Raw genomic sequence first — 57671 nt, forward strand, 5'->3', positions numbered from 1 at the left:
GATCTGTGCGGCTGCCTTATCGGGATTGCCATTCTTTTCCGGGTTCTTATCGAAAGAAGCTATTCTGGGCGGTGCTTTCAGTTGGGCGGGGGCGCAAAACAGTGGTCTGGCTTATTCTATTCCTGTGTTACTTTTGTTGTCATCTGGCCTGACAGCTTTATATATGGCCCGGCAATGTCGGCTGATTTTCTTTGGCAACTACCGTAACGAAGAGGTGCCGGTAAGACAAGCGCATGAACCCGATTGGCTCATGCGCGGGCCGGTAATGCTGCTGGCCGGGTTGTCGGTTTGGGTTTGGTTCTCCGTCAATCCGCTTTCGGGGCATGGCGGTTGGTTCTTTCGGCTGTTACCCGCATTTGAAGAAGCTGGTTTCTGGTGGCTGGCTCCGGTATCAACTGGACTTGTTTTACTGGGCGGCTGGCTGGGCTTTCAAATGCGGGAGCCAAGAGCTATTCACAGCTATGTCCGACTTTCGATTGACTACGGATTTTTAGATTTATTTTACAAAAGGTTAGTGATTAAACCAACACTGCGACTGGCTGCGTTACTAAACCGAACCGACCATCGTGTGGTCGATGGAATCGTTAACGGCGCGGGCATAGGTACAGTTGTCGTAGCGCACATTACGAGTGGGTTTGACCGGCTGGGTGTCGATGGAGTCGTGAATGGGGCCGCTTGGCTGGCTGGGCAGTTGGGTCAGCTAACACGCTCTATCCAAAACGGCCGGGTGCAGTCGTACATCACGGCGGCTGTGGTTGGTTTGTTGATACTACTTTGGTGGTTGCTTTAACATCTTCGACAGCATGATGCTGTTGTAACTATAGACCGACAGCAAGCCGGGTGGCCGGTGCCATGCTGTCGAGAACAAATATGATTCTTTCGTTACTCATTTTTATTCCTCTGGTCGGCTCGCTTGTTGTGGCGTTGTTGCCGGAGAGTCTTAGTCCACAGTTTCGGCGTATCGCCCTGGCTGTAACGCTTGCCGAAGTGGTGCTGGCGGGTATGGCTTATGCTGGATTTGATAAAACCATTGGGGGGTATCAATTGCTCGAACAAGCGAACTGGATCACCCTGCCCCTTGGTAAACTGGGTATTGCGTCCATTGATTACCTGCTGGGTGTCGATGGCATCAGCCTGCCGTTAGTTGTCTTGTCGGCGGTAGTGATGCTGGTAGGTGTCGTCTCCTCATGGTCGATGACACATCGGCAGAAGGGCTATTACTCGCTCTACCTGTTGCTAACGGGCACAATTATGGGGTGTTTCCTCGCCCTTGACTTCTTCCTGTTTTTCCTGTTCTTTGAGTTTATGCTCCTGCCGATGTATTTCCTGATCGGTTTGTGGGGTGGGCCACGGCGGGAATATGCATCCATTAAGTTCTTTCTGTATACGCTCCTTGGCTCATTGTTGATTTTACTGGTAATGATTGGCCTGTATTTGTCTGTCATGGACCCCGTTAGTACAGCGGTGGCCGCTGGAATCGTGGCCGACCCTTCAGCCGTGACCGATGAGATTGTCCGAACATTACAGGCGTATCTGCAAAGTGGTCAATTAAACTCGGCGCAGGTTGTTCATACCTTCGATATGCGTTACCTCGCCGATGGCGGTAACTACCTGCCCAATACGTTCCTGAATCCGGCTGCTGAGCCAATCATTCTGGGCCTCCCGGCGCGGATGCTGGCGTTTTGGGCCATCTTTATCGGGTTTGCTATCAAACTGCCCATCGTGCCGCTGCACACCTGGCTACCCGATGCACACGTCGAAGCACCTACGCCGGTATCGGTTGTGTTGGCGGGTGTATTGCTAAAAATAGGGGGCTACGGGTTTCTGCGAATTGCCTGTAATTTCTTCCCCGATGGCGCTGCGGAATATGCCTCAACCCTGGCCGGGCTGGGTGTATTATCCATCGTATATGGCGGTCTGAATGCGTTGGCGCAGACCGACCTCAAAAAGATGATCGCTTACTCGTCGGTGTCGCACATGGGGTTTGTATTGCTGGGCGTGGCGTCGTTAACCGCTGAAGGCATCAATGGAGCGGTCTATCAAATGGTGAGTCATGGCGTGCTGTCGGCTATGCTCTTCCTGATCGTGGGCGTCGTGTATGACCGTACCCACGATCGGCGAATTGACTCCTATCGCGGCCTGATGCAGGCAATGCCAACGTATACAACCCTAACCGCCATTGCCTTCTTTGGCTCATTGGGTTTACCGGGTTTCTCAGGATTTGTTGGGGAGTTATTTACGCTGATGGGTAGCTTCCAGTCCGAATGGATACCTGGCTGGCTCACGGCTGTTGCTACAACGGGCATTTTATTAGCGGCTGCTTATTTTCTCTGGACGCTCCAGCGCATGTTTTTTGGTTCGCTGTGGGTGCGTCCTTTTGATACGAAAGCGGGTCTGGCCAGCTCCCTCACCGATTTGACCGCTCGCGAAAAACTCATGCTCATTCCGCTGGGAGCCCTGGCGCTGGCTTTGGGTTTATTTCCCAACCTTGTTTTTGACCTTACGAATGCAACGGTAACGCAGTGGCTGGTGAAGTTTTCGGTAGAGTAAGTAACTACTTTCCGTATCTCCGGCGCCGAACTACCTGCCACACAAAGCCCACTATGCCCACCAATGCCAGCGGGCCAAGCAGATTAAGTAGTTGCCAGCCAGTGCGGTTTGCATCAACCTTAATTTTGTCTAACGGGCGGAGCGTTACGGTACGGGAGCGGGCGGCAATAACTCCGTTCGGGTCAACCAGGTAATCAATAGCGTTGAGCGCGAAGTCTTTATTGGCAAACGTATTGCGTGTAAACCGGTCGAAACCCAGCGGATAAGGCGTATTGCGTTTATAGTCGACATCATTGACGATCAGATCGCCATCCGAACAAATCAATACGCGCGACGCCACACCCTCAGCCTTAAACCCAGCCGCACGCGGGTCGCCCGGCAAAATCCGGTTGGCAAATAACGATTGGAATCGCCCTTCGAGCAGGCAACCAATAATTTTGACACCTTCGTTATATGTTTTCGGGTCGGGTTGCTGACGCGCTTCGTTGTAGGAAATCAACGCCGGAGCCTTTAGCACCTTGGTGTAAGCAGACGTTAAGAGTAAGGGCGTTTTCAGAATGCCCGGTGCTCGTACGGTGTCGAGTGTGCTGGTAAACCGGGCCAGAACGGCATCAAGATTACGCACGATAGGATTCCCTGACGAACCGAAATTATTGATCAGCGGATAGAATCGCCACGGAACAAGCTGAATATTCGGTTTGTCGCCCAGATTACCCACATTGAGCGGAATCGGGGCGCAGTAAAAATCTTTTACCACATCGCGGTTGAGCCGAACGCCCCAACGGAAAAATAAATCGTCGAGGTTAAGGCTGATAGGTTGGGCGTAGGTGCCTTCGTTATTGACGCTGTCTACGCGCTGGCCATCCACAAAAAACAAAGCCCGTCCACCGTTGACGACATACTGATCGATTTTAAAAATCGCTTCTTCCGAAAACGGTTTGTCGGGTTTAGGCACCAGCATAACATCAAGACCGACAATGGGGCCGGGCTTGGTCATATCGATAAAAAACAGATCATAGTTTTGCTGCACAGAGGCTAGCAAATCGGCAAAGCGCGATGGGGGCACCTGTGTATGGTCGTAGAGCAAACCAACGCGTCGGCGATTATTTTCCGTCTGTGTCAGCTTCCGAATGGCCGAAGCCAATTGAAATTCGACGCCTTCATAGGATTGATTGAGCTGTTCTTCTTTTGACGCAGTCTGATTTCCTTTTAGTAAGAGAACGGCCGTTTCTTTTCCCTGATACGAAACCACAACACCCGGAAAAACTAGCTTCTCAGTACGTTTGCCACCTTCATTGGCCACCAGATTAGTTGGTAGTAAGCCCTTTAGTTGCAGCTTATCAATAAACTTGTTCTTCTCCTCGGGGTTCGTAATTAGGGCAGGGTCAATGAACCGATAGGTAACGGTTTTTCCGGCCCGAGCCTCAAACTCATCCAGTGTTTCACGAACGGCATTTTCGAGCCGTTTAAAACCCGGCGGCAGATCGCCCGTGAGGTAAACATCAACGTGGATATCGTCGGGTAAGTTGGCCAGCAGGGTTTGCGTGGCCTCAGAAAGGGTGTAGCGTTTCTCCTGCGTTAAATCGAGCCGAAAAAACACAAAGGCCGACAGCACATTGACGGCAATTAATGCAGCAAGAATAAACAGGGTGCGCAGGGATGCGGATTTCATACGTGACGTTAACGAACAACCAGGCCGGAAATGTCTTTAGCGACCCTGAAGAACCTGGCCTATCGGTGCTTAATTCAATCGCTGTTCTGGAAGGGCAGTCAGGTTAATGGCTTTTGCATCGTCCTGAGCCGCCTGAAGCGTATCTAAGGTATCGGGTTTGATACCCAGTTGTTTCATGAGCCGGTGTTGGCAGGATTCAATGTAGGTTAATCGGGCCAGAATTTGACTCATACGAGTTTCCTGTTCGTCCTGCCGCTTGAGTATATAAGCCGTTTTTTCCTCCAGTTCACTCAAACGTTGTTTTTCGCGGTCAGTCATAGTCGTTTACGGTGAGAATTGAAGGGGCAAGATAGTATTTTTTTGATTGGCTTACGGTCAGATGTAACCAGATTAGAATCCACCTCTGTCGTAGAAGCTCCGACGCCGACTAAGTTTAAGTTCCTGTAGAATAGACGACCGCGCCCGTAAATCGAACGAGTAGTTTCCCGACCGGAAGTTGTTACCCGAATAAGGCGTCCAGTTGAAAGCCATATCCCAGCAGTGCAGATCGCGATTGACACCGATGGTCGTGAGTGTTGGGCTGCGGAACTGGAAATCATAACCTGTACTGATCGTAACTTTCCACTTGGGCGTTAAGCTCAAATCGCCGGTTAATGTAAGCGCCTGAATAACCTGCGATTGTTCCGGCGTCAGTCTTGTCAGGCCAAATGTGTAACTCACATTCATAGACCAGGGGACATTGAAATCCACGTACAACTCGGGGTTGCTGTTGATGGCTTTCATGGTCGCATCGTTTGCGTTCGGGCTTGACTTCTTTTTGTCGGCCTGCTTTGGCGCAAAACGGGCACTCACGTAGGCCTGCAAATTGGTCATACGCAATAAACCCTGTCCTGCCTGAAACGCATATAAATTAGGTACCCGCGTGTATTGTTGATTAATATAAGGCGCCTGCGCGTTTAAGGCCAGTAGAGAAGGCGAGTAAGACAATGGCGTTAGAACAGAATAGGTTGTAGGGAAGTAGTATTGTGCTGTTCCGCCATAAGGCCGTTCGGCATAAGGGTCGAAAGTAGACGAGAAATTGAAACTTATATTCTTGAAAATCTGCGTGTTGGCACTCACCGCAATGGGCGATAGTTTGTAGTCCGGTGCCAGCAAATTATAACTGCCGTTAATACTCAGGTTATCGAAAATAGGGATCTTCTTGAACTCCTGACCCGACGAATCGCTGCGGGTACGGACTTTCATTTCCAACTGGTTTACAATCCCGAATGAGATAAATGCCGATTGGGTGCTCGATGCGCTCCCCGATGTGCCGCCCAATCCGCGAAACACCGATAGGGTACGACGATAAAGGGGCAGGTTGGCCAGGGCACCCTCAGCAGGCAAAACCTGGAACTGACCAAACGAAGGATTTGTAAAATCAGGTACGTAACTGAATGAAATAGATGGCGCAACCGTGTGCCGGATGGCCTCAATTCGTTTTCCCCGGATGAAGTACGTACCGTAAAAACGAGTATTCATACTGGCGTTGACCGAGAAGTTGTACGACGGGAAGAAGCCTTTGGCCGTATCAATTTTTACTGCGTTCTGGTCGGCCAGGTAGGTGTATTTTAATTTTTTAGTAAAAATATTTCCTTGTAGCGAAAAGCCGGGGGTCAGGTTAATGTAACGGAACAGCTTCACGTTAGGCAGCGAAATAGGGATGCTATATTGCGCCTGCAGGACCCGATTCTGCCATATTCGGGCTGCATTGGCAGCACTGAAAGCAATTAGGGTAGGGTCTGGTTCAACGATACCCAACCGCAGATTAGTGGCCCGCCGAAGGCTGTCATTATAGCGTTGCAGCGCATTAACAGTCGTTATCTGGGTGAGGATAGGGAAGCCCAGCCCCGTTGTATCGACCTGGGTTTTAATGGTATTGTTGACACCCAGCGACCCACTCACATCCAAACCTACCCGGAAACTTTCGTACCAGCGACCCGTTCCACCTTTGAGCGCGAACGGTGAAATCTGGTTCACACCAAAGTTGAAGTTTGTCGATACGTCAGTTTTCCCATTTTCGCGAACGCCCGTTATCTGGTTCACCTGCCCAAATTGCTGGTTTACCCGCACGTTGGCGCCCGCCCGCACATACTGCCCAAAAGTGCGGCTGTATTGCACCGATGAACCCGCCACGTTGGAAATATAGGACTGCGTGCTGTATGAGTTAAACTGGTTATAGCTGTTACTGCTAACGTTTACGTTTGCCGAAAAACTACCTCTCCCTCGCGGCACCGGTGAGTGCGCCCAGTTAAAGGAAAAGTCATTACGCGGTGTTTGGGTTTTATCGACCCGGTCGCCGGAGCGGTTCCGGTTGAATTGCAGATTCAAACTACCGCTGTAGCGATACCGTTTGTTATAGGCCGAAGACAGGCCCAGTCCCCAACTACCCCTTGAATAAATCTGCCCTTTAAATTGCAGACCCAGATTCTCGTTAACGGCCCAGTAATAGCCACCATCGCGCAGGTAAAACCCACGCCCGTTGGGTTCTTCGCCATATTGCGGGACGATAATGCCGGATACGCCAATCTCTTTCCGTTTCGGAAACGGGAAAAAACCGAATGGTAAACCGATAGGCAACGGAATCTGATTAATGACCAGATTAAAAGGCCCGGCCACCACTTGTGTGTTATGGATAACCTTTAATTTACTCGCATTGATGTGAAAGTGGGGAGTTGCCAGATTACAGGTCGTGTAAATTGCCTTGCCGATGTAAAGGTTATCTTCATCGTCTTTCTTGACTGTTTGCCCGCGAATATTGCCCTCACCCTGCTGGGTAATAACCCCCTGAATCCGGCCTTTTCGGGATTTGAAATTATAGCGAATCTCTTTCGCGTCGTATTTACCTTCCCCATCCTGAAATATGGGTCTGCCAATCAGTTTCTTGGCAGTCGAATCATAACGGCCTTTGGCATACACCTCATTGGTAAGGTAATTAAGCCGGATATAATCAGCTTTGAGCGAAATGTCGCCGTAAACAACGCTGGCATCGCCAAATAATTCAACAGTTCGTCCATCGGCTGAGTAGAATGTTGAATCTTTGGCTTGGTATTTGACCGTAGTCTTAAAAGCATCGGCACTTTGCACCGAGTCTTTTTGGGATGAGTCACTCAGCGCAACCAAGGAAGAATCGGCGCTAATGGCCGTTTGTTGGGCTGGGCCGGTGGTTCCCTGCGGACGAACTTCGTTCGGCGACACAAGTCCCGGCTTGGATGGATCCAGTTTGGCTGGCTTCGACCGCGCAGCTACACTTGTTTGTGAGCGGGGTGATGTTGTGGCAGCAGTCGATGCTGCTTCTTTAGACTTATTTCGATGAAAAAGGTTCGTTAGTAATCTGGCAACTGGATTTGTCTTTTTGGGCCTCAATTCGGCAGCAATGCCGCTCTGTAAAGGCACGTTTTGTTGAGGCTCAACAAAGTCAACGGGTAAATTGCCAGACAGTTGCGCTAACTGAATGGGTTTCGGTTGTAACAAGACCAGCTGCGGCAACTTAACAGGACTGACGGGTGTAGAGTCGACCACGGCAATGACCTGATTCGTCTGACGTGAACGAACTGCGGGGAAAGTAGCCGGCGTGGAGGGTGCTACCGGGGTAGGGAGCGGCTTAATTTGCCTTGAGGTACCCGTGCCAAGCCTATTGGGGGTTGAGTAGTTTCTGTTAAGGTTCTGCTCTAATTCGCTTTCCTGACTTGCACCAGCTGGACTTGTTTGCGAATTGGGCATCGTGACCGTGCCCGACGATGGCCCAACAACGACTCTGCCGGCCGGCTTTTGGGTGGATGCGGGTGGTGGCGTGCTGTCGCTGGCTAGTATAGATTTAGAGTCCGGCACCCGCTGTGCCGGAACGGTAGCAGGTGGTAAGCCGCCTTTGGCGGGCTGTTGGGGCGTTGGATTGCTTTGCCCTAACGCGCTAAACGCCCAGAGTAGCCAGACAAAGGAGCCTAAAGCCTTTATCCATGTTGGTCGTATCCGGGAGGGCCGCAAAATAAAGTATGCTTTTTTCAGGTTTATTAAAAAAATTATATTTGCCAAAAGACCGTTAAGTCTATGGCTTACAAAGGTATTCACGAACAGTTACTCCGCTACCGCTTTGAAACGTTTTTGGTCGTTAAAAATTATTAAATCAACCGGCACCCGGCTTTTGGTAACGTCTCCCGGAATAATGACAACAGTGGTTCTGTTTATTATACCCTTGTTGGCACTAACCCGTCCGGATGCTTTATCGCCCGAATTAGCGCAGGATCCGGTTCGCCAGTCCAGTGTGCAAGAAACAGAAACGGCATCTGACGATACCCCAAATCAATTACGCACAGTTGTGCTCGACGCAGGTCACGGGGGGAAAGACCCCGGTACACATGGTCGCTATGCGAAAGAGAAAGCGATCAATCTGGCACTGATTCTTCAATTAGGGCGGAAAATTAAGAATAAGCATCCAAATGTTCGGGTTATTTATACACGTTCATCAGATCAATTTGTCGACTTATACGAACGGGGAGCTATAGCTAACCGAAATCGGGCCGATCTATTTATTTCTATTCACTGCAATGCAAGCCCATCTAGTAGTCAGGTGAATGGCACAGAAACCTACACCCTGGGTTTACACAAAACCCAGCGAAACCTGGATGTGGCCCGGCGTGAAAATGCGGTAATCCTGCAGGAAAAAAACTATCAACAGACTTATAAAGGATTTGACCCGAACTCTCCGCTAGCTACCATCATGCTGGCTAATTACCAACATGCCTTTATGGGTAGTAGCATCAATTTTGCCGAAAAAATTGAGCGTAGCTTTCGCCATAATGCCGAACGAAAAAGCAACGGTGTTAAACAGGCTGGTTTTATTGTTCTCTGGAAAGCAACAATGCCCAGTGTACTTATAGAAACGGGTTATTTGACTAACCCGACTGAAGAAGACTTCCTGAGATCAGATGAAGGGCAGGACGAAATTTCGACCGCTATTTACAAAGCCTTTCTACAATATAAGCAGGAAATTGAAGCGAACGAATAGCCAATTAGTCGGCTATGTATCGCATGAGAAACTAGTGAAGTGTGGAGTACCATTCCTTTCTTACTTGTGACCGTTTACCCTTTTTCCAACTTATGCGGGACAAACAAGCCTTAAAGTTGGTTATAAGGTCAATTAATCGAATTGGCCTTATAACCAGGCCATTCACCCTCTCACACGCATGAAAGTTTCGAAAGAAGTAAAAGTAGGCTTATTGGCTGTCATCTCGCTGATGATGCTCTATTTTGGATTTAATTTTTTGAAAGGTTCTGACTTCTTTTCCTCAACCCATAAATATCAGGTTGTTTATGATAATATTGATGGATTGGTAGCCTCTAACCCAATTAGAATCAATGGGTTAACAGTAGGTCAGGTAAAAAGCATCGAGATATTACAGAATAAGCAAAATAAATTGCTGGTCACTCTGGAGCTTAAAAAAGATATTATCGTTACGCAGGGCTCAAGGGCTGTTTTGGCAGACGATGGCCTGTTGGGCGGGAAACTGATTCGACTTGGCATCAACTATGGAAAACCTGAACTTGAAGATGGTGGCATGTTAGTGGCTGCCAAAGAATCGGGATTGTCGGCTTTGATTCGGGAAAAAACCCTTCCCGTACTTAATAACGTCGATTCTCTGACCTACCAACTCAATCATGTGGTGGCTCAGTTTGACCAGACAGGTATTGTGTTGAACAAGACACTCCGCAGTGCTGATGCAGCCGTTGGAACCCTGGGTTTGACAATTGCGGAGAACCGGGCGGGCTTGCAGGCAACACTCGCCAATGTGAACCGACTGTCGTCGTCGCTTATCGAAACGGAAAAACAGCTCAAGCCCATTTTAGCCAAAGCCGATACCTTCGCTGATTCGCTTCAGGGCCTACAGTTGAAACAGACGCTTGGGAGTGTTAATAAAACAGTTGATAATTTGCAGCATATTCTGGCTGATATCAATAACGGACGCGGTTCGTTAGGTAAGCTCACCTCCGACGAAGCCCTCTACACTAATGTTAACAAAACGACGGCCAGCCTCGAAAAACTCCTGACCGATCTGCGCGAGAACCCCAAACGCTATGTGCATTTCTCGCTTTTTGGACGAAAAGAAAAGCCTGCCCCAACGGAGACACAGCCTGCCAGTTCAACCGGTATGACAAGTCGGGCAGATTCGACGAAATAAGTCTTTGTAGCCGATACCAACTTGAGAAAGTTAAGAAAGCAGTAAGATTGATATGTAGTTTGAGTATATAACAGGGTCAATTTATGGAATATGCGCTATTTAGGCATCTTCATGGATAAACCCCTTTGTCCTTTTTCTGTGTCGATTTTCACTCATTAGCTTTTAACTCTCGAATCGTATGAAAACATTACTGGCAAGTCTTGTCATCACTCTTTTCACCGCTTCTCTATCCTGGGCACAAGCGGCCGAATCTTCACTAAACACCGATCTTTCTTTTCGTCAAGCTCTGAAGTCAATTCGCTACCCGGCTCTGGCTCATCAGCCGGAAAGAACGGCTAAGGTGTATGTCGACTTTGTTATTACAAAGGAAGGTAAGGTAGCTGATGTTAAGTTGTTGAAAATGGGTTCTATCGATAACGCCTTTATCGAAGAAGTTAATCGACTGGTTGCCCAACTGCCCACTCAGAAATCTACTTACGCTGGCGAATATGTTCTGCCCGTGGTATTTGAATCGCATAACAAACCAGGTGTTTACCAACCAACAGTTTCAGATCGGGCCGCTTTTGATCGAACATTTGTTCAGCTATCTCATTCTAAAGCACTGCTGAATGAACTGTATGTAGCCGCTAACTAATAAATACTCAAGACCAGAACAGTAAGGGCACAGCTATAAATTGTGCCCTTACTGTTTCCAGCCAGTATAAATTGGAGGAAAATTGAAACGTGGCAATGACTTGTATCCTTGTTGAGCTGGTCTTGTTAGAAATTGTTTTAATAGCCGCTATTCAAGGATGGTAACAACTGGCTTACTTTAGGGTTTTCTATTTGCCTATACTGGCGCACTTCTCGCTCATTCATGCAAACCCTCCTTGACGAACTCGCCCAACGCACTGCTCAAACTCAACTTGGTGGTGGACAGAAAAAAATTGATGATCAGCACCGAAAAGGTAAACTGACCGCTCGTGAACGCATTTCTTATCTTACCGATGAAGGTAAACCCTTTGTCGAAATAGGCTTGTTCACAGGCGATGGGTTATACGCCGAACATGGCGGCTGTCCATCGGGTGGGGTGGTTGTTGGTATTGGGTATGTATCGGGGCGGCAGTGTGTGATTGTTGCCAACGACGCCACGGTGAAAGCCGGTGCCTGGTTTCCAATTACCGCCAAAAAGAACCTTCGGGCGCAGGAAATCGCAATGGAGAACCGCCTGCCCATCATTTACTTGGTCGATAGTGCGGGTGTTTATCTGCCCTTACAGGACGAGGTTTTTGCCGACAAAGAGCACTTCGGGCGGACGTTCCGAAACAATGCCCACCTGTCGGCGATGGGTGTTTTGCAGGTTGCCGCCATTATGGGTAGTTGTGTGGCAGGTGGGGCCTATCTACCCATCATGTCCGACGAAGCGCTGATCGTAGAAGGAACAGGCTCTATTTTTCTGGCCGGGCCTTATCTGGTCAAAGCGTCCATTGGTGAAGATGTCGATGCCGAAACCCTCGGCGGAGCCACTACTCATACCGACATTTCGGGTGTAGTCGATAATAAATACCCCGACGATAAAAGCTGTCTGGATGCAATCAAGCGTATTTTTGATAAAACTGGACACCATGAAACCGCTGGCTTTGATCGGTCTGAACCCGCTCTGCCCACGAAAAATCCCGACGATATTTTCAAGATCCTGCCCGCCGATCGTGTCAAACCTTACGACATGCAGGAGATTGTGGACAGACTTGTGGATAAGTCCGAGTTCGATGCCTATAAGCCCGGTTATGGGCAGACGCTTCTCTGCGGTTATGCACGAATTGACGGGTGGGCTGTGGGAATCGTAGCGAACCAGCGAAAAGTTGTGAAAGCAAAAGGCCGAACGGGTCAGCCAACCGAAATGCAAATGGGCGGTGTAATATATGGCGATGCCGCCGATAAAGCCGCCCGGTTTATTATGAACTGCAATCAGAAACGGATTCCGCTGGTGTTTTTGCAGGATGTGTCGGGCTTTATGGTTGGGAGCCGTGCCGAGCAGGGCGGAATCATTAAAGATGGGGCCAAAATGGTTAGCGCGATGGCGAATTCCGTGGTGCCGAAGTTTACGGTTGTGATCGGTAATAGTTACGGGGCGGGTAATTATGCCATGTGCGGCAAAGCCTATGACCCCCGACTGATGCTGGCCTGGCCAACGGCACAAATGGCCGTTATGAGCGGGGCATCGGCCGCCAAAACCCTCGTTCAAATACAGGTTGCTTCACTTAAAGCAAAGGGAGAAATCATAACGCCTGAAGCTGAACAAGCGCTGCTAAAGAAGATCACTGACCAATATAACGCACAACTCTCGCCCTATTACGCAGCCGCCCGCCTGTGGGTCGACGCCGTTATCGACCCGCTCGATACGCGTAAAATTCTCTCTGAAGGTATTTCGGCGGCTAACCACGCACCCATTACGAAACCGTTCTCGGTAGGCGTGATTCAGACATAAGTAGTTAAGTACCAAACAGCTTCTAGCTGTTTGAGCTAAACTTAATTTAGATGACAACTTGCAAACAGCCATAGGCTATTTGGTACACACGTCACTTCACAGCCCGCAACGCCTTGACTTCATCAGCCGTTACGGCGTCTGCTTTATTGCCAAAGTTGCTGCGGATGTAGGTGAGTACATCGGCAATTTGGGCATCATTCAGAAAGTCGTGGGCGGGCATGGCATTGTCGTACATATCGCCTTCAATTTCCTGGCCTTGCAGCCCTTTCAACAACACGTTAATCAGCCTGTTTTTATCGCCCAGCACCCAATCAGTCTGGCGCAGGGGCGGGTTGAGATTAGGAACGCCGGAGCCGTTGGCCTGATGACAGGTCAGGCAGTTTTGTTCATAAATAAGCTGTCCGGGGGCTTTGGTCGCTACGGCTGTTGGCTTGGCCGCAGCCTTTGTAACAGGCTTTTTGGTCTGGGCAAAAGCTACCGAAAGAGAGAGGCAGAAGAGTAGAGTGACGATAAATTTCATGAAGATAAAGTTTTTCAAATAACAGATTAGTCTAATGAATGGTTGTGCCTTTGCAGCCGGATATAGGACATACGCCATATCTTCAAGATATGGCGTATGTCCTATATCCGGCTGCAAAGGCACCAATCTATTTTCGCCATTTCAGCGTGTTCAGCATGTGCATGATATCCTTGCGAATGTACTGAATAACGGGTTGTAACGAATCGTTTTCGGTTGCTGTGTTAAAATACAACGCCCCCCGCATAAAATGGGTTGTGGAATCGGTCGTGATAAACTGCACCTGACTGGGCACCTCGCCCGACAAATCAATTATACTGGCTTCCAGACCCGATTTTAACCGTACTTTTCGTTGCTCGATGGCATAGGCTTTTATGTTGTGCCGGGCTGCCAGTTTGTAGGAATCTTCGAGCATGGCCCGAAGCTTAGTTACATTGTTGCCAACCGGCTTGTACGTCAATTGAACGCTGGCTTTAAATGTTGGGTAATTAATGAAAATCCAGTCGGGCTCGGACCGGGCGAAGGTATCCGGCAAAATTCGGGCAATGGTATTGTATTCAAACTGATACGGGTGTGTCGGGTCGATCAGCTTATAAGCTGGCGTAGGGAGGTCTAAACGAGGAAACCCTTTCGGTTTCGGTACATAATTGTCGGACGAATCACTGCTACAGGCGGCTAATAACAGGCCTGTCAGGAGAATGAATGCGTATTTTATCACAGGTAAATAAGGCAAAGTGCAGATTGACAACTTAGTAAACGCAAAAGCCCGGCGGTTTCGTGCCGGGCTACGCATAAAGGCTATAAGACTATCAATTATACATTCACGTCTTCCAGTTCTTCCTTCATGACAGGCTGACCCAGTAGGGTAGCAAACCGGTTCACATTGAACGTAGGCTCGAACCAGACTTCGCCCATAACCGGGTGTTTCACGGGTACATCGGGATTCTGGATTTCGTTCAGCAACACGCCCGTGTCGCCGGTTGTGTGCCGTTTCACCTGCCGAATCGTATACATCTGGTCACGCTTTGGCGTTTGTATGCCAAATTCAGCATAAAAGGCCAATACGGGAGCCGGAAATTTGTCGTTTGTGCAAATAACTTCCATATAACCGGGATTTTTAAGATTTAAAGGATTTTCCTGATTACAGCAAAAACGCTCTGCAAATCCGAACTGATTTTTTTGGTTAACACAATTTGGACTAAAAATGTCCTGAATGGAATACAGATTTTTAGGTTCTGGCGCGGGTATTTACCGCACAGGCGGCCCTGCCGTGCCTTTAATTAAGTCAGTATTTACTGACGCAAGCAAACGCTTGCTATATACAAAGGCACGGCAGGGCCGCCTGTGCGGTAAATACCCGCGCCAGAATCTGTATCACCCTTCAAATAAATTCCCTAACTGCCCGAGTACAGAGCCACCTTCTTTGTGAGCTTGTCCACCTGCCGGCGATAGGCGTTGTACTAATTTAGAAATCGGCATCGACTGAATCCAGACTTTTCCGGAACCGCGCAGGGTAGCCAAGAACAGACCTTCGCCACCAAATACCATACTTCGCAGTCCACCCGCCCGCTGAATGTCGAAGTTAATACTTGGCTCAAAACCAACCACGCAACCGGTATCGACACGCAACGTTTCGTTGTTTAGTGTTCGCTCAACGACTACACCACCAGCATGAATAAAGACCATACCGTCGCCTTGCACTTTCTCCAGAATGAAGCCTTCGCCACCAAAGAAACCTGCGCCTAACTTCTGGTTAAACTGAATACTTAACTTCGTGCCAAGAGCCGCGCATAAGAAGGCGTCTTTTTGAACGATAAGTGTATTGCCATACACATTGGCCATGTTAACGGGCATAATTGTGCCTGGATAAGGAGCGGAGAAAGCCACTTTCCGTTTGCCAACACCCCGATTCGTGAAGTGCGTCATAAAGAGCGATTCGCCCATAATTACACGCGAACCTGCCTGCAATAATTTGCCGAGAAAACCCTGATCGGGTTGCGAGCCATCGCCCATTTTGGTTTCGAACGTGATGCCATCTTCCATAAATAACATCGAGCCCGCTTCGGCAATAACGGTTTCGTTGGGGTCCAGTTCTATTTCAACGATCTGGATATCTTCGCCAATAATCTTGTAGTCGATTTCGTGAGCGTACATAGTCAGTTTTGGTTAACCTAAACAGGCAATTATGGAGGAAAACTAGTAAATGGCGCGCATTCTATTTCTATTTTTTCTGACAAACGGTACAAAAAAAAGCCCGACCGGGCGTTTTGGCAGGTCAGGCTTTTAGCGTTGGTTGATGTCGTCCGGCAAATCATTGTCGGTTTCATCGAAGAGGTGATCGTCATCTGATTTCTCGTCCGCATCTTCCGGTTCCGGGTCTCCTTTTAGATTCAGATCAGTGCGATGGCGAAGTTTTTTGTCATCGACGGTTTTGTTCAGAAACTGATTGATCTTATCAATGTCGAAACTCGTCGTGATTTCGCCGAACGAGTTGATCTGAATATCGAAGCCTTCCAATTCTTTATGAACGCGTGGCTTATCGTTTTCGTCGGGATTCGTTTTTTTCTTTGCCATGGGGGTCGCGGATTAGTGCAAGCCTATCTCAGAAACGGAAACCTGAGTTTAGCCTATAAGTTTAAAAATTAAACAATTTCTGGCGCGAGTATTTACTCGTGTCTTTACATACAGCCAGCATTCGCTGGCGTATTGGTTAATCATTCTCGCGCCAGCGAATGCTGGCTATATGTAAAGACACGAGTAAATACTCGCGCCAGTCTACCTCTATCCTAACGTAGCCAGTGCTTTTTCAAGCCGTGTTACCGTCTCATTTTTACCAATAATTTCCATCGTGAGCATCAGGTCGGGGCCAGCGCCGGAACCCGTTAGGGCTACCCGCATGGCCTGCATGATTTTGCCTTGTTTAATACCCGCCTGCTGCATGGCATCGCCAAGGCTGTGCTTGATGGTGTCGGCTATGAACTCGCCATCGAAGGATTGCAGCGCTTCGTGGAAAACCATTACGGCCTGCTTAGCGTCCTCATTCCATTTGGCGGTTACAATGGCCTCATCGTAGGTCGTTGGTGCGTTGAAAATCGTACCGGCTTCGGTAAAGATTTCGTGGGCGAAGTTGACGCGTCCTTTAAGCAGCGCGGCAATTTTTTCGGCTTTATCCAGCGAACAAGTGAATCCGGCGGCTTCTGCCTGTTGCTGAACGGTAGGCGCCAGATCGGCGTCGGTTTGCAAACGAATATACTGATGGTTGAACCACTGCGCCTTTTGAATATCGAAACGCGCTCCGGCTTTGTGAACCTGAGTCAGATCGAAGCTGGCGATCAGCTCATCCATTGTGAACAACTCCTGTTCAGTACCGGGATTCCAGCCCAGCAGGGCCAGAAAGTTGATGGTTGCTTCGGGCAGGTAACCCTCTTCCCGGAAGCCTTTAGCCACAACACCCGAAAACGGATCAGTCCATTGCAGCGGGAATATTGGAAAGCCGCCAAGGTCGGCGTCGCGTTTGCTTAGCTTACCGTTGCCTTCTGGTTTCAGGAGTAGTGGCAAATGAGCAAATTGCGGCATAGTATCTTCCCAACCCAAATACCGATACAGGAGCACATGCAGCGGAGCAGATGGCAACCACTCTTCGCCCCGAATCACGTGCGTGATGCCCATCAAATGGTCGTCCACGATATTTGCGAGGTGATAAGTTGGCAAGCCATCCGATTTGAGCAGAACTTTATCGTCAATAGCCGATGAATGCACATTGACCCACCCCCGAATAAGGTCGTTTAACCGAACTTCTTCTTTGCGGGGCGTTTTCAGGCGAATCACAAAAGGTTCTCCTGCCTCCATACGTGCTTTAACATCCTCTGGCGTCATGGTCAGGGAGTTGCGCATCTGCATGCGCGTTATCGCGTTGTATTGAGCAGCGGGCGCGTTGGCCTCTTCGAGCCGTTTACGCATAACATCCAGTTCCTCAGCCGTATCGAAGGCGTAATAGGCTTTGCCTTCATCAATTAAGCGTTGAGCCTCTTTCTGATAAATTTCACGGCGCTCCGACTGGCGGTATGGCGCATGGGGACCACCGGTGCCCTGGCCTTCGTCGATCTCGATACCAACCCATTTAAGGGCTTCCATAATGTAGTCTTCTGCCCCAGGCACAAAGCGATTCTGGTCGGTATCTTCGATACGCAGGAGCATTTTGCCGCCCATTTTTCGGGCAAATAAATAATTATAAAGCGCAGTACGCACTCCGCCAATATGCAGCGGGCCGGTAGGGCTGGGCGCGAAACGAACGCGAACGGGTCTTGACATGGGATTATGAATGAGTGAATGAGCGAACGAGTGAACGAGTGAACGAGTGACTTATGCGTCAGCTACTCTTTCGCCATTCACTCTTTCGCTCTTTCACTATTGAATAGCTATTACTGAAATTTCAACATTAACATCTTTGGGTAAACGGGCAACTTCAACGGTTTCGCGGGCGGGTGGGTTCTCGGTGAAAAACCGGCCATATACTTCGTTGATGGCCGCAAAGTTGTTCATGTCCTTTACGAAAATACTACTCTTCACAACGTCGGCATAGTTCATATCGGCAGCTTTCAGGATCGCGCCAATATTTTCCATTACTTTCTGCGTCTCGGCCTGAATATCGCCGTTCGGGGCTAATTCGATGGCAACCTGACCTGAAACGAAGAGCGTTCCGTTGATTTTAACGGCTTGACTATAAGGTCCAATAGGTGCTGGAGCCTCGTCGGTATAAACAATTTGTTTGCTCATGGTTTTTAATAATGAGTAGTTTGCTGTGATAAGCGATTCGGCTAATGGGGGGGCGAACCACAGTCAACTATCGGCTGACAAGTAAATTGCATGCAAGTTATCACTAAACCCCCGGATGGCCGAAAAATCATCGGTATCATCCATAAAAAACGATTTCCAGCCCTGTAAACTTCCGTTCTGATAAACACGATCTATGGCTTTTTGGAATGATTTTTTTACGACTACATCGGCAGAGGCCGAAACGCAGTTTGATCGACTTAAGAATAAGCTTTTCGGGCGGCTCGATGCCCAAAAGCCCTATCGAATTATTTATTATCGGGGTTTCGGAAGTCCAACGGCCGTTTGGCTAACAGGCCGTGTTCTCCGTCAGCATGACCTGAGTACACCAAGCGACCGGGATACGTTCTGGCAAAATCTTCTGGCTACTTATCAGCGGTTCGGAAGCCGCGACGTGCCGGGTGTAACCGTGCGCATCGACGCGTTTGGGCAACAGTATACGGCCATAACGGATAACGATGGGTATTTTGCCCTTACCATCAACCCACCCGAAAACTTGCCCGTGGGGCGGGCATGGTTTCCGGTTCGGTACTCGCTGGATGGAGTCGTGCAACTCGAACCTGAACTTGCCGACGTGGGAGCAATCGAAAATTCGCTGGTCGTTAAAGAAGGGCATTTGATGATCTCACCACCCTATAGCCATTTTGGGGTTATTTCGGATATCGACGATACAGTACTCGTAACAGATGCTACCAACCTGTTGCAAACGGCCCGGCTTACGTTTCTGGGAAATGCCTACACCCGATTGCCATTTGCGGGAATTGCCGCTTTTTACCGGGCGTTGCAGAGTGGGCCGGTCACGACGCTGTTCAATCCAATCTATTTCGTGTCGAGCAGTCCCTGGAATCTCTATGATTTGCTGGTCGATTTCTTCCGTATTCAGGGTATTCCCAAGGGGCCTATTCTGTTGCGGGATCTTGATTTAAGCAGCAAGTTATTTTCATCCCAGGGCCATCACACACATAAGCTGGGCATGATTCGGAAAGTGCTGGACGTAAACCCGCAACTTCCGTTTGTGCTCATCGGCGACAGCGGGCAGCAGGATCCCGAAATTTATTCGCAGGTTGTTCGCGAAAATCCGGGCCGGATTCTGGCCGTTTATATTCGCGATGTATCGACCGATCAGCGCGACGAAGCCGTTCGCGAACTCATCCGAACCGCCGAAGCCCACAACGTGCCTATGTTGCTTGTAGAAGATACCGTTGCAGCCGCCGAACATGCAGCCTCACTCGGCCTGATTGACCCCGACACTATTCCCGAAATCCGCGCCGACCGACGCGCCGATGAAGAAAGTTGAGTTTTTTTCATGCGCAACGCAACCTGTTACAAAAACCTCCCGTATTGACAAACGAACCGGTTCAACTGTCCTTTCCCTATCTGTATTCATCTGAGGTGAAAAATAAAGAATGAAGATAAACGCTGAAAACGATCAGTGTTCTGTCTCTCTTTGACCTTTCTCCTTTCGATGAGTCATAAACACAGTTAACACGATGAGAAATTGTCTTTATATTAATCGATTGGTGCTCTTAACGGGCTTGTTGATGGTCGCTTTGTTCGGTTGTGATCAGGAAAATCCAACAATTGTCTCGCCGGATGTCTCGCTCAAAACATCTCCGCTTGGGGGTATCATGACTGGCAATGGGGGGAAAACGCTTTATTTCTTTGCGCCAGATGTGGCTGGTACGTCAAATTGCTCGGGCGGTTGCGTTGACACCTGGCCAGTTTTTTACAAGGAAACGCCAACATTGAGCAACGGGTTGAAAGCTGCTGATTTTGCCACAATTACCCGGGCTGATGGAAACAAGCAAACGACTTTCCGTGGCTGGCCACTCTATTATTTCAAGAACGACGCGAAGGCCGGCGATATCAACGGCGATAAAGTTGGTAATGTCTGGATGGTTGCCAAACCTAATTACTCGGTCATGCTGGCCTCACGCCAACTGGTTGGCAATGATGGGAAAAGTTATACGTTTGATACGAAAGAAGGAACGGGAAATTCACTATTTTTAGTCGACAGTGTGGGACGTACTTTATACGCGTTTGCTTTTGATAAAAACAAAAAGAATACCTATACAAAAGCGGATCTGAGTAATGATGCTACCTGGCCTATTTTCGAAAAAGCAACCATAGGCGAAATACCTTCTCTTCTGGAAAAGAGTGATTTTGCGACAATTACAGCGGTTGGAAAAACTCAACTTACCTATAAAGGCTGGCCACTCTATTATTTCGGTCCTGACCAATCGACGAGAGGCAATACCAAAGGGGTGAGTGTACCAAGACCAGGTGTTTGGCCGGTTGTTAATACAACCTCACCTATTGCACCAAATTGATTTAAAAAAGTGTCGGTTTAAGCTTGCTATAAACAGGTGTTGAATAGATTGATAGGGTCAATTGACTGACCAGAATGAACTGTCGTAAATCGAGAGCCGTACTTTACTAATAAGGTTACTTTGTCCAACGCGCCCAACATACCTGCTCTAACCGACTTACTGGCTGGCTGCTTACGCAACCAGCGGAAGAGTCAGGAATTGCTTTATCGGCAGTTCTACGGGTACGCTATGAGTGTTTGTTTACGCTATGCACCCACACGCGATGGTGCGATGGAAGTGCTGAACGATGGGTTTCTGAAAGTGTTTACGCGATTGGACCAATACGACCCGGCACAGCCGTTTAAGGGCTGGCTTCGGCGCATTATGATTAATGCGGCCATAGATCACTATAGACAAGAGGTACGCCATCATCATCACGAAGATGTTGATCAGGTGGAGCAGACCGTCGCTACAGAATCAGCTGATGCCTTTAGTCAGCTGGCTCATGAAGATTTGATGGGATTGATTCAGCGGCTGTCACCGGCTTATCGACTAGTATTTAATTTGTATGTTATGGATGGATTCACGCACGAGGAAATTGCCGGGCAACTTGGCATTTCAGTTGGCGCGTCGAAGTCGAATCTGGCCCGGGCACGGGAGAATCTACGCTTGTTAGTAAAGCGCTTAAACAACGATGAGTATGTCAGAGCTAACCGATGACCAATTGGACGGGCTCTTCAGAAAATCGGCTGAAGAGTTTGATCCACCATTCGATCCTGCGGCCTGGCAGGATATGAAAATTCGCTTGGATACGCATGATAGTCCAGCGTCTGGTGGAACACCGCTTTGGAAAAATTTACTTCGATGGGGGGTGCCCGTTTGTTTGCTTTTATTGCTGACAATTGGTGGTATGTATATCTATCGGGCTGATTTTACCCACGTTGATTCTGCACCAGTTCAAACACCTGCGCCCGCTCAAAAGGATGCCGGCATATCGTCAGAAATGCCGATGACGGTAATGCAGGAGCGAAAACCAGGGATAGCCCAACAAGGAAAAAACGACTCCGCACAAACCACACCGACCGGCCTTGCGGCACAGTCGATTGACGACAAAAATCAACCGGCTGTGCTGCCGGGGCTTGTAGCTGAGAACGCAGGTAGAGATACCCGCACCGAAGCGACTAAGCCGTCTGCGGGTTTCGTGAGCGAATTGGGTAAGAAAACCGCGCCCAATGCAACGACTGAAAGCAAGATAGCGTATAGGTTGAAAACCGCTCGTGCAAAGGTTAATCCTATCGATGCCGCTCCTGTTCGAACCGCCACTTTGGCGGGTAAAGGCTCAACGGGAGCATCCATGGATAAACAAGGGACGGAAACAGGTATACAGGAACGTTTCTCAGTTAAAAAACAGAGCAAAGCAAATCGTATAAGAAGAACCAGGCCTTTTATTGCGTCCAATAATGCTGTGTTCACGCCGTCATTGTTCCGCGAGAAGTCTGTTCGCAATGCCTCAAAACGGAACAAAGCAGATATTCCGAATACAACAGAAATTACAATCCAACCTAGCAACGATGAGGCAGAGGCAGCCGGATTGCCAGACGTAAATGAATTGGCAATCCGGCCCGCCCGCTGGTCTAAAGCGTTGCCGTTTACTGGGCGCCCTGTTCAGGCTGTGCCTGAACCTGAGTTGGTTGAGTTGCCCATAGTTGTACCAAAACCCCCAGGAGAGCGAGGGTTCAGCGTTCGACTCGCCGTTGCACCCGATTTAAGTTCGGTAGGTTTAAAGAATTTCGCTCGTCCTGGCACAAACGTGGGTGTGATGCTGGAATATAGATTGGCTTCACGCTGGAGTATACAGGCTGGTGTTATTCAAAGTACGAAGATCTACCGCATAGATGGTTCGTCTGAATACACTGCACCAGTGGGTACGTGGGCGGGGAAGGGCAAGCCGTTGAGCGTTGATGGTCAATGTAATATGATTGACATTCCAATTAACGTGCGCTTCGATGCGATTATAAAGCAGAGGCAGAACGGGCTATCGCCCAGTCGATGGTTTCTCACCACCGGAGTGACTAGCTATTACATGGAACAAGAGGATTATGTATTCAATTATCCTTCTTACCTTCACCCAGCCAGTTACCAAACGGGGGGCTATGGCTTCAGTCATTTCAATATATCAACCGGCTACGAGCGAGCGATTAGCAAACGGTTGTCCTGGCAGGTTGAACCTTTCCTGAAGATGCCGCTAAAAGGGGTCGGCTATTTCAAAGTCGATTTGTTAAGCACCGGCGCATTTTTCTCAATCCGATACAAATTATAGAAATCCATTTTTTGCTAAGCCCTGCTTAGTGGGACAATTATTGTAACTACACGAAATAAATTAAACCAACAACCGATGAAAAGCAACCTAACAACTGATCAAATGAAGCGCGGTGAATTTCTGCGTAGCCTGGGCCTGAGCAGCGCAACCTTAATGGCGTTTTACTGCATGGGAACAACGCTCACATCCTGTTCGAAAAGTAACGATCCGGCACCGGCTACCGGAACGGGTACAGGAACCGGTACTGGCACCGGAACAACAGGTTTTACAGGTAATGCAGATGCCTCGGCCGGAGCAATTAATTACACCCTCGATCTCTCAACGACCAGCTATAGCAACCTAAAAACCGTTGGTAAGTTTGCTATCGTGGGGAGCACTATAGTGGCTAAAACGAAAGACGGTTCATTAATCGCGTTATCGAAAGCCTGCACCCACGAAGGAACAACGGTAGAGTATCGCGCAGCTCAGGATGACATCTATTGCACTAACCATGGGTCAGAATATAGCCTGACCGGAGCTGTGGATGTTGGCCCGGCCACCCGGGCACTAACGCAGTATAAAACGACGCTAAGCGCGGATGGGAATACATTAACAGTTAAAGCTTAAGAGAGCTTACTTGAACAGTAACTTTTTGCCACAGGGTTGGAGCTAGGCTTTTTATGAAGCTGATTACCCAAAATCGTTAAATCTTTTCGGATGAGATATTTTTGTTTTGCTTTGTTACTATCGCTTGGCGTGGGTTCGATTCGAGCTCAGGATTCGACAGCCGTGCGCCGGGATACCGTTATTGCACCGACAACCACGGATGCTTCGGCCAATGATCTATTAGCCGGACTGGCTGATACGACCCAGACGGAAGGCGATTTGCTGCCGCACAAAATGATCTTTACGCAACGGGCATTTTGGGGACCACATGGCCTGCTTCGGTCTATGAAAATTGCTCCGCTAACGTCGGAAGGTCGCGTTCATGAATTAAAGGTTCGGCGTACCATGCTTGTGGCGCATCAGATTGGCGGTTTTATAACTCTGGCGGGCTTCGTGGCACAAGGTCTATTGGGTGCGAAGTTATATAATGCGAAAGGACAGGATTATGTCGATACGAAGAAATGGCATGAACGATCGGCTACGTTTATTAATGTTACCTACGGAACTACATTAGCCCTTTCGCTAACGGCGCCCCCGCCAATAGTGGGTGCCCGCAAGGGATTTACGTCGATCAAGCTGCATAAGTATCTGGCCATTGTTCACCTGACGGGCATGATCGCTACCAATATTCTGGCTGGTATGATTGAGAATAACTCATCGCTAAAACCTATCCACAGAGCGGCCGCTTACACCACATTTGGCGCCTATGCAGCGTCAATTCTAGCCATAACTTTCTAAGAACATGAACAAGACGATTAAGTATAGCTGCTGGCTGGCTATGGTGATTCTTTGTGCCTTTGTCACCCCTATGGCCAAGCGGAAACTGGTGGCTGATAAAGCCGCATCGACCATCACTTACTCGGCCAAACACCCGCTCCATAAGTGGGATGGCGTAAGTCATGATGTGAACTGCGCCATTATTTACAATGACGAGACCAAACTACCCGAAACGGTAGCTGTGTCATTAAAAGTGGCCTCATTCGATAGTGATAACAATAACCGCGATTCGCACGCTATTGAGGTGCTCGAAGGTATCAAATACCCGAATGTAACCTTCGTGAGCTCAGATGTGAAAGCGGGGGATAATGGAACGTTGGTCGCTAAAGGTACGCTAACATTTCATGGGGTAGCCAAGCCCGCAACGCTCAACGCAACGCGTAAGGATGCGGGTGGTAAAATGACGATTACGGGCGAGTTTCCTGTAAACATGAGCGACCATAACATCGAACGACCATCATTGATGGGCCTAAAAACCGAAGATGCTATGATTCTTAAGTTCAATGTGGTATTTGCTTTGTGAATATATTGCGCTTTCGAAGATGTGCCGGTTTATTTATAGGTGCATCTTCGATAACGCACTATGTTTCGAGCTTTCATGAGAAAAGTACTTCTATTTATTTTTGCGAGTACTACGTTTACTGCTTTGGCGCAAAAGCAGATCTCCCCAAAACAGATTCAGGAATTTGATGCCTACGTAGAGGCCGCCCGGAAACAGTGGGCCGTGCCGGGCTTGTCTATCGCCGTCGTTAAAGACAACAAAGTCATTTTCGAGAAGGGTTACGGCGTTCGCGAATTGACCGTAGATAAATTCGAACGCGTTGACACCCAAACGTTGTTCGCCTGCGCATCGACAACCAAAGCGATGACCGTTGCATTAGTGGGTATGCTCGTCGATGAAGGCAAACTTGCCTGGAACGACCCCGTATCCAAATACCTCCCCGAACTTCAATTGTACGATCCGTACGTAACACGCGAGTTGAAAATTCGTGATCTGCTCATTCACGACACAGGCGTTGGTAGTACCGATTTTATGACAGGGGCTATGACCATTACAGTGAATGAAATGTTCCGTCGTATGGAACTGGTGAAGCCAAGCTACCCGTTTCGGGCCGGATTTGCCTATCAGAATACCTTTTATTCAGCCGCCGGTCGGATCATCGAGCGCATTGCGGGAAAGACCTGGGCCGAGACTATAAAGGAGCGCATATTCCTTCCGTTGGGTATGAACCGCACAGCCCCCAAGCGGGGATACATAACCGATGCCAACGTCACGAAACCGCATTACAACATCAACGATACCATTAAGGTAATTGAATACGGTACCGATAGCGAAGTTGGTTCGGCGGGCGCGGTCTGGTCCTCAGCCGACGACATCAGCAAGTGGATGATCTGCATGCTCGACAGTAGCAAATACAGTGGAGGCCGTTTGCTCAAGCCCGAAACCTGGACCGAAATCTTTACGCCACAAACCTTTTTTCCGGAGGACGAATACCCCACCATGCAACTTCTGAAACCCAACTGGCGTACCTACGGACTGGGCTGGTATCAGCATGATTATAAGGGCAAAAAGGTGAACTTTCATACCGGTAGTTTGTCGGGGCTGACGGCCATAATCGGACTGTTGCCGGACGAGAAACTAGGCGTCTATGTATTTGGGAATTACGACCACGCCGAACTTCGTCATGCGCTGATGTACAAGGCTTTCGATTGGTTTGCGCTGGGAGGTAACCGCGACTGGAGCGCCGAGTTTAAGGTGCTGTATTCGACGATTAGAGAAGAGGGTAAGAAAGCACAAAAGGATTTTGATGCCAAACGTGTGCTAAACACATCGCCATCGTTGCCCCTGAGTCAATATGCCGGAACCTATACGAGTCCACTCTATGGAAAAGCGGATATTAGTGTGACTGGTAATCAGTTAGCCATCAATGTAAATGACAATGCGCTGATCGCCAGCCTTCCACATTGGCACTACGATACGTTTTATGGGCCCTATAAAAAGGCGTGGTATGGTAAAGCCAGAGCCCGGTTTACCCTGAATTCGCTGGGCAAAATTGACACGCTGTTTTTCGACGGGATGGAGTAAAGGAAACAATAGATAATGTAGAATGAATAATGTAGAGTGAGCAATAGATAAAGTCTTGATTTTCAAGTCTTTGTCTATTGCTCACTCTACATTATTCATTCTACATTATCTATTGTTTCCTTTACATTGTCCGTTTTAACCCGCGTCGGGCTAAACCCGCACTGATTAAAATTAGGACAGCGGCCAGATAAAAGGGTGCACCGGGCAGGTAGATCGGAGCGGCTGGTGAGGTGAAAAACGAGAATAGATTTGTCATGATGAGCGGCCCGAAAATGGACGTTGTGCTGGTTAAGCTGGTTAAGGCTCCCTGCAATTCACCTTGTTCATTGGCGGGCACCTGGTTCGAAATCAGACCTTGAATGGACGGTCCCGCAATACCGCCCGTCGCATACACCATCATAAAGGCAAACATCATCCAGCTTTGGGTGGCCATCCCAAACAACGCAAATCCGAGTGCACTGAACATCAGTCCAACATAGACGGATCGCTGCTGACCCAGTTTAGGGATAATAATCCGGCTCAAGCCCCCTTGTACTATAGCAAAGGAGAGACCAATAGCCGCCAACGAAAAACCAACGGTCTTTTCGTCCCACTTAAATTTCTCTATCGAATAGAACGTCCAGGTGCCCTGCACCGCAAATCCGGCAATGTAAATCAAGACCAACGACGTTACCAGACCAAGAATAACGGGGTATTTTCTCAATCCCATTAACGACCCGATAGGGTTGGCCCGTTTCCAGTCGAACGGGCGTCTGTTTTCGGGAGCAAGCGATTCGGGCAGGATAAAGAAGCCATACAGGAAGTTGACCATCGTTAAGCCCGCTGCCACAAAAAACGGTATACGAGGGCCATATTGCCCCAGAAATCCACCGGCAGCCGGACCAAGAATAAAGCCGACACCGAAGGCGGCTCCAATCATACCAAAATTCTGTGCCCTCTTTTCGGGCGTGCTTATGTCGGCGATGTAAGCGGTTGCCGTGGTGAAACTAGCTCCCGTAACGCCCGCCAGTAACCGCCCGACAAAGAGCCACTCAATAGTAGGAGCAAAGCCCTGAAGAATATAGTCTAACCCAAAGCCGAACAACGAGAATAGCAACACGGGTCGACGCCCGAAACGGTCGCTCAACCCACCCAGAATTGGCGAGAAAAGAAACTGCATACCGGCATAGGAAAACGATAGCCAACCGCCCCAACTGGCCGCCTGACTAATGTTGCCGTGAATGAGTTGTTCAATCAGTTTCGGGAAAACCGGGATAATTATACCCAGGCCCGTAACATCAATGAGAAGTGTGATAAAGATAAAAACAAGGGCGGGACCGCGCTTGGTGGAAACGGTAGGAGTGGGCATAAATGAAAAATGAAGAATGAAGAATGAAGAGCAATGAGTAAGTGCCGTTTGGTTATGGGCTATTTATTCATCACTTCATCACTCTTCATTCTTCATTCGTTTTTAAGCGTATGTATTCAACATCACTGGCATAACCAGCATCAGGATGTCTTCATTTTCTTCTTTATCGGCGGGGATAAGCAAACCGGCGCGGTTTGGTGCCGACATTTCGAGCGAAATCATTTTGGCGCTCAGGTTGCTCAATACTTCGGCCATCAGCTTGGCATTAAATCCAATTTCCATTGCATCTCCGTCGTAATCGCAGAGGAGCTTCTCGTTGGCTTCGTTGGAGTAATCGAGGTCTTCGGCCGAGATCGTAAGCGAATTGGTTTTGAGCGATAACCGAATCTGGTGCGTGGTGCGGTTGGCGTAAATCATGATCCGCTTTAGGGAATTGAGCAGGTCGGTACGGCCAATGGTCATCACATTCGGATTGTTGGTTGGAATGGCGTTTTCGTAATCGGGGAAACGCTCATCAATCAGGCGGCAGATCAACTGCGTTGGCCCAAACGTGAACGACGCATTCGCCTGGCTGAACTCAGCCGTAACGGGTACGTTCTCGGGCAGCGAAGCCTTCAGTAGTTGCAGTGCCTTCCGGGGAATAATGATCGATGTGCTGGCCGACGCGTTCAGGTCGGTTCGGCGATAGCGAATAAGCCGGTGGCCGTCGGTAGCTACGAACGTGGCATTATCGTCGTTCAGTTGGAGCAACACCCCCGTCATGGCTGGGCGCAGATCGTCGGTGCTGGTTGCAAAAACGGTGTTGTTGATGGCGCTGAGCAATATATCAGACGACATATCGACCGACATATTTTTGTTAACAGTTGGCAGTTTCGGGAAGTCGATCGGGTTTTCGCCGGAGAGTTTGTACCGACCGTTATCGGTCAGGATTTCGGTACCAAACGTCTCGGTATCGATATTGACCGTAACGGGTTGCTCAGGCAGGCTGCGGAGGGTATCCAATAGTAATTTTGCCGGAATGGCAATGGAGCCGCTTTCGCTGGCTTCTACCGGAATCTGCGTGGTCATCGTCGTTTGTAAATCCGACGCCGTCACGGTAAGTGTTCCGCCAGATAAGTCCGGCCCAACTTCAATGCGAAACAGGAAGTTTTCGAGGATAGGAACAATCGGATTCGTGGCTACGACGCCGTTAATATGCTGTAAGTTTTTAAGCAGTACAGACGAGGAAACTATGAATTTCATGTGAGAAATGTCTAAGGCTATGTGTGATACTATATGAGAACAAAAGTAGCAAAAAAAGCGGACTCTTGAGTGTGTTATTTCCTGGCTATAGTGCGTAATGAAATGGTAATGAACGGCTCGACTCTACCTGCTGTTTATGGAGTATTATAACTCGAACTATGGAAGCCGAAATCGTTAATCGCGTTGCTAACAGCGGCCTTGTGACGCTTGATCTGGAAGAATACTATCATCCCGGCGAGCGGGTCGTTTATGATCTGAATGACAACCTGTATATGGGCCTGATTCTGAAAGAAAAGGACTTTCGGGCTTTTTTGAAAGAACACGACTGGAGCCAGTATGCCGGTAAAAATGTAGCCATCACCTGCACCGAAGACGCCATTGTGCCCACCTGGGCATACATGCTGTTGACGCTACAACTGCAACCCGTTGCCAATACAGTCGTTTTCGGAAATCTTACTGACCTGGACGAAAAACTCTATTACGACGCCATTGCCCGCATCAATCCGAACGACTATCGCGATGTCCGTGTAGTGGTGAAAGGATGTTCTAAAGTGCCGGTGCCCACGGCGGCCTATGTTGAAATTACGCGGGTGCTTCGGCCCGTTGTGCAAAGCCTGCTTTTTGGCGAACCATGCAGCACTGTGCCGCTGTACAAACGCCCGAAGGGGTAGGGTATGAGTTTCTGGCACGAGTGAATACTCGTGCCAGTATCGCGCTGCCTGTTTGGCAGCGCTTTTTTTATGCCTTTCAGCTGTAATAAATACCGTCGGCGAAAGTTTGGCTTTGAGTTTCGACAGCTTTTAACATATTTGCCTAATATTCCTTTACGCCAAATACTTAACCGTTTCCAGTATGCAGCTCGAAATTAAAGACCTTACCAAAACTTATTCTAACGGGGTGCGCGCGTTGAAGGGCGTTAACCTGACTATTTCACAAGGTATGTTCGGATTGCTTGGGCCAAATGGCGCAGGTAAATCGAGTCTGATGCGTACCATCGCTACGTTGCAGGAGGCCGATAGTGGGTCTGTTCGGTTAACTGGGGTAGGGAGCGAGGACTTAGATGTATTGACCCAAAAAGACGCTGTGCGCCGGGTATTGGGCTATTTGCCGCAGGAGTTTGGCGTGTACCCGCGCGTAACAGCCGAGACGATGCTCGATCATATTGCGACGCTCAAAGGAATTGCCAACAGCCGCGAACGCAAGGCCATTGTAGAAGGCTTGCTACAAAAGGTGAACCTGTATCAGGTGCGCAAGAAGAACCTCGGCACCTATTCGGGCGGTATGAAACAGCGATTTGGGATTGCCCAGGCCCTGATTGGTAATCCCCGGCTTATTATTGTCGATGAACCTACCGCTGGTCTGGACCCCGCCGAGCGAAATCGGTTTCATAATCTGTTGTCAGAAATAGGCGAGAATACGATTGTGATTCTGTCCACCCACATCGTGGAAGATGTTACGAATCTGTGCTCCGATATGGCGATCATCTGTCTTGGGGAGGTCGTAGCGGCAGGCAACCCCAATGATTTAGTGACCGATCTGAAAGGTAAAATCTGGCAGACATTCGTTGGGAAGTCGGAAATCGAAACCTATCGCAAAACGCATCGAGTAATATCGACTCAATTGAAAGGTGGGAAAACTAGAATCCACGCCTATAGCGACTTGCCTATGGCGGGTTTTGAACCCGTTTCACCCGATCTGGAGGATGTATACTTTTCGAAGATCACGGAGAAAATGGAAGTAACCACTGTGTGAGGAAGTAGTAGGAGTGAGGAGCGAGTAGTGAGGAGGGTGGCATCAACGAAGTTGAGCCGTGGATCAGTTAATTAGTTATTAACCACCTTGTAAACTTGTAATAAAATGGAAAAGTCCAAGCACTTTCGTGAATTAATTGTCTGGCAAAAAGCGCATCAACTTGTGCTGTCGATTTATAAACTGACCAAAGTTTTTCCGAAGGAAGAATTATTTGCCCTTACGTCACAACTACGAAGAAGTGCTGTTTCTGTCCCGGCAAATATTTCTGAAGGGTATCGTAAACGAACGATTCCTGATAAGGCCAAATTCATGAATATCGCGCAGGGCTCGTTAGACGAAACGCACTATTACCTTATTCTTGCGCAGGATCTTGATTACGGCAACACAGAAGAACTTCAAGCTAATCTTGAGGAAGTTGCCCGACTTTTAACCGCTTATTATAACGCTATAGAAGCCAAACGATAACACCTCCTATTACTCGCTTCTCACTCCTAATACTCCATTTTCCATGTTCTTCGAAATAGTCAAGTTTGAGGTGGCCTATCGGTTGAAGCGACCCGCTACCTATCTCTATGCCCTGATTCTATTTCTCTTTACGTTTCTCTTTGTCATTTACGGCAGTGGACCCGCGTCGGAGAAAACAAACATAAACTCGCCTTACGCTATCAGCCAGTTTGTGGTCGTTATGACCATCTTTGGCATGCTGATTGCGTCGGCGGTGATGGGTGTACCGGTTTACCGCGACATTGAACACAATACAAAAAACTACTTTTTTACCTTCCCGATTACTGAGCGGGGATACATACTGGGTCGATATTTCGGTTCTTTCGTTGTGCTGCTGGGCATTATGGCCATAGGTATGCTGGGTATTGTGATTGGCTCCCTGTTGGGACCGATCTTCAATCTGGCTGACAATACCGAACGCTTTGGCCCTATCCGTTTTCGCGATTTTGCCTATCCGTTTCTGCTGTTTGTGGTGCCGAATATGTTTCTGGTGGGCAGCATTTTCTTTAGCCTGGTCGCTTTTTCGCGGCAGGTTTTTGCGACCTATGCGGGTAGTATTCTGCTTTTTATTGCCTATCTGCTTGGCTCGACACTTTCGCAGGATCTGGATAACAAACAGCTTGTTAACCTTCTCGATCCCTTCGGTACTTATGCCTACGATGCGGCTACCAAATACTGGTCGCCGGTGGAGCAAAATGTGCTATTGGCCCCGTTAGAGGGCGATTTACTGACTAATCGGCTCATCTGGTTTGCGGTTGCCCTGCTTGTCTTTTTCGGAACACTTTTTCGGTTTAGCTTCTCCCGCTTTCTGGCCGTTAAACTGGGTAAAGGGCAGAAAGACGATGTGGAGGCTAAAGGCGTTCCCTCGCTAACAAGTCTGCCGGTAACAACGCCTGTTTTTCAGGCGAGTACGTACGTTCGGCAGATGTTCCGGCAGGCACGAATTGAGTTTGGCAACATCGTTCGCGACCCATACTTCATTGCCATTTTGCTCGGTGCTGTATTGTTTTTATTCTTGGATGGCTGGTTCGCTACAGAAACCTACGGAACGCCATCATTGCCAACAACCTATGCCATGCTCGAAGCCCGCAATGGCACATTCTTTTTCTTCGTACTCATCGTCCTGATTTTCTACACGGGCGAAGTCGTTCACCGCGATAAGGTTGTTCATTACGATACCATTGCCGATGCCTTGCCCGTGCCCGACTGGATGAACTACGGAGCCAAACTGCTATCGATGATCTACATCTGCCTGTTACTCTGTGGACTTATTCTGTTATCGGGCGTATTGAATCAGACGGTAAAAGGCTATTTCAACTACGAATTCTCGCTCTACTTCCGCGACTTGCTGGGCATCGCCTTCACGCAGTATTTCCAGTTGGTGATGCTGGCGTTCTTCGTCCATACAATGGTCAACCAGAAGTTTGTGGGGCACATCGTCACACTGGCGGTCTACATTGTTATCTGGGCGGTGCCACAATTTGCTGAGTTTAATTATAAACTGGCAATACCCTTTTCGGGGGGAGGTGTGCAGATATCGGACATGAACGGCTTTGGGCATTATCTGGCTGGTATTGCGTCGTTCCGGCTGTACTGGTATGCCTTTGGCGGTCTGTTGCTGGTACTGGCGCTGTGGTTCTGGAACCGGGGTGCCGACACGAGTTTCAAAGCCCGCTGGCAACTGGCGCGCCAACGGATGGGCCGCGGATCAATGGCGTTGTTTGTACTGTTCCTGCTGGCGTTTGTGAGTATGGGAGCCTGGATTTATACAAATGTCAGCGTCAAAAATCACTACTACTCGGCCGATGAGCAGCGGGAAATGCAGGCAACGATGGAAAAGACATATCACAAATATGCCGACGTGCTTCAACCCAAAATTACCAGCGCAAAGGTAAACGTGGATGTATATCCCGATGAATTTAAAGCCGTTGCGACTGGCGCGTTCCTGATCGTTAACAAGGGCGATCAGCCCATTGATTCACTCCACTTGACCATCCCGGTTGATAATTTTAACCGGAAACTAACCAAGCTACTGGTCGATGGGAAAGCCCCTGATCTGGTTCTGAACGATACCGAAAATGGCTACTACATTTACCGCTTGCCCAGGAAATTGAATCCGGGCGACACGGCCCGCCTGGATATGGGTGTACTGGGGCAATACGTTGGTTTTGCCAACAGTGGCAACAGTCGCGATGTGGTGGGCAATGGCACATTTTTCAACGTGGGTATCTTTCCCGGCTTTGGCTATAATCAGGAAGGGGAACTAAGCAGTGATAAATACCGGAAAAAGTATGGCTTGCCAATAAAAGAATGGACTACACCGGCTCAGAATGACCCCCGTGGACTGCGTGATTTTCTGTTCACCGACGATGCCGACTGGGTCACCTTCGAGGGTACGATTTCGACCACACCCGACCAAACGGCGATCATGCCCGGCGAGTTGCTGAAAACCTGGACGAAGGCTGGTGCCGACGGTAAACCGCGCAAATACTTCCAATATAAACTACCCGGTTTCTCCGACTACTTCTTTAGCATGTGTTCGGCCAAATACGGTGTCAAGCGCGACAAATGGACGGGTACTAATGGGCAGGCGGTTGCCCTGGAGGTGTACCACCATCCCGGCCATGACAAAAACCTCGACCGGTTTATTGCCAGTATGAAAGCATCGCTATCGTATTACACCAAAAACTACGCGTCCTATCCGTACCCGGTGCTGCGGGTGCTGGAATTTCCCCGCTATGCGGCTTTTGCACAGTCATTTCCAACCACGGTGCCCTATTCGGAGGAGTTTGGCTGGGTGGGCGACTTCCATGATCCGAACAAAACCGACTATGCCTTTTACGTAACCGCTCACGAAGTGGCGCACCAGTGGTGGGGGCACCAGATCATGCCCAGCCGAACGAGGGGATCGAACCAGATTTCGGAGACAATGGCAGAATATTCGGCACTGATGATTCTCAAGCAACGGTACGGTGCCGACGCCATGCCGAAGTTTTTGAAATATAGTCTTGATCAGTATCTGAGGGGGCGGTCCAATGAGGACAAATTCGAGGCCAATATGCTCGATAACGACACCCGTGCCTACGTCTGGTACCAGAAAGGGTCGATGCTGATGTATGCCTTGCAGGATTACATTGGTGAGGATCGGGTCAACAAAGCCATGAACGACTACATGAAAGCGGCTCGTTTCCGGCAGAAAGCCCCTTTTACCACCTCGCTCGAATGGTACAGTTTCCTGAAAGCCGCCACTCCTGATTCCCTCAAACCCTGGCTGGTGGACAATTTCGAGAAACTCACCCTCTACGACAACCGCATCACCAAAGCCGAAGCGAAAGCGATGGGTAAGGGGACATATCGGGTTACGTTGCACGTTCGAAGCACAACCGAGTATTATGATAAAGCCGGTAAAGAGCTTTCCAAGGGTAAAGCTCCCGTTATTGTCGATATTGCTGTGTTGACCGACGATGGTAAAAACAAAGACGGCCTGACGACTAAAGTGCCGCTCTTACTTCAGAAACGCAGCCTGACGCCGGGCGAACATGTGATAGAGGTAACGGTGAAAGGCAAACCTGTAAAAGCCGGTATCGACCCTTATAATAAACTCATCGACCGAGTTTCTGATGACAATCTGGTGAAAGTAGATATGCCGTAGACTATGAAGAAGCATTTACGTAAGATTTGTGGGGTAGTTTGTTCCCTAGTAATCACGATCATCGCTCTGCCCGCCTTAACGCCCCCCGATTACTGGCGTCCACCCGCCGATAGTCGGATTCCCGCCGGTGCGCAGGGGCAGCAAATTCGGTATGGACGGGAGTTGATTGCCCATACGGCAAAGTACCTTGGCCCTAAAGGGTCGGTTAAGCGGTTGTCAAATGGCATGAATTGCCAGAACTGCCACCTCGACGCAGGCACGAAAGTGCTGGGCAATAATTATTCAGCCGTGTTCTCGACTTACCCAAAATTCCGGGAACGTTCGGGCTCGGTCGAAACGATTGCAAAGCGCGTATCGGATTGTTTCGAGCGCAGTTTAGCTGGCAAAGCACCGGATAGCACTAGTCGGGAAATGAAGGCTATCGTTGCTTACATTCAATGGCTCGGTACCGATGTACCCCAGGGGCAGCGGCCTAATGGCGTGGGACTTGTCAAGCTCGCTTACCTGGATCGAGCCGCCGACTCTACAAAAGGGCAAGTGGTTTATGTGGCTAAATGCCAGGTTTGCCACGGCAAAAATGGTGAAGGAACCAAAGTGGCAGGTGCTTCGGAATACGTATATCCGCCCATGTGGGGACCGCACAGCTACAACGACGGAGCCGGACTTTATAGACTGTCAGGATTTGCGGGCTATGTAAAAAACAACATGCCTTTTGGTGCGACATATGCCAGTCCGCAGCTAACCGACGAAGAAGCCTGGGACGTAGCGGCTTTCGTAAATGCCATGCCCCGGCCCCATAAGGATCAGGAGAAAGACTGGCCCAATCTGGCCAGCAAGCCTGTTGACTTCCCACTTGGCCCCTATGCCGATGGATTCAGCGAGCGGCAACATAAACTTGGTCCGTATCAGCCCATTGCTGATGCGCGAAAAGTAAAGTAGCTTTACAACACGGTGCCAGCATACGCCATATCCTTAAGATATGGCGTATGCCTCAACTCACTAAATAAAAATAACTACCATGAAGACCATCAAGCATTTACTCATTCTTGCATTTCTATCTGCTATTGCACCGGCTATGGCCCAAACAAGTGAGTCTGGCTTTCATGGGGCAGAAGCGACCAAATCCCGATACCGCGCCGTTTATCAGCTCAATACGGGCGATACAGCTGTTATCCATCATGCACTGGCCAACATTCAGAACTCCTTGAACGACCCCCGTTTGAAGGGCAAACTTGATATTGAACTAGTGGTCTATAGCGGTGCTTTTGTCGCCTATCAAAAAGGCAAAGCTTATTTTGAGAAGGAGTTGCAAAGTCTTCAAAAACAGGGGGTTATTCTGGCTATGTGTGAAAACACGATGAAGATGCGGAAACTTAGCCGTGATGAGATGTACCCGTTCGTCAGCTACGTCCCTACCGCCAACGGCGAACTCATCATTCGCCAACAGGACGGCTGGGCGATCATTCGTCCGTAAATTTGCTCATGCTCGACTTTCGTCTCAACGTTTTTTACACCGTTGCCAAACGGCTTAGTTTTACCAAAGCTGCCGCTGAGTTATATGTGACCCAACCTGCCGTAACAAAACATATTCAGGAACTTGAACACCAGTTTGGTACGGCTCTCTTCGACCGGCGGGGCAATCAGATTAGCCTGACCGTTGCGGGTAATGTGCTGCTTCGGCACGCCGAAACCATCATGACGGTTTACCGCCAGCTGGAGTTTGATATGAACGCCCTCAAAGGCGAATCGGGGGGAACATTGCGGGTGGGGGCCAGCACAACCGTAGCGCAGTATGTGATTCCGCCGGTGCTGGCTCGCTTTCGGGAGCAATCGGCCGACGTGAACATCTCATTGCTGAATGGCAATACGGAGCAGGTAGAGCAGCAATTGCTCAATAATGATATTGATCTGGGGCTGGTCGAAGGTCGCACCCACCACAGCGACATTCGGTACACATCCTTCGTGAAAGATGAACTCGTACTCATCTGCCGCGCCGATCACCCACTTGCCGACCGGGACGAGATTACACTCGATGAACTTAAAACGGTGCCTATCGTACTCCGTGAGCGCGGTTCCGGCTCGCTCGAAGTGATCGAACATGCGCTTCGGGGTGTGGGATTGAAACTCACCGATTTGACAATCGACATGCATTTGGGAAGCACCGAAAGTATAAAGTCATACCTTGGTAGTTCACGCTGCATGGCGTTTGTGTCGGTCTTTGCCGTACAACATGAGCTTCAGGCGGGTAGCCTAAAAGTCCTTGACGTTCAGGGACTTTCTATTCAGCGAGATTTCTATTCTATTCAGCTACAGGGTGTAAGTGAAGGTCTGGCCGATACCTTTATGCGCTTTGCCCGCCAGCATTATAAGCGAGGGTAGTGGGATAGTTATTAGTGGAGTGGGTGTGGTAAGTACGTTGCTGCACCTACTCCACAAATTACACTTACTACACCCACTCCACTCGTTCCACTAATAATTACTCTAGTTTATACAGCCACACTTTCCAATAGCTCTCCGAATTGGTGAATATGCTTTCCAGATGAAGTCGGTTCTGGGCAGCATTGCCAATCGGCACCGCCGAAAGCATATATTGGCCACCCAGCGACGAAAAGGCATCGGTATCAAGTTGCAGGTGATTTAGAACTGGATGCTGTGTTTTTCCGAACAGATAATTCATCCCTAACTCGGCGCTGTAGAGGTAAATCCGGCAGCCATAAGCGTCGTAATATGTACGCATCTGTTTTGTACCTTTTGCCAGTTCGGCCGCTATGATTTTTCGGAAGGCGTGTTTGTAGGGGAGCGGGTAATTATTCTGGTAGCTATCCAGCGTATAAAACCCATTGAACTGTGCTACCGACGGGTGCATACCCAGACAAATGACCCGGTATTCGGATGGCGGTTTTGCAATGTAATTGCGAATTTGAGTGAACTGCTTTTCCGCAAAAAAAGCCCGGAAGGAGGGTTGTTGCGCTTCTGTGACGTAGCCTGTCATTTTGCCAATGTTAATACGCCATTCCTTATTGGCAACGATCATGGTTACAAACAAACCCGTCAGAAAGAAGCGATTCCAGCCCCCATTTGCCTTAAACTGCCGCAGCGCCATCGCAAATAGAATAAACCAAAGCGCGGGGAGAAGGAAATAGAAACGGTCGAATTGAAATACGCGAAAGTTTAGCCCCATTGAACTGTCGCCGAGCCATATGACCAGATAGTGGTAAACGCCATGAATCAGGCAAATGACACCGGCCAGCATTGGTAAGCCGATGAGCCACTTCAGGGCGCGAAAATCCTTTTTCTGCCAGGCCAGATAGATGCCTGCCCCGGTAACGGCCAGAATGCCCCGGGTTAAAAAAGCTCCCGTATTGAACATCGGCCACAGGAACAGATCCCTGATTCGATACCAAGTGTTGTCAAGACGCGTAGAACGCAGTTTGCTGTAGTCGAATTCGATCCGATGGGAAATATACGTCTGGTTAAAGAATCCATAAATCAATTCCCATTCGCTGCCTACATACACCAGCGAGAGGAGGAGCAAGCCAGTTATATAGTCCCAGTTCATTTGCCGGAGTTGCCGCATTCGCACAAGCCCAAGAATACCCAGCGCAATGCAGATAAATAGGCCGGACCATACGAAGAAAGAGTAAAAGGGAAACAGGATTATGATGAGCCAATCACTCCCGCGACCCTGGCGGTTCAGCAGGTTCAAAAAGGCGAACAGGATAAGAGGCTGCCCCGTAACCGATGCGCCATGAACAATATAACAAGGCACCAGCGCAAACAAAAATGAGATCGCTACCCGCGTAAATGCCCAGCCTGATTCGGGCAGTATGTGCTTTTTCAATAGCAAATACATACCCAAAAAACCAATGCTATGCACCGCTATGAAGTTGACGACCTGCGCTTTGTAAGGCGGCAATAAATAGAATGACAGGACTTCAAAATTCAACCCTGTTCGGAAGGCCGAGCGTGGAATGCCGCTAAATGAGGTAGCGGCTCCCGGCCCACTGCTCATCATATTCGGGATAATGGTGTTCAGATCGAAATCGAACGCGGTATTCGTAATCTTAAGCAGATAGAGGTATAAAAAATCGCTGTCCAAGTTGTCGTGGATCGTTAGGTGGGCACCTTCGCCCAGCCAGACGTATGGAAAAACGTACAGCAGTAACAAGCCAACGGCTATGAGGAGATAGGTTTTTTCGGTCGTTGTGGTGGCTGAACGAGCTGGCATACGGTGTTGAGAAGAACTGCGAAACTACGGAAATTCGTTGAGATGCCCGGAAGGTCGATAAGCCAAAGCTGTTTTTCGTACTTTTATGCCGTCAACCCAATTATCATGCAATCATCGTCTCTAGTTCCTTTTTTTGCGGGCCTGTTATTGATTACTGCCTCAGTTCAGGCGCAAACCCGTTCCGCTAAAAGCAGTCTTCCCAAAACTAAAGTAACGGCATCCACGCCCCAATTTCCAGAGTTTAGCCTGTCGCGTGCTGAAGTAGAAGCGCACACGCGATTTTTGGCTTCCGACGAACTGGAAGGCCGCCGTACGGGCGAACAGGGCAACCGTGTAGCGGCCCGTTACATTGCCGAACAATTTCGGCAGCTGGGTTTAAAACCCGCAGGGTCTGTCGATAATAAGTCGGATTATTTTCAACCCATCAATCTGGAGCGCGTTAAAGCGGCCAATTCGGGCCGTATGCTTGTGGGCAAAGATACCCTTCAGCTCGGCAAAGAGCTGGTCGTAATGGCGGGCGGACCAACCAATCTTTCGGGCGAAGTTGTTTATGTTGGCTATGGTCTGACCGATGGCGAAGATGGTTACAAAGGACGCGACGTGAAAGGACGAATTCTGGTAGCGCAGGGAGGTTCGCCGGATGCTAAAAGCCCCCGCGAAATCTTCAGCGCATCGGCCGCGAAACGCAAACTAGCCAGCGAAAAAGGAGCCGCAGCCCTTATTGAACTTTATAGCGAATCCATTCCGTGGGGCTTTGTGAATCAATATTTTAACCGCGAGCAATTGGCTGTTGCAACGACAGAAAACAGTAATGCGCCCCTGGCTCATGTCTGGATCAACAATGCCAACAACAAATACAAACAACTTAAAGACGCGGGTCAGCAGGTCACGCTTCAAACGTCGGGCCGTCTGCGTTCATCGGTCATGTCGACCAATGTGGCCGGTATTATCGAAGGCACCGATCCTAAACTCAAAGACGAGTATGTGGTGCTGTCGGCCCATTTTGACCACATTGGCGTTGGTAAATTGAGCGGAACGCCCTTTCAATCCGGCGATAGTATTTTCAACGGGGCGCGGGATAACGCGATGGGCACTGTCGCTATTTTAGAAGCAGCCAAAGCCTTGTCGTTACAACGGCCCAAACGGTCGATACTGGTAGTGGCCCTCACAGGCGAAGAAGTTGGTTTGCTTGGCAGTCGTTATTATGCTGAACATCCGTTAATACCCTTAAAACAAACTGTTTTTGACATGAACATCGACGGAGCCGGGTATAATGACACGACAATAATTTCGGTTATTGGACTGGAGCGAACGGGTGCGAAGCTAGAAATCGAAACGGCTGCCAAAGCCTTTGGTTTAGGCGTATTTGCTGAACCCGCCCCCGAACAAGGCTTATTTGATCGGTCAGATAATGTGAGCTTTGCTGCAAAAGGTATTCCCGCACCAACGTTTTCACCGGGTTTCAAATCCTTCGATGAGGCCATTCAGAAATACTACCACCAAGCTATCGACAATCCCGAATCACTGGATTTTGCGTATGTTCAGAAATTCTGCCAGTCCTATGCCTATGCCGCCCGGCTGATCGCCAACCGGTTGACGCGCCCACAATGGTCGGCAGGAGACAAGTATGAAGCCGCAGGAAAAGCTTTGTACGGACAGTAGTAGCGCATCAAGATCTGCTTTTGTTGAGGTATACCTGGAACTGTTTATCCCGATAAACAGCCGTATATCACACCAGAAAACTAAACCAGCCGTCACAACGTTTAGTAATTAACAAAGACACCCAGACATGTTATTCAAATATCTGTTTATCATCACCCTTGTTATTCTGTTTGTACCGCCGGTACGTCGGTTTGTGTTTTACCTGCTTGTTGGTCGGCAGTTGGTTAAACAACAGAAACAGCAGACATCGGCCGCCGGACGAACTCGTGAGGGCGAAGTACGGGTAAACACGCCCCCAGCAAAAGGAAACTCTTCTTTTACGGGTGGCGAATATGTTGACTACGAAGAAGTTAAGTAATTCCTAGTTATATACGACAATGCCCGCCAAACAGGAACTTCTGTTTGGCGGGCATTATTATTTTAGGCTATTGGCTGTGTTCCTCTTTGTAGCGAACAGCCAGCCCACTCATCACATACCCGTTATCGGTCATAGAAGTGTAATAGGTGTAGCGAACCGAAACCAGCGCGTCGGCACCGAGTTTTTTGGCCTGAAGTGTCAGGCGGGCCAGCATGAGTTCTTTCTGCTGCATATCATTACCCCGCTCAAGCATCCGGCGGTTGCCCGACTGTCGTGCTGCCAGCGGCACCTCGCCTTTTACTTCCAAATCCTGTAATGGGTCGAATGGGCGTTCGGGGCGCTGTGTGTCGTAGAACACATCGACTGGATAACCGAGCTTATTTCGTAAGTAAACCATGGGCTGAAAGCAGCCGGTTAAACTCAGCAAGAGCGCAATTACGGCTAACTTTTTCATGGGTGTTCGGTGGTTGTTTTCGTTAAAACAGCTTCCACAATACGTGGATAATGCTCATGTTCCAGTACTAATACGTTTCGGGCAATGTCCTCGGGAGAGTCTGTTGAGGAGACAGGGCAACTTGCCTGAAAAATAACCTGTCCTTCGTCGTAATGCGCATTTACATAGTGGATGGTAATGCCCGACTCCGTCTCGCCCGCAGCCGCCACAGCTTCGTGTACGAAATGGCCGTACATCCCTTTGCCACCAAATTTAGGTAATAAAGCCGGGTGAATATTAACAATCTTATCAGGAAATGCCCGCACCAGATCGGCAGGCATCAGCCACATGAATCCGGCCAGCACAATCAGATCAATATTTTGATTAAGAAGGAGTTGTGTAATCTTATTTGTGTCATAAAACGTTGTCCGGTCGAAGAGTAATACCGGAATGTGCGAGCCCCGACCGAATCCACGGCGGGCGCGGTCAATGACTCCCGCTTTTGGGTTGTTCGAGACAATCAGCGAAATCTCGATATCAGGGTTACCTGCGAAATAATCAGCAATTTTCTCGGCATTAGAGCCGGAACCAGAAGCAAACAGGGCGATGCGTTTCAAAATTTGTAATTGGTGGAGTTAGTAATTGGTGAGTTGTCAAGTCGTTCCTGTAGTGTCTGGCCAGGCGGCCGTAGTGTCGTGCTCTGGAACCCGATACCACGGGAATTCATCAAAATTACAACTTTTGCCTATTTTTGTGGGTACTCGCTCAAATCCAATGCTGGCAACCCATCAACTCACGTTCGACTATGGCCCTTCGAAGCAGTTTACGTTCCCCGACGTTCGCTGTGCTGCTCGTGAAGCTTTCCTGATTCTGGGGCAGTCTGGCACCGGAAAAACGACCTTCCTGCATTTACTGGCTTTATTGCTCAAGCCCAAAAGTGGCTCAGTAATCATTGGTCAGACAGACCTGACGAAGCTTAGCGCATCCGAAACGGCGGCTTTCCGGGCTAAACATCTGGGTATCGTTTACCAGAAACCTCACTTTGTCAGTTCATTATCCGTGCTGGATAACCTGTTGATGGCAAACTATCTAGCTAATAAGCCACAGGATAAGGTGCGTGCCAGAGATCTGGCCGGACAGTTGGGTTTCGCAACGCATCTGGATAAGAAAACGAATCAACTCAGTCAGGGCGAGCAGCAACGGGTGAGTATTGCCCGTGCGGTTATGAACCAACCCGACGTTATTCTGGCCGATGAACCAACGTCGAGCCTCGACGACGAAAACACCGACCGCGTAATAGCTCTCCTACGGCAGCAATCGGAGCAAATTGGGGCCAGCCTGATTGTAGTTACGCACGACCAGCGCCTGAAAGATGCTTTTCAAAATCGCGTTAATCTATAATTTTTCCTGTCATGCTGGAGCGCCAGCCCGGTGGAGCGCCAGCCGGTAACGAAGGAAGCATCTTCGGTAGGCTGCTGAAATGATAGCTAAAAGCGTTTGCTAGTCTGAAGATGCTTCCTTAGCCAGCATAACAAAAAAACATATGCGTAAGCTTCTGCTTCTATTTTTACTGATTCCAGCTCTTTCAATTGCCCAAAACCGAAAGAAAAAAGACTACCTTGTTTCGCTTAATACGTCATTCGGGACGATGCACCTTGTGCTGTACGACCAGGCCCCGAAGCACAAGGAGAATTTTATTAAGCTCGTTAATCAGAAATTTTACGACAGTCTGTTGTTTCACCGCATCATTCCGTTATTCATGATTCAGGGGGGAGACCCGAATTCGAGGAAGGCACCGGAAGACCAGCCCCTCGGTAATGGCGATGTAGGCTATAAAATTCCGGCTGAATTTGTGCCGTCGCTATTTCATAAGAAAGGCGCTTTGGCAGCCGCCCGGGATAATAATCCGGAAAAAGCATCGAGCGGATGCCAGTTTTATATTGTGCAGGGAAGGGTTTGGGACGATGCCGGATTGCAGACACAAATTGTCCGGATCGAGTCATTGAAGGGCCATGTGCCAACGGATGAGCAGAAGCAAGTGTATAAAACACTGGGTGGCGCTCCACATTTAGATGGAAACTACACTGTTTTTGGCGAGGTAATTGACGGACTGGCTATTGTAGACAGCGTTGCCAAGCAGGCACGTAACGAAATGAACCGCCCCGAGAAAGACGTCCGTATGACTATGACGGGGGAGTGGGTAAAGAAAAAGAAGATTACGAAAAAATACGGGTATAAATTCTAGGCTCAAATAGCCGCTGGCTACTTATACTGATCAGCCAGCAAACAGCCCGAGGCTGTTTAAGACACAACATATGAAAAAAATCCTCCTTACCGGTGCCAATGGGCTGCTGGGCCAAAAATTGGTTGGACTGCTTACAAAGCAGCCGAATGTTGAATTAACCGCTACGGCACGGGGCGAAAATCGCCTGCCATTTTCGGAGGGGTACACCTACCGGTCAATGGACATTACGGATCGGCAGCAGGTGCTGGACGTTATTGAAGAGGTGAAGCCTGACGTAGTTATCCACGGGGCCGCCATGACCGATGTGGATAAGTGCGAGGTTCAGAAAGATGCCTGCTGGGCGCAAAATGTGCACGCTGTCGAGTACATTATCGAAGCCTGCCGGGCAACCAATGCGTTTCTGGTTCATGTATCGACTGACTTTATTTTCGACGGTGCCGCCGGACCTTACGACGAAACGGCCGAAGCCAACCCGATTAGTTTCTACGGATGGAGCAAGCAGGCGGGCGAATCGGCGGTGCGGCATTCCGATATAAAATGGGCAATTGCCCGAACGGTACTGGTGTATGGCATCGCGCACGATATGAGTCGGAGCAATATCATTTTGTGGGTCAAAAAATCGCTGGAGGACGGCAAAAATATCAAGGTCGTAACAGACCAGTGGCGTAGCCCAACCCTGGCTGAGGATCTGGCAATGGGTTGTTACCTTATTGCCGATCAGAAAGCTGAAGGCATCTTTAACATCTCCGGCAAAGAAGTCCTGACTCCTCACGAGATGGCCATCCAGACTGCTGATTATTTTGGTCTCGACAAATCACTGATTGCTCAGGCCGATGCATCGACCTTTACACAGGTAGCCCGTCGTCCGCCCCGTACCGGGTTTATTCTGGACAAAGCCCGTACCGTTTTGGGGTACAATCCACACAGCTTTGCCGAAGGAATTGCGGTGCTGGCTGAGCAGTTGAATTAGTTATTAGTGGAGTAGTTGACTGGTTAATTGGTCATCAACTACTCTACCAATCCACCAATTTACCACTCCACCATGACACTCCACCTTAAAGTCAAGCCCGGTAGTAAAGTTGACCAGCTATTTTATGATGACGCTGGTCAGCTTAATGCCAAAATCCGGGCTCCGGCGCAGGATGGGAAAGCCAATGCGTATTTAGTAGAGTTTCTGGCCAAACAATTGGGCATCGCCAAGTCGAACGTGACCATTGTTGCAGGATTTACAAATCCACACAAGCGGATTGAGGTCGACGTATTGGCAGCGGTTTACGAAGGGTTTCTGGCGAAAATAGCCCAACCTTAAGCGAAAAGAACGCTAAGCTTAATTCATTGCGATCTTTGCGCCTACCCTTGCGTCTTTGCGCCGGGCCGCCGGGCGGGTAAAAAACTCACATCAGTTTAATTCCATTCTCCTTAAATCGTCGGTATATATTCAGCAGCACCTCGCTTCTGAACAAGTCTTCTTTATTCACGGAGTTGATCCACACCCTGACTTTCAATTCGAGCGTATCGTTACTAATAGTCGACAGAAAAATTTCGGGGGCTATGCGTTTTACCGCGTTCGGATGTTTTAGAATTTCTTCTTTAATCAACAGTTCGAGTGTCTGTAAATCGTGCTCGGTGTCGGCTTTTATCGTTAGCTCAATACGTTTCGCTTTATGGTTGATTGTCCAGTTAACGACCTGGCCTGACAACAGGTCGCCATTTGGAATAATAACCTCAGAGCCCTCTGTCGTCAGCAATCGGCTGGAGCGAATCCCGATTGTTTTCACCCGCCCTTTCTTGCTGGCAATTTCGATAAAATCACCAATCTGAAACGGTTTGTCGAAAATCAGGATAATGCCGGAAACGAAATTGTTGACGATGTTCTGAAGCCCCAGGCCAATGCCAACACCCAGGGCCCCCACCATAACCGTTACCTTATCTAGCCCAATGCCCGATGCCACAATGGCGATCAGGAAGCCAACAATGAGCATAACTAGTCGGATAATAACCAGCCGTGAGTCGGCCGTACTGACAGAGCCGCTGACTTCATCTTCGGTTTCCCCAAAAAAGTAGCCGATGTATTTTCGCATTGCGCCGGAGATGTACAACACAATAGCAAACAGAATAATATTCCCCCAGGTAAATGTGGTACTTCCTACACCGCGTTCGGCTGACAGAAAACCTTCGATCCGACCATAAATTGCATTATAGATATAGAGGTTGTTGGTGAAGATAATGATCCAGGCAATGATGGAAACGAAGCTGAGTAAAGTATGCAAACCAACTTTAAGCTTGTCGTAATTAAAGCGGGAGGCAACACCTTTTGTCAGCCTGCCGCTGATTACCTGAAGCGCAAACGCTTCATTTATAATTTGAACGAGTGTGAACAGGCCAATGGCCTGTGTCAACCCGAAAATAGCGGCTGTACTGCAAATTTTGGCGAGGCTGATCCGACCGAAAATATTGAAAAGTACGGCCAGTATATTCAGGCCAATGTACAGGATCGCCACTTGTTTGATGAAGCCGGTGAGCGACAGCGCTTTCCTTATTCTGAACAAAAATAGGAAGCCAAAGGCAACGGATACACAACTGAGCAGCAGCAGCCACAGTCTGAAAACCAGTCCGGGATCAATGATCGATGAGCGGGTTAATACGACCAGAATATACAAGCCCACAATAGCCAGCCAATGGAAGAATAACTTCCGGGTCCAGCTTCGATAGAAAAGAAAGGTGAGGGAGATGAGCAGAATAAACTGCATCAACTCTACATAAACTGCTGGCGGGCGCAGATCGAAAAAGGGAGCGCAGTTAAACACCACTACCAGCGTTGCAAAAACCGGTACCGGCTTGAGATACCGAATTTTTGCCTCGGCCAGAATCTTGTCTATCGGCTCATGATGCCTGATAATGGTGAAGCTTGAATAAGTCCAGCCAAAAAAGATCAGCCCAATAACCAGCATATAGAGCCAGTTGCCGGCGCTTCGGTCGAGGTAATAGCCCAGCATATCCCGCTGGCCCTCATACGATCGGGCTACCAGCTTTTCCAGTTTTTCGTCGGATCCTTCGTTCTTCGGAATTGCCCAAATGAAGTCCGATTCTTTACCTATTATTTTGAGATTGAACTCTTTAATTCGTTCGTTGACAATATTGGCTAGTTCTGATGTTTCAAAATAACCGTCAGAAACCGTCGCTTGTAATTTATTGATTCGAGTCAGGTTTTTGTTGGTCGATTCACTGGCGGCTATCCACTGTTTTCGTAAATCTTTTAACGAGTTCGCATACAGTACCCTGTAATTACTGTCGGCAGGCGTTACCAGAATTGAGTCTTTAGCAATGCCAATGAGCTGGCCGTTCATGTCGGACAGTTGCTTTTCCTGATCGGACAATAATTCCCGCCAGCTTTTGAGTTGTTGCTGTATGTCGCCAAGCAGAACCTGGAACATGAGCATGTTTTTCATGTCATGTACTTTACTGTACAGGGCCAGGTTGGTGCGAATGGTCTTGATGTACGACTGAACCTCAGGCAGATTTTCATCAATTTGCCAGGTAGTGAAGCCCCGCTGGGTTCGGTTATTGATGTCATTCAGCGCCGTATGGCCCTTTTCGAGTCGGGCAATGATACTGTCGACGGGGATACCGGGTTGCGGAATGATAGGCAGGCTGTCGACGGCGCCCATTCCGGTGGTATCCTGTGCGTGGAGGGCAGGCGTTAAAAACGTAAATAAAGCCAGCAGACTACTAAAAAGAAGGTAGTGTGTAAAGAATTTACGCGCTGACTGGCGGTTGTGTATATGTATCATTCAAAATCGGCAACTATCCTCACTTCGCTTCACATTTGCCCTGTAGTATTGATATTAATACCGACAAAAGTGGGAATTGTTATGATTGTGTGGTTGGTAGAATGGAGAATACTTATTTTGCCATATACTTTTTTGTAACTTAAAGGCCTTATTTCTTGATTTTATTGGCCTCTAAGCGCACTAGCATGTTTTTCCGGCGATGGCTTTTTCTGTTACTAAGTAGTCACATGACTTTTGCTCAATCAGCCAGTTCTGATCTGAGTCAGGACCCTGTTTTTTCTACCGTGTTAAATCGTCGGCTTAGGTATCCTCGCCAGGCCGAATGGTCAAGCGTGTACGGCCGGGTCTTTGCCGAATTTACTATTGATGATAAAGGCCATGTTCAGGACATCTCAATTCTGAATCATAGCGAAAAAGGCACGTATTATGGTCTTGAACCCACTATAATAACCGCTCTGAAGAAGTTGCCTTCGCTGAATCTGCGTTATACCGGCAGTTATATTTTGCCAGTTTCCTTTATTTATGTGGACTATCGCCAAAAGGATAAACCTTTTGTTCCAAAGGACACCTTGTATATTCAGGATCTGGCCGGGCGAATTGCATTAAAGGAAATCAAGATTATGGGGAATAGTACCAACAGCAGAGAGCGAATTTTATCAGCGGGAAAGAATGAGTATTACTAATGCCGGAAATAGATTAGTCATAATTGCCGTGTATACAAAACCCAAAATGGTGAATACTTAAAGAGTGCCATTATTAAGCATTTCAGCAGTCATGCGAAAAGTTTCATAGCATAGTGCGTAGTTATACAACTGCCCTTGAAAAAATGCCATTGGTATCATTCTATTCCGCTACAAGACTTGTCCTGGTTAAAGAAACTTGATAATGGCACCAGCTCTAGTATCATCCAAGGGACTTACCAAGGGCAAACCGTTTATGCTGTCAGTAGTTGTGAGCGTTGTTTTAACGGCTCTTATATAGCGCTTTATCGCTGCGATGGTTCTACAATTTGTAGCGGATTAACCTTAGCCTCAGACAGCTCTTCTACGAGTTGTCGCAAAATTGCTTCGAGCCTGACTGATAGAAGAACATTAGTCGAGCATAAACCCTAATAGTACAATTACGCTAGAGTGAACGTATTTATCAACAGTTGCACTTTAATTAGGGCAGTTCTATAACTAAGGTGGCTGTTGCAAAAGTCGGTACTGGGTCAAACCGCCCTTAGTTCAGCTTCCCTAACCGCTCTGCCTAGCTGATTAAAAAGTCAGAAACTGGCTACTAAATTGAGCTTTTTTGACTCATACTAGACTTTTGCAACAGCCACTAAGAATATGTTATGTGAATAATTTGATTTGTTATGGAAGATTTAAAAATGTCAGGTCTAGTAAAAACTATAATTAAGGGGGTCTATAAGCTATAATAATTACTCTTGTTGAATTGCCCTTAAGATGCAGGGGATAGCTCTGTCTTCGGCAAGTTTATAGTTTACCAAGAGCGCTATGTTTTGAAAGCAGTTGTAATACTGACTATTACCCGACACTGGTACAAAGCCATCATCAACTGCATCATGAGTCAGATAGGCAAGCGTCAATGAACTTTCATTCCATGCTACTTCACTCACAAGTCCATCGCTTTTACGAATTCGGACAAGAATTTGTGTTGTGTCACTTTCCTTCTTATAGGCATGAATAGTACTCTCTGGCCTTTCCTTACTTGAAGCAAATTTGAATCGCTTCATGCTAAGTATGCTTTCCACGGTTGATTTATGTTTTGAAAGTAGCCCTTTCAATTCATTGTAATCGAACGCTTGTTTATTCAGGATTTCTTGGGCTCTAACGGGAAAGAGAGTTGATACAAAGCCAAAACAAATTGTTAAAAGCAGTACCCTGATTAGTGTATTTTTCATGATCTAGAACTGTTGTATAAGTGGCAATATGTTGACCTATGTGCCAATATTATTAAAAATAATTACTTATCAATAAAGAAAAACGGTCGTTCCTGATAAATATATGGAATGGAAGGCTTTACTGACTAAACATTTACGGCTTCTTTTTTTACCACGTAATCGGAAGGCAATTAGCTACTTCTTTTATTGATGTTGACAGGAGTTTAGGGATTGAAGCTTTGCTCTCGGCTAACATAATGTTAACCAGTACTTTATTCTTCATCTGTAAAACATCCGCTAAATCTAAATCCATTTCGGCAGAGAAAACGGTAACGTTTTCGCCCATCGAATCAACCAATAGAGGTTGATTCACCTTCACTATTGTGGAGCCATCATCAAACTGAAACGTGATATTTTTTGAGTTTGATTTAGTTGATGGACCAAAAGCGTTGATGCCTAAATTTAATGAGTAACTCGTGTCAGATTTCGTAACTGACTTACCCAGAAGAAATAAGTATATCGTATTTTTAGTCGTGGTTGTACCGGCAGGAATGTCAACCATACCCATATAGCCGATACCATCCTTAGCGTCAAATTTTTGTATAGAAGCACACCCCTGCGCTTCGCATAGATTGAGCGCTAAAAAAGTTATCCCAAAAAACAGAAGAATAAGGAACCGCATGAAATTGGTGGGGAAGCGTCCGACGGAGTTTTTACACCGTATTAACTGGCTCTTCCACCTTTTTTGCCGATTCCCGGCGGGGAATGTAGTGCCGGAAGAAACTGCTGATTTTCATTTGAAGCACACCAAAAACGGCTTCTTTGAAAATCTTGGACGACATTTTAGAAACGCCCCGTGTGCGGTCGGTGAAAATGATGGGCACTTCCTGGATACGGAAGCCGTATTTCCAGCACGTAAATTTCATCTCGATCTGGAACGCATACCCAACGAACTTAATGGGATTATGCAAAATAACTTCCAGCACCTCGGCCCGGTAGCAAACGAATCCGGCCGTGGGGTCCATGATTGACATGCCCGTTACAAAGCGAACATATACCCCCGCAAAGTACGACATCAGCACCCGGCCCATCGGCCAGTTAACCACGTTGACGCCTTTGATGTAGCGTGAGCCTACGGCCACATCAGCCCGGGTAGGGCTATCTTCGGCACAGGCGCGGTATAGTTTGATCAGGTCTTCGGGATTGTGCGAAAAGTCGGCGTCCATCTCGAAAAGATACTGGTATCCGCGCGATAATGCCCATTTAAAGCCGTCGATGTAAGCCGTACCCAAACCCAGTTTGCCGCGCCGTTCGAGCAGGTGCAGCCGGGCCATTGACCCCCGCTGTGATGTGCCGGTAGACAGAAACTCCTCCTGAATATCGCGAACACGTTGAGCGGTGCCGTCGGGCGATCCGTCGTCTACGATAAGGACATCGAAGGGCTCAGGCAAACTGAACACTTTGCGGATGATTGCTTCGATATTTTCGATTTCATTATAGGTTGGAATAACGACTAGGCGCTCTTTCACAGGTTTTCGAGGAGGTTAGTAAGGCAGTTGCTACTACAACAGCAAATTACTCCCTTTTTGTCTAAAAAAATCATTAAAAATTCTTAATGAGCGGCTTAATTATCAGTTTGTCAACCAATTCGGCAAATTTTCTCGGGCACCCTGCCAGTCGCGTGCCTGCCTGTCGGCGTGTGGGGAAAAACACCCGGCATACCGCTTACACGAATAATGCCAATCCTCACGAAGACTTTTTTCCCTTCGTGTCAATCTTCTTCTTTAATTGCTCGGTAACCTGCTGATATATAGCTTCCATACTGGCCGGATGCGCCGAGTAGAAAATATAGCTCGTTCTATATGTAGCCGTATCAATGCCAAACTTTTTAAAAATACCGCTTTCCAAGTGTTTATACGCAAGGTTTGATGAATCAATGGATCGCAAATTCAGGCGGGCAACCCGGGCTTCGGCTATGTGTACTTCCGTCAGAATGTCGGCCATCTTGTGTTCGTCAATCAGATTCTCGGGCTGCTTGTCTTCGGGTGCGGTGCAGGCGGCTACCATCCAGCCGCTGAGTAGCAGGCTCCACAGATGCCGTTGAAATAGGTTTCGGTGCATACGCTTAAATCAATAGCTTTGTAAGTTAATCCTGTGCAGCAAAGTTCGGGATTGACTGTTAAAATAGTATAACGCCTGTTTTACATGGACGAGTTCTTAGCCAAGCTCCGTAATTTCGACATTCGCATTCGAAAGGCAGTTAACTCGCAAATGCGCGGTAGCTTTCGGTCGGTGTTTAAAGGAACGGGTCTGGAATTCAGTGACTTGCGGACGTATCAATACGGCGACGATGTGCGGGCTATCGACTGGAACGTATCGTCGAAAGGGCACGGTACATTCGTGAAGGTTTTTCGGGAAGAGAAAGACCAGACGGTGTTCTTTGTGGTCGATGTGAGTGCTTCACAACAGGTGGGGGCCCGCCACCGCGATAAACTAAAGGCTACCAAAGAGGTGTGTGGGGTGTTGGCTATGTCGGCTATTCGGGAGGCCAGTCACGTGGGTATGTACTGTTTCTCGGACCAGAAGGAGAAATACATAAAACCCGGCAATGGACTGAAAACAGGCTATCAGTTGATTATGAGCCTGTATAAATTGCAGCCGGAGTCAACCCGGACGAGTATTGCCGATGCGTTGCTGTTTACGCTTAATGCCCTTAAACGCCGGAGCGTTGTTATTTTGCTGTCCGATTTTATTGACCTGAACTACGAACATAACCTCAAAGCGCTGGCCAAAAAGCATGATCTGGTGGTCATTCACCTCTACGATCAGCGCGAAGTGAAGTTGCCTAAATTAGGGATCATTCCGGTGCACGATACGGAAACGAACCGAACGGTATGGGTCAATACGTCTTCAGTTTCGTTTCGAACAGGGCTTTATGATATCTTCCAACAGAATCAGAATCGGCTTGAGCGGCTTTGTAAGCAGTATAATGCCAGTTACCTCGCGCTTGATTCGCAGGAGGATTTTGTGCCAAAACTTATCGAATTGTTCAGGGTTAGGAAATTTAGATGAAACGATTCGGCTTTATTTTGCTTCTTTTAGTCTGCTTCCTAGCCCTCTGGGGGCCGGCAGAGCCTATGCCGACGCAAAATTCACCCTCCCAACGTAAGTTAGAGCAACGGACGTTAGAGCAACGTCCATTGAAAGGGCATTTTCTGGAGGATAGTATCGAAATTGGTCGACCGTTTCGATATTCGCTGTCTTACCATCATCCAGCCATTGCGGAGGTGCTGTTTCCCGACACGGCCAGAAGTTTTGCGCCCTATCGGGTACAGAAAGTGGCAGTATTTGCTACCAAAACAACTGGCTCGGGATTGGATGCGGTTAGCCGCGATAGTGCCGTTTATACGCTGGTATCGTTCGAAACAGATTCTGTTCAACTATTGCGGGTGCCCATTCGAACTATAAATGATATTGACTGTACGGCTCAGTGGACGCTGACTGACACCGTTTTTTTGCGGTCGAAACTTCCGCCTGCTTTACCCGATTCGCTGGGCGTTCGGTCGCTACGCCTTGCTACCGATACCAAACTGGTTCCATTGCAACAACAATTCAACTATGTAGCGCTGGCTGTTGGTTTTGTTTGCGTAAGCGTGGCGCTTGGGGCTCTGTATCTACTGTTTGGACGCTTGACCCGGCGGCAGTGGCGACTTTTTTTACTTAATCGGCGGCATATTCGGTTCCTGCGTGAATACACTCGGCTAAGTGAGCGAATCAGCCCATTTACGGCAGCCGAAACGGCTAATCAGGCCGTTGTCATGTGGAAAACATATCTGGAACAGTTAGATCCTCAGCCATACATGTCGCTCACCACACCCGAACTGGCCGAACGCCTTCAGGACGAGCGTGTAGAAACAGCCCTTCGCGAAGCTGACCAAATGATTTATGGAGGTACATTTACAGCGCAGTCGCAGTCGGCTCTACAGGTGTTGAGCAATGTAGCTACTCAGATATACCGTCAGCGTCAAGCTAAACTTTTACAATCCGATGGTCGGAGAGGTGACCGCACTGCCTTATCTGGTTCGGCAGAACCCTCTTCTCTAACCTGACCGCATGGAACCCTGGTATTCACTTCACTGGTTCAGTCCTGCGCAATGGCAGCAGTTTCAACTGGCGCAACCATTGGCTTTATGGCTGATTCCTGCTATTTTGATTCTGTTTTTTTTGCGCTACTACCTCTATCGTCATGCGCAGCAACGCCTGAATATGTCGCTCGGGCAACTCAACTCGCCCCGCGTTAGAGGAGGTAGAGGGCAAACAGGTCGTTCATGGCTTAGTATAGGCCGGTATTTACTGCCAATCAGCGTTTTTGCCGGGATGACTTGTTTGCTGGTTGCGCTGGCTCGTCCGCAAATTATTCGCGAGCAGCGCAACGAACAATCAGAAGGTATTGACATTATGCTGGCTATGGACGTATCGGAGTCGATGAGCGAAACCGATTTACAGCCTACCCGACTGGCGGTGGCCCGGCGAGTGGCCCAAACGTTTGTCAATAATCGCAAAAATGACCGGATCGGATTGGTTGTTTTTGCGGGCGAAGCGTTTTCTCTTTGTCCGCTCACAACAGATTATGGCTTGGTGAAACAGTATCTGAGCGACCTGAACGACCACATGATTCGAACATCGGGCACAGCCATTGGCGATGCGCTGGCGCGTTGTATCAATCGCATGCGCGACCGGGCCGTTGTTAGTGCAGATACCACTCAGCGCGAAGCTGAGGCTACGAACGTAGACCGGACTAAAGTCATTATTTTGCTGAGCGACGGCGATAATACAGCCGGAAATCTGGACCCTATTACAGCCGCAAAATTGGCTAAAGCCTTCGGAATCAGGATATACACTATTGCCGTAGGTCGCCCGGTGGCTTCTACTGCCAATGCCGCTACCGTTGATGAGGGGGTTTTGAAAACCATAGCAACCCTGGCTAATGGGAGCTTTTTTCGAGCTACGGATGCCCGACGATTACAGGCCATTTTTGCGCAGATCAGCCGGCTGGAAAAAGCGCCTATCCGCGTCCTGGTTTACGAGGATGTTCAGGATTATTATCGGATTTATATATACTGGGGTATTTCATTTTTATTGATCGCCTTAGGTCTAAAGAACACAATTTTTGGTAATGTGCTGGAGGATTGATTATGCTGAAATCCTATTATAACGCCGACGCTATCGAAGCGGGTTTAGATGAAGTGGGGCGGGGTTGTCTGGCTGGGCCGGTTGTGGCAGCAGCGGTTATCCTGCCAAAGCATTACACGCACCCCATTCTGAACGACTCCAAGCAGTTGTCGCATCGACAACGGGAAATCCTGAAAAAAGACATCGAGCGCGACGCGCTGGCCTGGGCTGTGGCCGAGGTGTCGCACGAGGATATTGACCGAATCAATATTCTGAAAGCCAGCTTTCTGGCCATGCATCGGGCGGTCGATAGGCTGATTATCAAGCCAGAACATTTGCTGGTTGATGGCAATCGGTTTACGCCCTATCCTATGATTCCGCACACCTGTATCATTAAAGGTGATTCTCATTATCTGTCGATTGCAGCGGCATCCGTGCTGGCCAAAATATACCGCGATGAGTTGATGGAGCAACTTGGCCGGGAGTTCCCGGCTTATGGCTGGGCTAAAAATGTAGGCTACCCAACCCCCATTCACCGGGCCGCCATCCGGGAGTTTGGCCCGACAAAATACCACCGAATGAGCTTTCGATTACTGTAGAGTAGTTGTTAAGTTAGCAGGCTAGCAGCTGATGGGGGTAACATCCAGCAGAAAAATAGCCTACTAACCAATAACTTACTTTAGCCAGAAGTTATCTTCCTGTGCTACATCGGCAGAATACACTTTTGCTTTGACAATTTGGCCGTTCTCAACTGTATAAACGTCGATGTTATATACATCCAGAATACCCCCATTGGCTTGAACGGCTTTCCAGTGTACTAGACAGGCAACGCTGTTTTTATTGGCAGTAAGCACTTTCACATCGGTAAGGGCCAGACTGTTGTCGGTGGCCTGGAACATGCCGCCTACCATTTTAAAGACGTCGATGCTTGATCTTTTGATACCGGAAAACCGGTTGCTTCCGGGTTGATCCCATTCTATATTCGGGTGGAGTGATGCCGCTAGTTTAGCCTGATTTCCCTGTTGAACAGCGGTTAAAAATTCACTGACGACCTGCATAGCCTGTGTTTCCATGGTTGTTGAGATTACTTGTTTAATGAATTTCTGATGAGTTAACTGAGATGATGGTTTGCTCATGGGTGGCAGATTTGCCGAATGATCCAGAGCGAGCATAAAAGCGAATGCGATAGTTTTCATGGCCTTTTTTTGACAAAGGTATTGGGCGGGTATCGGGTGCCTTTTACCATCAAGCGCCAACCAATTACCACTTCACGACAGCGGTAAAGCAAGGCCGGATATTTCTGTATGTTTACTTTATGCAAGACTATCAGAAAGGATTGGCCCTTAATCTGCTGGCATATGCCGTCCAGAAAAACACCAATATAGATCGGCTATGTGCGTTGTCTGGCGTAGCCTTGAGTGAGCTGCGGGACGAAGCCAGCGCCAGTCCCAGCTTGAAGCAGATTAATGCGTTGTGGCTAAATGCTGCGTATTTGAGTCAGGACCCGCTGTTTGGCCTTCACTTTGGCGAGTCGATGCAGGTGGCTGCTTTGGGTGTTGTGGGCGAGTTAATCCGACATAGCCGGACAATTGGCGAAGCGCTAACTCATGCAGCTTCTTTTGCCCATTTAATTACGGATGTCCTCACTATGGTGGTGACTGCATCGGATCAACTGTTCACGATCGAGTTCGTGCCGAATGTGAAGCGGAGCCGCGAGTCACCAATCGTGTTCCGGCAGATGATGGATTTCTTTTTGGCCTTTACCTTACATGAGGTAGACGGCCTGATCTTGGAGAAAATCCAGCCTGTTACGGTCAGGATGCCGGTTTGTGCTGTAGATCAAACAGAATATAAACGGGTGTTGCGATGCTCGTCAATTCAGGACAGTGATAAATATGTGCTGGAATTCGATGCCCGGTTCTGGGAGGAGCCTATCCTGACCGCAGATTATGAGTTACAGGCGGTTCTGCTGCGGAAGGTAAATGTACTGACTGAAGCTAGTCGTCAGAAGGGAGTAGTAAGTGAGCGTATACATAATTTTCTACTGGCGAATGCGTATCTGGGTGTTCCAACGCTCGAAGCCATTGCGTCGAATTTGAACGTAAGCAGTCGGAGTTTACAGCGCAAACTACGGGAAGAGGGTGTAACGTACCAGCAATTAGCCGATTCAATGCGGAAATCACTGGCCTTGCATTACCTGCAAGCGGGTCAGCATCCGGTAAAAGAAGTTTCCTATATTCTTGGATACAACGAACTGAGCGCCTTCAACCGAGCCTTCCGTCGGTGGACGGGTACAACTCCCGCTAGCTATCAGAAACAACAATCTGGCGCGCGTATTCACTCGTGACGGTTGATGAAGTCAGTATTTATTGACGCAAGCGAACCGGGACGCCAGACCAGCTTGCGTCAGTGAATACTGACTTTATGAAAAGGCACGAGTGAATACGCGCGCCAGATTGTCTCATTTTTTGGGCCGCAGTCAACTTATACCAACGTCTTTGCCCCGGCCCGTTCCCGCAGTGCTTCCGTTGGGCGAAAGCGTTCGCCGTATTGATCGGCCAGGCGGTCGAGGGTTTTGACGAACGTGTCGACACCTACAAAATCTACGAACGATATCGCTCCACCTGTGTAGGCGGGGAAACCCCAACCCAGAATAGACCCCAAGTCGGCATCCAGTTTTGTTCGTACAACGTTTTCCTCAAAGCAGCGAACGGCTTCGATAGCTTGCCGATAGAGCAATCTCGTTTTTACTTCATCGAGCGTAGGTTGCTGTGCCGTTTGTGGGAACAGGTCCTGTAGGCCCGGCCAAAGTTTTTTACTCCGGTCGTCAGCATACTCATAGAAACCGGCTTTTGACTTCTTGCCGAGCCGACCAAGGTCAACGAATTTTTTGGCTACCTGATAGCTGATATCATCCTCGCCAATGGCCCCGTCTTTAATGCCCTGACCGGCAATTTTATAGACAAGATCCAGCGCCACTTCGTCCGTTACGGCCAGCGGACCAACGG

55 protein-coding genes (2 of these 55 only partly in view) are annotated in these 57671 nt (G+C 48.6%); 33 read left to right on the plus strand and 22 right to left on the minus strand.

All coding sequences use genetic code 11. The features are described from left to right. A protein-coding gene (locus tag CWM47_RS26490; protein WP_100991518.1) for an NADH-quinone oxidoreductase subunit 5 family protein crosses the window boundary here: on the plus strand, nucleotides 1-790 show its final stretch. 1118 nt of this gene lie to the left of the window's left edge; 790 of the gene's 1908 nt are visible here — the last part of the coding sequence; the start codon falls outside the window, past its left edge; its stop codon occupies nucleotides 788-790. Between the two features lie 80 nt (nucleotides 791-870). Further along, nucleotides 871-2550: a complex I subunit 4 family protein gene (locus CWM47_RS26495; protein WP_100991520.1), complete on the plus strand. Its 1680-nt coding sequence runs from the start codon at nucleotides 871-873 to the stop codon at nucleotides 2548-2550. A gap of 4 nt (nucleotides 2551-2554) precedes the next feature. On the opposite strand, the gene gldG is transcribed toward CWM47_RS26495, so the two are convergent. The 3 genes from gldG to CWM47_RS26510 all read right to left on the minus strand — a co-directional run bounded on the left by gldG (nucleotide 2555) and on the right by CWM47_RS26510 (nucleotide 8293). Beyond that, nucleotides 2555-4222 carry a gliding motility-associated ABC transporter substrate-binding protein GldG gene (gldG, locus tag CWM47_RS26500; RefSeq protein WP_100991522.1) on the minus strand — a complete coding sequence of 556 codons (1668 nt, stop codon included), beginning with the start codon at nucleotides 4220-4222 and terminating at the stop codon, nucleotides 2555-2557. A gap of 69 nt (nucleotides 4223-4291) precedes the next feature. Beyond that, complete coding sequence (locus tag CWM47_RS26505; protein ID WP_100991524.1) at nucleotides 4292-4540, minus strand: hypothetical protein; 249 nt, start codon at nucleotides 4538-4540, stop codon at nucleotides 4292-4294. A 72-nt stretch (nucleotides 4541-4612) separates the two neighbouring features. After that, complete coding sequence (locus CWM47_RS26510; protein ID WP_394341950.1) at nucleotides 4613-8293, minus strand: putative LPS assembly protein LptD; 3681 nt, start codon at nucleotides 8291-8293, stop codon at nucleotides 4613-4615. A gap of 130 nt (nucleotides 8294-8423) precedes the next feature. Here CWM47_RS26510 and CWM47_RS26515 point away from each other — a divergent pair, with 130 nt between their 5' ends. From CWM47_RS26515 to CWM47_RS26530, 4 genes are all read left to right on the plus strand, one after another. Further along, entirely contained in the window at nucleotides 8424-9266 is an 843-nt protein-coding gene (locus CWM47_RS26515; protein ID WP_100991528.1) for an N-acetylmuramoyl-L-alanine amidase family protein, read from the plus strand. Between the two features lie 178 nt (nucleotides 9267-9444). Further along, nucleotides 9445-10437 carry an MlaD family protein gene (locus CWM47_RS26520; protein WP_100991531.1) on the plus strand — a complete coding sequence of 331 codons (993 nt, stop codon included), beginning with the start codon at nucleotides 9445-9447 and terminating at the stop codon, nucleotides 10435-10437. A 178-nt stretch (nucleotides 10438-10615) separates the two neighbouring features. Continuing rightward, complete coding sequence (locus tag CWM47_RS26525) at nucleotides 10616-11071, plus strand: energy transducer TonB (RefSeq protein WP_100991533.1); 456 nt, start codon at nucleotides 10616-10618, stop codon at nucleotides 11069-11071. A 222-nt stretch (nucleotides 11072-11293) separates the two neighbouring features. Beyond that, the gene (locus CWM47_RS26530; protein WP_100991535.1) at nucleotides 11294-12904 is read left to right on the plus strand and encodes an acyl-CoA carboxylase subunit beta; all 1611 of its coding nucleotides are present in this window, start codon (nucleotides 11294-11296) and stop codon (nucleotides 12902-12904) included. Nucleotides 12905-12995: 91 nt separating this feature from the next. Here CWM47_RS26530 and CWM47_RS26535 read toward each other — a convergent pair whose 3' ends face one another. From CWM47_RS26535 to CWM47_RS26565, 7 genes are all read right to left on the minus strand, one after another. Beyond that, nucleotides 12996-13424 carry a c-type cytochrome gene (locus tag CWM47_RS26535; RefSeq protein ID WP_100991537.1) on the minus strand — a complete coding sequence of 143 codons (429 nt, stop codon included), beginning with the start codon at nucleotides 13422-13424 and terminating at the stop codon, nucleotides 12996-12998. A gap of 127 nt (nucleotides 13425-13551) precedes the next feature. Continuing rightward, the gene (gene gldD / locus CWM47_RS26540; RefSeq protein WP_100994064.1) at nucleotides 13552-14139 is read right to left on the minus strand and encodes a gliding motility lipoprotein GldD; all 588 of its coding nucleotides are present in this window, start codon (nucleotides 14137-14139) and stop codon (nucleotides 13552-13554) included. 95 nt (nucleotides 14140-14234) lie between these two features. Beyond that, on the minus strand, nucleotides 14235-14525 hold the full coding sequence (locus tag CWM47_RS26545; protein ID WP_100991539.1) for a hypothetical protein: 291 nt from the start codon (nucleotides 14523-14525) through the stop codon (nucleotides 14235-14237). A 270-nt stretch (nucleotides 14526-14795) separates the two neighbouring features. Further along, nucleotides 14796-15575 (minus strand): TIGR00266 family protein, encoded by a 780-nt coding sequence (locus CWM47_RS26550; RefSeq protein ID WP_100991541.1) that lies wholly within the window; start codon nucleotides 15573-15575, stop codon nucleotides 14796-14798. A 129-nt stretch (nucleotides 15576-15704) separates the two neighbouring features. After that, nucleotides 15705-15995, minus strand: a complete 291-nt coding sequence (locus CWM47_RS26555) for a hypothetical protein (RefSeq protein WP_100991543.1) — start codon at nucleotides 15993-15995, stop codon at nucleotides 15705-15707. Between the two features lie 207 nt (nucleotides 15996-16202). Beyond that, nucleotides 16203-17732 carry a glutamate--tRNA ligase gene (gene gltX / locus CWM47_RS26560; protein WP_100991545.1) on the minus strand — a complete coding sequence of 510 codons (1530 nt, stop codon included), beginning with the start codon at nucleotides 17730-17732 and terminating at the stop codon, nucleotides 16203-16205. 96 nt (nucleotides 17733-17828) lie between these two features. Then, complete coding sequence (locus CWM47_RS26565; RefSeq protein ID WP_100991547.1) at nucleotides 17829-18197, minus strand: Rid family detoxifying hydrolase; 369 nt, start codon at nucleotides 18195-18197, stop codon at nucleotides 17829-17831. A 193-nt stretch (nucleotides 18198-18390) separates the two neighbouring features. Here CWM47_RS26565 and CWM47_RS26570 point away from each other — a divergent pair, with 193 nt between their 5' ends. The 8 genes from CWM47_RS26570 (at nucleotide 18391) to CWM47_RS26605 (ending at nucleotide 26391) form a co-directional block, all read left to right on the plus strand. Next, nucleotides 18391-19551, plus strand: coding sequence for an App1 family protein (locus tag CWM47_RS26570; RefSeq protein WP_100991549.1), 1161 nt, complete (start codon nucleotides 18391-18393; stop codon nucleotides 19549-19551). Nucleotides 19552-19744: 193 nt separating this feature from the next. Then, nucleotides 19745-20584 carry a hypothetical protein gene (locus CWM47_RS26575; protein WP_100991551.1) on the plus strand — a complete coding sequence of 280 codons (840 nt, stop codon included), beginning with the start codon at nucleotides 19745-19747 and terminating at the stop codon, nucleotides 20582-20584. A gap of 120 nt (nucleotides 20585-20704) precedes the next feature. Then, entirely contained in the window at nucleotides 20705-21283 is a 579-nt protein-coding gene (locus CWM47_RS26580) for an RNA polymerase sigma factor (RefSeq protein ID WP_100991553.1), read from the plus strand. Next, the gene (locus tag CWM47_RS26585; protein WP_100991555.1) at nucleotides 21264-22883 is read left to right on the plus strand and encodes a hypothetical protein; all 1620 of its coding nucleotides are present in this window, start codon (nucleotides 21264-21266) and stop codon (nucleotides 22881-22883) included. The genes CWM47_RS26580 and CWM47_RS26585 overlap by 20 nt, the downstream gene beginning before the upstream one ends. A 75-nt stretch (nucleotides 22884-22958) precedes the next feature. Further along, nucleotides 22959-23489 (plus strand): QcrA and Rieske domain-containing protein, encoded by a 531-nt coding sequence (locus CWM47_RS26590; RefSeq protein WP_100991557.1) that lies wholly within the window; start codon nucleotides 22959-22961, stop codon nucleotides 23487-23489. 90 nt (nucleotides 23490-23579) lie between these two features. Continuing rightward, on the plus strand, nucleotides 23580-24266 hold the full coding sequence (locus CWM47_RS26595; protein WP_100991559.1) for a hypothetical protein: 687 nt from the start codon (nucleotides 23580-23582) through the stop codon (nucleotides 24264-24266). 4 nt (nucleotides 24267-24270) lie between these two features. Further along, nucleotides 24271-24828 (plus strand): YceI family protein, encoded by a 558-nt coding sequence (locus tag CWM47_RS26600; RefSeq protein ID WP_100991561.1) that lies wholly within the window; start codon nucleotides 24271-24273, stop codon nucleotides 24826-24828. Nucleotides 24829-24903: 75 nt separating this feature from the next. Further along, nucleotides 24904-26391, plus strand: coding sequence for a serine hydrolase (locus CWM47_RS26605; RefSeq protein WP_100994065.1), 1488 nt, complete (start codon nucleotides 24904-24906; stop codon nucleotides 26389-26391). 121 nt (nucleotides 26392-26512) lie between these two features. Here the strand turns inward: CWM47_RS26605 and CWM47_RS26610 are convergent, their stop codons facing one another. Then, complete coding sequence (locus CWM47_RS26610) at nucleotides 26513-27739, minus strand: TCR/Tet family MFS transporter (protein ID WP_100991563.1); 1227 nt, start codon at nucleotides 27737-27739, stop codon at nucleotides 26513-26515. A 102-nt stretch (nucleotides 27740-27841) separates the two neighbouring features. Further along, nucleotides 27842-28981: a DNA polymerase III subunit beta gene (dnaN, locus tag CWM47_RS26615; RefSeq protein ID WP_100991565.1), complete on the minus strand. Its 1140-nt coding sequence runs from the start codon at nucleotides 28979-28981 to the stop codon at nucleotides 27842-27844. Nucleotides 28982-29139: 158 nt separating this feature from the next. Between dnaN and CWM47_RS26620 the strand changes: the two genes are divergently transcribed. The 7 genes from CWM47_RS26620 to CWM47_RS26650 all read left to right on the plus strand — a co-directional run bounded on the left by CWM47_RS26620 (nucleotide 29140) and on the right by CWM47_RS26650 (nucleotide 37268). Beyond that, nucleotides 29140-29652, plus strand: coding sequence for a DUF2480 family protein (locus CWM47_RS26620; RefSeq protein ID WP_100991567.1), 513 nt, complete (start codon nucleotides 29140-29142; stop codon nucleotides 29650-29652). Nucleotides 29653-29833: 181 nt separating this feature from the next. Further along, nucleotides 29834-30733, plus strand: coding sequence for an ABC transporter ATP-binding protein (locus tag CWM47_RS26625; protein WP_100991569.1), 900 nt, complete (start codon nucleotides 29834-29836; stop codon nucleotides 30731-30733). A 105-nt stretch (nucleotides 30734-30838) separates the two neighbouring features. Further along, complete coding sequence (locus tag CWM47_RS26630; protein ID WP_100991571.1) at nucleotides 30839-31198, plus strand: four helix bundle protein; 360 nt, start codon at nucleotides 30839-30841, stop codon at nucleotides 31196-31198. A 43-nt stretch (nucleotides 31199-31241) separates the two neighbouring features. Further along, the gene (locus CWM47_RS26635) at nucleotides 31242-34889 is read left to right on the plus strand and encodes an ABC transporter permease/M1 family aminopeptidase (protein ID WP_100991573.1); all 3648 of its coding nucleotides are present in this window, start codon (nucleotides 31242-31244) and stop codon (nucleotides 34887-34889) included. A 3-nt stretch (nucleotides 34890-34892) separates the two neighbouring features. Continuing rightward, nucleotides 34893-35828 carry a c-type cytochrome gene (locus tag CWM47_RS26640; RefSeq protein ID WP_100991575.1) on the plus strand — a complete coding sequence of 312 codons (936 nt, stop codon included), beginning with the start codon at nucleotides 34893-34895 and terminating at the stop codon, nucleotides 35826-35828. A gap of 79 nt (nucleotides 35829-35907) precedes the next feature. Continuing rightward, on the plus strand, nucleotides 35908-36363 hold the full coding sequence (locus tag CWM47_RS26645) for a DsrE family protein (RefSeq protein WP_100991577.1): 456 nt from the start codon (nucleotides 35908-35910) through the stop codon (nucleotides 36361-36363). A gap of 8 nt (nucleotides 36364-36371) precedes the next feature. Then, nucleotides 36372-37268, plus strand: coding sequence for a LysR family transcriptional regulator (locus tag CWM47_RS26650; protein ID WP_100991579.1), 897 nt, complete (start codon nucleotides 36372-36374; stop codon nucleotides 37266-37268). Nucleotides 37269-37365: 97 nt separating this feature from the next. Here the strand turns inward: CWM47_RS26650 and CWM47_RS26655 are convergent, their stop codons facing one another. After that, on the minus strand, nucleotides 37366-39117 hold the full coding sequence (locus CWM47_RS26655; protein WP_240625484.1) for a DUF6044 family protein: 1752 nt from the start codon (nucleotides 39115-39117) through the stop codon (nucleotides 37366-37368). Between the two features lie 105 nt (nucleotides 39118-39222). Here CWM47_RS26655 and CWM47_RS26660 point away from each other — a divergent pair, with 105 nt between their 5' ends. Then, nucleotides 39223-40779 carry a M20/M25/M40 family metallo-hydrolase gene (locus tag CWM47_RS26660; RefSeq protein WP_100991581.1) on the plus strand — a complete coding sequence of 519 codons (1557 nt, stop codon included), beginning with the start codon at nucleotides 39223-39225 and terminating at the stop codon, nucleotides 40777-40779. A 127-nt stretch (nucleotides 40780-40906) separates the two neighbouring features. Further along, nucleotides 40907-41137, plus strand: coding sequence for a DUF4834 domain-containing protein (locus CWM47_RS26665; RefSeq protein WP_100991583.1), 231 nt, complete (start codon nucleotides 40907-40909; stop codon nucleotides 41135-41137). Between the two features lie 67 nt (nucleotides 41138-41204). Here the strand turns inward: CWM47_RS26665 and CWM47_RS26670 are convergent, their stop codons facing one another. After that, complete coding sequence (locus CWM47_RS26670) at nucleotides 41205-41591, minus strand: YbjQ family protein (RefSeq protein ID WP_100991585.1); 387 nt, start codon at nucleotides 41589-41591, stop codon at nucleotides 41205-41207. Beyond that, a complete protein-coding gene (purN, locus tag CWM47_RS26675) occupies nucleotides 41588-42187 on the minus strand; it encodes a phosphoribosylglycinamide formyltransferase (RefSeq protein WP_100991587.1) in 600 nt (199 codons plus the stop codon). Before purN ends, CWM47_RS26670 begins: the two co-directional genes overlap by 4 nt. Before the next feature lie 157 nt (nucleotides 42188-42344). On the opposite strand from purN, the gene CWM47_RS26680 reads away from it, so the two are divergent. The 4 genes from CWM47_RS26680 (at nucleotide 42345) to CWM47_RS26695 (ending at nucleotide 45124) form a co-directional block, all read left to right on the plus strand. Continuing rightward, nucleotides 42345-42971 carry an ABC transporter ATP-binding protein gene (locus CWM47_RS26680; protein WP_100991589.1) on the plus strand — a complete coding sequence of 209 codons (627 nt, stop codon included), beginning with the start codon at nucleotides 42345-42347 and terminating at the stop codon, nucleotides 42969-42971. A 142-nt stretch (nucleotides 42972-43113) separates the two neighbouring features. After that, complete coding sequence (locus CWM47_RS26685; RefSeq protein ID WP_100991591.1) at nucleotides 43114-43815, plus strand: peptidylprolyl isomerase; 702 nt, start codon at nucleotides 43114-43116, stop codon at nucleotides 43813-43815. A gap of 70 nt (nucleotides 43816-43885) precedes the next feature. Continuing rightward, nucleotides 43886-44785, plus strand: a complete 900-nt coding sequence (locus tag CWM47_RS26690; RefSeq protein WP_100991593.1) for an SDR family oxidoreductase — start codon at nucleotides 43886-43888, stop codon at nucleotides 44783-44785. 72 nt (nucleotides 44786-44857) lie between these two features. After that, nucleotides 44858-45124, plus strand: coding sequence for a DUF167 domain-containing protein (locus CWM47_RS26695; RefSeq protein ID WP_100991595.1), 267 nt, complete (start codon nucleotides 44858-44860; stop codon nucleotides 45122-45124). 85 nt (nucleotides 45125-45209) lie between these two features. Here CWM47_RS26695 and CWM47_RS26700 read toward each other — a convergent pair whose 3' ends face one another. After that, entirely contained in the window at nucleotides 45210-47606 is a 2397-nt protein-coding gene (locus tag CWM47_RS26700; RefSeq protein WP_100991598.1) for a mechanosensitive ion channel family protein, read from the minus strand. Nucleotides 47607-47833: 227 nt separating this feature from the next. Between CWM47_RS26700 and CWM47_RS26705 the strand changes: the two genes are divergently transcribed. Continuing rightward, entirely contained in the window at nucleotides 47834-48289 is a 456-nt protein-coding gene (locus CWM47_RS26705; RefSeq protein WP_157816066.1) for an energy transducer TonB, read from the plus strand. A gap of 740 nt (nucleotides 48290-49029) precedes the next feature. Here CWM47_RS26705 and CWM47_RS26710 read toward each other — a convergent pair. From CWM47_RS26710 to CWM47_RS26725, 4 genes are all read right to left on the minus strand, one after another. Further along, complete coding sequence (locus CWM47_RS26710) at nucleotides 49030-49512, minus strand: hypothetical protein (RefSeq protein ID WP_100991602.1); 483 nt, start codon at nucleotides 49510-49512, stop codon at nucleotides 49030-49032. Nucleotides 49513-49660: 148 nt separating this feature from the next. Beyond that, nucleotides 49661-50173, minus strand: coding sequence for a hypothetical protein (locus CWM47_RS26715; protein ID WP_100991604.1), 513 nt, complete (start codon nucleotides 50171-50173; stop codon nucleotides 49661-49663). A gap of 31 nt (nucleotides 50174-50204) precedes the next feature. Further along, nucleotides 50205-51020, minus strand: a complete 816-nt coding sequence (locus CWM47_RS26720) for a polyprenol monophosphomannose synthase (protein ID WP_100991606.1) — start codon at nucleotides 51018-51020, stop codon at nucleotides 50205-50207. Between the two features lie 217 nt (nucleotides 51021-51237). After that, on the minus strand, nucleotides 51238-51612 hold the full coding sequence (locus CWM47_RS26725; protein WP_100991608.1) for a DUF4296 domain-containing protein: 375 nt from the start codon (nucleotides 51610-51612) through the stop codon (nucleotides 51238-51240). An 84-nt stretch (nucleotides 51613-51696) separates the two neighbouring features. On the opposite strand from CWM47_RS26725, the gene CWM47_RS26730 reads away from it, so the two are divergent. The 4 genes from CWM47_RS26730 to CWM47_RS26745 all read left to right on the plus strand — a co-directional run bounded on the left by CWM47_RS26730 (nucleotide 51697) and on the right by CWM47_RS26745 (nucleotide 55262). Then, the gene (locus tag CWM47_RS26730) at nucleotides 51697-52563 is read left to right on the plus strand and encodes a DUF58 domain-containing protein (protein ID WP_100991609.1); all 867 of its coding nucleotides are present in this window, start codon (nucleotides 51697-51699) and stop codon (nucleotides 52561-52563) included. Nucleotides 52564-52628: 65 nt separating this feature from the next. Next, complete coding sequence (locus tag CWM47_RS26735) at nucleotides 52629-53600, plus strand: hypothetical protein (protein WP_206170547.1); 972 nt, start codon at nucleotides 52629-52631, stop codon at nucleotides 53598-53600. A 4-nt stretch (nucleotides 53601-53604) separates the two neighbouring features. Then, complete coding sequence (locus CWM47_RS26740; RefSeq protein WP_100991611.1) at nucleotides 53605-54684, plus strand: VWA domain-containing protein; 1080 nt, start codon at nucleotides 53605-53607, stop codon at nucleotides 54682-54684. 2 nt (nucleotides 54685-54686) lie between these two features. Then, a complete protein-coding gene (locus tag CWM47_RS26745) occupies nucleotides 54687-55262 on the plus strand; it encodes a ribonuclease HII (protein WP_100991613.1) in 576 nt (191 codons plus the stop codon). Nucleotides 55263-55337: 75 nt separating this feature from the next. On the opposite strand, the gene CWM47_RS26750 is transcribed toward CWM47_RS26745, so the two are convergent. Next, nucleotides 55338-55859 carry a nuclear transport factor 2 family protein gene (locus CWM47_RS26750; RefSeq protein WP_240625485.1) on the minus strand — a complete coding sequence of 174 codons (522 nt, stop codon included), beginning with the start codon at nucleotides 55857-55859 and terminating at the stop codon, nucleotides 55338-55340. A gap of 119 nt (nucleotides 55860-55978) precedes the next feature. Between CWM47_RS26750 and CWM47_RS26755 the strand changes: the two genes are divergently transcribed. Continuing rightward, a complete protein-coding gene (locus CWM47_RS26755) occupies nucleotides 55979-57010 on the plus strand; it encodes an AraC family transcriptional regulator (protein WP_100991615.1) in 1032 nt (343 codons plus the stop codon). A 137-nt stretch (nucleotides 57011-57147) separates the two neighbouring features. Here the strand turns inward: CWM47_RS26755 and CWM47_RS26760 are convergent, their stop codons facing one another. Continuing rightward, nucleotides 57148-57671, minus strand: the 3' end of a protein-coding gene (locus tag CWM47_RS26760; RefSeq protein ID WP_100991617.1) for a 3-hydroxyacyl-CoA dehydrogenase NAD-binding domain-containing protein. 1630 nt of this gene lie beyond the right edge of the window; only the last 524 of its 2154 coding nucleotides appear in the window; the start codon falls outside the window, past its right edge — the gene reads right to left on this strand; its stop codon occupies nucleotides 57148-57150.

The organism is Spirosoma pollinicola (assembly GCF_002831565.1).
Lineage (GTDB): Bacteria > Bacteroidota > Bacteroidia > Cytophagales > Spirosomataceae > Spirosoma > Spirosoma pollinicola.

What these genes read in the sequence shown, in the direction of transcription:
- CWM47_RS26495 (WP_100991520.1), top strand. Translation starts at nt 871, where the DNA reads ATGATTCTTTCGTTACTCATTTTTATTCCTCTGGTCGGCTCGCTTGTT.
- gldG (WP_100991522.1), bottom strand. Translation starts at nt 4,222, where the DNA reads ATGAAATCCGCATCCCTGCGCACCCTGTTTATTCTTGCTGCATTAATT.
- CWM47_RS26505 (WP_100991524.1), bottom strand. Translation starts at nt 4,540, where the DNA reads ATGACTGACCGCGAAAAACAACGTTTGAGTGAACTGGAGGAAAAAACG.
- CWM47_RS26515 (WP_100991528.1), top strand. Translation starts at nt 8,424, where the DNA reads ATGACAACAGTGGTTCTGTTTATTATACCCTTGTTGGCACTAACCCGT.
- CWM47_RS26520 (WP_100991531.1), top strand. Translation starts at nt 9,445, where the DNA reads ATGAAAGTTTCGAAAGAAGTAAAAGTAGGCTTATTGGCTGTCATCTCG.
- CWM47_RS26525 (WP_100991533.1), top strand. Translation starts at nt 10,616, where the DNA reads ATGAAAACATTACTGGCAAGTCTTGTCATCACTCTTTTCACCGCTTCT.
- CWM47_RS26530 (WP_100991535.1), top strand. Translation starts at nt 11,294, where the DNA reads ATGCAAACCCTCCTTGACGAACTCGCCCAACGCACTGCTCAAACTCAA.
- CWM47_RS26535 (WP_100991537.1), bottom strand. Translation starts at nt 13,424, where the DNA reads ATGAAATTTATCGTCACTCTACTCTTCTGCCTCTCTCTTTCGGTAGCT.
- CWM47_RS26545 (WP_100991539.1), bottom strand. Translation starts at nt 14,525, where the DNA reads ATGGAAGTTATTTGCACAAACGACAAATTTCCGGCTCCCGTATTGGCC.
- CWM47_RS26550 (WP_100991541.1), bottom strand. Translation starts at nt 15,575, where the DNA reads ATGTACGCTCACGAAATCGACTACAAGATTATTGGCGAAGATATCCAG.
- CWM47_RS26555 (WP_100991543.1), bottom strand. Translation starts at nt 15,995, where the DNA reads ATGGCAAAGAAAAAAACGAATCCCGACGAAAACGATAAGCCACGCGTT.
- gltX (WP_100991545.1), bottom strand. Translation starts at nt 17,732, where the DNA reads ATGTCAAGACCCGTTCGCGTTCGTTTCGCGCCCAGCCCTACCGGCCCG.
- CWM47_RS26565 (WP_100991547.1), bottom strand. Translation starts at nt 18,197, where the DNA reads ATGAGCAAACAAATTGTTTATACCGACGAGGCTCCAGCACCTATTGGA.
- CWM47_RS26570 (WP_100991549.1), top strand. Translation starts at nt 18,391, where the DNA reads ATGGCTTTTTGGAATGATTTTTTTACGACTACATCGGCAGAGGCCGAA.
- CWM47_RS26575 (WP_100991551.1), top strand. Translation starts at nt 19,745, where the DNA reads ATGAGAAATTGTCTTTATATTAATCGATTGGTGCTCTTAACGGGCTTG.
- CWM47_RS26585 (WP_100991555.1), top strand. Translation starts at nt 21,264, where the DNA reads ATGTCAGAGCTAACCGATGACCAATTGGACGGGCTCTTCAGAAAATCG.
- CWM47_RS26590 (WP_100991557.1), top strand. Translation starts at nt 22,959, where the DNA reads ATGAAAAGCAACCTAACAACTGATCAAATGAAGCGCGGTGAATTTCTG.
- CWM47_RS26595 (WP_100991559.1), top strand. Translation starts at nt 23,580, where the DNA reads ATGAGATATTTTTGTTTTGCTTTGTTACTATCGCTTGGCGTGGGTTCG.
- CWM47_RS26600 (WP_100991561.1), top strand. Translation starts at nt 24,271, where the DNA reads ATGAACAAGACGATTAAGTATAGCTGCTGGCTGGCTATGGTGATTCTT.
- CWM47_RS26605 (WP_100994065.1), top strand. Translation starts at nt 24,904, where the DNA reads ATGAGAAAAGTACTTCTATTTATTTTTGCGAGTACTACGTTTACTGCT.
- CWM47_RS26610 (WP_100991563.1), bottom strand. Translation starts at nt 27,739, where the DNA reads ATGCCCACTCCTACCGTTTCCACCAAGCGCGGTCCCGCCCTTGTTTTT.
- dnaN (WP_100991565.1), bottom strand. Translation starts at nt 28,981, where the DNA reads ATGAAATTCATAGTTTCCTCGTCTGTACTGCTTAAAAACTTACAGCAT.
- CWM47_RS26620 (WP_100991567.1), top strand. Translation starts at nt 29,140, where the DNA reads ATGGAAGCCGAAATCGTTAATCGCGTTGCTAACAGCGGCCTTGTGACG.
- CWM47_RS26625 (WP_100991569.1), top strand. Translation starts at nt 29,834, where the DNA reads ATGCAGCTCGAAATTAAAGACCTTACCAAAACTTATTCTAACGGGGTG.
- CWM47_RS26630 (WP_100991571.1), top strand. Translation starts at nt 30,839, where the DNA reads ATGGAAAAGTCCAAGCACTTTCGTGAATTAATTGTCTGGCAAAAAGCG.
- CWM47_RS26635 (WP_100991573.1), top strand. Translation starts at nt 31,242, where the DNA reads ATGTTCTTCGAAATAGTCAAGTTTGAGGTGGCCTATCGGTTGAAGCGA.
- CWM47_RS26640 (WP_100991575.1), top strand. Translation starts at nt 34,893, where the DNA reads ATGAAGAAGCATTTACGTAAGATTTGTGGGGTAGTTTGTTCCCTAGTA.
- CWM47_RS26645 (WP_100991577.1), top strand. Translation starts at nt 35,908, where the DNA reads ATGAAGACCATCAAGCATTTACTCATTCTTGCATTTCTATCTGCTATT.
- CWM47_RS26650 (WP_100991579.1), top strand. Translation starts at nt 36,372, where the DNA reads ATGCTCGACTTTCGTCTCAACGTTTTTTACACCGTTGCCAAACGGCTT.
- CWM47_RS26655 (WP_240625484.1), bottom strand. Translation starts at nt 39,117, where the DNA reads ATGCCAGCTCGTTCAGCCACCACAACGACCGAAAAAACCTATCTCCTC.
- CWM47_RS26660 (WP_100991581.1), top strand. Translation starts at nt 39,223, where the DNA reads ATGCAATCATCGTCTCTAGTTCCTTTTTTTGCGGGCCTGTTATTGATT.
- CWM47_RS26665 (WP_100991583.1), top strand. Translation starts at nt 40,907, where the DNA reads ATGTTATTCAAATATCTGTTTATCATCACCCTTGTTATTCTGTTTGTA.
- CWM47_RS26670 (WP_100991585.1), bottom strand. Translation starts at nt 41,591, where the DNA reads ATGAAAAAGTTAGCCGTAATTGCGCTCTTGCTGAGTTTAACCGGCTGC.
- CWM47_RS26680 (WP_100991589.1), top strand. Translation starts at nt 42,345, where the DNA reads ATGCTGGCAACCCATCAACTCACGTTCGACTATGGCCCTTCGAAGCAG.
- CWM47_RS26685 (WP_100991591.1), top strand. Translation starts at nt 43,114, where the DNA reads ATGCGTAAGCTTCTGCTTCTATTTTTACTGATTCCAGCTCTTTCAATT.
- CWM47_RS26690 (WP_100991593.1), top strand. Translation starts at nt 43,886, where the DNA reads ATGAAAAAAATCCTCCTTACCGGTGCCAATGGGCTGCTGGGCCAAAAA.
- CWM47_RS26695 (WP_100991595.1), top strand. Translation starts at nt 44,858, where the DNA reads ATGACACTCCACCTTAAAGTCAAGCCCGGTAGTAAAGTTGACCAGCTA.
- CWM47_RS26700 (WP_100991598.1), bottom strand. Translation starts at nt 47,606, where the DNA reads ATGATACATATACACAACCGCCAGTCAGCGCGTAAATTCTTTACACAC.
- CWM47_RS26705 (WP_157816066.1), top strand. Translation starts at nt 47,834, where the DNA reads ATGACTTTTGCTCAATCAGCCAGTTCTGATCTGAGTCAGGACCCTGTT.
- CWM47_RS26710 (WP_100991602.1), bottom strand. Translation starts at nt 49,512, where the DNA reads ATGAAAAATACACTAATCAGGGTACTGCTTTTAACAATTTGTTTTGGC.
- CWM47_RS26715 (WP_100991604.1), bottom strand. Translation starts at nt 50,173, where the DNA reads ATGCGGTTCCTTATTCTTCTGTTTTTTGGGATAACTTTTTTAGCGCTC.
- CWM47_RS26725 (WP_100991608.1), bottom strand. Translation starts at nt 51,612, where the DNA reads ATGCACCGAAACCTATTTCAACGGCATCTGTGGAGCCTGCTACTCAGC.
- CWM47_RS26730 (WP_100991609.1), top strand. Translation starts at nt 51,697, where the DNA reads ATGGACGAGTTCTTAGCCAAGCTCCGTAATTTCGACATTCGCATTCGA.
- CWM47_RS26735 (WP_206170547.1), top strand. Translation starts at nt 52,629, where the DNA reads ATGCCGACGCAAAATTCACCCTCCCAACGTAAGTTAGAGCAACGGACG.
- CWM47_RS26740 (WP_100991611.1), top strand. Translation starts at nt 53,605, where the DNA reads ATGGAACCCTGGTATTCACTTCACTGGTTCAGTCCTGCGCAATGGCAG.
- CWM47_RS26745 (WP_100991613.1), top strand. Translation starts at nt 54,687, where the DNA reads ATGCTGAAATCCTATTATAACGCCGACGCTATCGAAGCGGGTTTAGAT.
- CWM47_RS26750 (WP_240625485.1), bottom strand. Translation starts at nt 55,859, where the DNA reads ATGAAAACTATCGCATTCGCTTTTATGCTCGCTCTGGATCATTCGGCA.
- CWM47_RS26755 (WP_100991615.1), top strand. Translation starts at nt 55,979, where the DNA reads ATGCAAGACTATCAGAAAGGATTGGCCCTTAATCTGCTGGCATATGCC.